53 protein-coding genes and 1 pseudogene (1 of these 54 running past the window's edge) are annotated in these 56,013 nt (G+C 69.8%); 18 read left to right on the forward strand and 36 right to left on the reverse strand.

Going from position 1 to position 56,013, the window contains the following annotated elements:
* Positions 1-297: 297 nt before the first annotated feature.
* Positions 298-1,557 carry an AAA family ATPase gene (locus ACWCOV_RS18740; RefSeq protein WP_449830537.1) on the reverse strand — a complete coding sequence of 420 codons (1,260 nt, stop codon included), beginning with the start codon at positions 1,555-1,557 and terminating at the stop codon, positions 298-300.
* Positions 1,557-2,216 (reverse strand): SAF domain-containing protein, encoded by a 660-nt coding sequence (locus ACWCOV_RS18745; RefSeq protein WP_449830538.1) that lies wholly within the window; start codon positions 2,214-2,216, stop codon positions 1,557-1,559. The genes ACWCOV_RS18740 and ACWCOV_RS18745 overlap by 1 nt, the downstream gene beginning before the upstream one ends.
* A 170-nt stretch (positions 2,217-2,386) precedes the next feature.
* On the opposite strand from ACWCOV_RS18745, the gene ACWCOV_RS18750 reads away from it, so the two are divergent.
* Positions 2,387-2,635, forward strand: coding sequence for a helix-turn-helix domain-containing protein (locus ACWCOV_RS18750; protein ID WP_360534796.1), 249 nt, complete (start codon positions 2,387-2,389; stop codon positions 2,633-2,635).
* A 14-nt stretch (positions 2,636-2,649) separates the two neighbouring features.
* Here ACWCOV_RS18750 and ACWCOV_RS18755 read toward each other — a convergent pair whose 3' ends face one another.
* Positions 2,650-3,195 (reverse strand): hypothetical protein, encoded by a 546-nt coding sequence (locus tag ACWCOV_RS18755; RefSeq protein WP_449830539.1) that lies wholly within the window; start codon positions 3,193-3,195, stop codon positions 2,650-2,652.
* Between the two features lie 157 nt (positions 3,196-3,352).
* Between ACWCOV_RS18755 and ACWCOV_RS18760 the strand changes: the two genes are divergently transcribed.
* Entirely contained in the window at positions 3,353-4,669 is a 1,317-nt protein-coding gene (locus ACWCOV_RS18760) for a LysM peptidoglycan-binding domain-containing protein (protein ID WP_449830540.1), read from the forward strand.
* 187 nt (positions 4,670-4,856) lie between these two features.
* On the forward strand, positions 4,857-5,558 hold the full coding sequence (locus ACWCOV_RS18765) for an Rv3235 family protein (RefSeq protein WP_449830596.1): 702 nt from the start codon (positions 4,857-4,859) through the stop codon (positions 5,556-5,558).
* 770 nt (positions 5,559-6,328) lie between these two features.
* On the opposite strand, the gene ACWCOV_RS18770 is transcribed toward ACWCOV_RS18765, so the two are convergent.
* On the reverse strand, positions 6,329-6,685 hold the full coding sequence (locus tag ACWCOV_RS18770; RefSeq protein WP_449830541.1) for a YciI family protein: 357 nt from the start codon (positions 6,683-6,685) through the stop codon (positions 6,329-6,331).
* A gap of 65 nt (positions 6,686-6,750) precedes the next feature.
* On the opposite strand from ACWCOV_RS18770, the gene ACWCOV_RS18775 reads away from it, so the two are divergent.
* Complete coding sequence (locus ACWCOV_RS18775; RefSeq protein ID WP_449830542.1) at positions 6,751-7,455, forward strand: helix-turn-helix domain-containing protein; 705 nt, start codon at positions 6,751-6,753, stop codon at positions 7,453-7,455.
* Between the two features lie 18 nt (positions 7,456-7,473).
* Positions 7,474-8,496 carry an aminoglycoside phosphotransferase family protein gene (locus ACWCOV_RS18780; protein WP_449830543.1) on the forward strand — a complete coding sequence of 341 codons (1,023 nt, stop codon included), beginning with the start codon at positions 7,474-7,476 and terminating at the stop codon, positions 8,494-8,496.
* On the opposite strand, the gene ACWCOV_RS18785 is transcribed toward ACWCOV_RS18780, so the two are convergent.
* From ACWCOV_RS18785 to ACWCOV_RS18830, 10 genes are all read right to left on the reverse strand, one after another.
* A complete protein-coding gene (locus ACWCOV_RS18785) occupies positions 8,480-10,420 on the reverse strand; it encodes a hypothetical protein (protein WP_449830544.1) in 1,941 nt (646 codons plus the stop codon). The two genes, ACWCOV_RS18780 and ACWCOV_RS18785, sit on opposite strands and share 17 nt — an antisense overlap.
* Positions 10,420-11,478: a glycoside hydrolase family 130 protein gene (locus tag ACWCOV_RS18790; protein WP_449830545.1), complete on the reverse strand. Its 1,059-nt coding sequence runs from the start codon at positions 11,476-11,478 to the stop codon at positions 10,420-10,422. Before ACWCOV_RS18790 ends, ACWCOV_RS18785 begins: the two co-directional genes overlap by 1 nt.
* A 31-nt stretch (positions 11,479-11,509) precedes the next feature.
* On the reverse strand, positions 11,510-12,328 hold the full coding sequence (locus ACWCOV_RS18795; protein WP_449830546.1) for a carbohydrate ABC transporter permease: 819 nt from the start codon (positions 12,326-12,328) through the stop codon (positions 11,510-11,512).
* Positions 12,328-13,251, reverse strand: coding sequence for a carbohydrate ABC transporter permease (locus ACWCOV_RS18800; RefSeq protein ID WP_449830547.1), 924 nt, complete (start codon positions 13,249-13,251; stop codon positions 12,328-12,330). Before ACWCOV_RS18800 ends, ACWCOV_RS18795 begins: the two co-directional genes overlap by 1 nt.
* The gene (locus ACWCOV_RS18805) at positions 13,248-14,537 is read right to left on the reverse strand and encodes an ABC transporter substrate-binding protein (protein WP_449830548.1); all 1,290 of its coding nucleotides are present in this window, start codon (positions 14,535-14,537) and stop codon (positions 13,248-13,250) included. The genes ACWCOV_RS18800 and ACWCOV_RS18805 overlap by 4 nt, the downstream gene beginning before the upstream one ends.
* A gap of 27 nt (positions 14,538-14,564) precedes the next feature.
* On the reverse strand, positions 14,565-15,590 hold the full coding sequence (locus ACWCOV_RS18810) for a LacI family DNA-binding transcriptional regulator (RefSeq protein ID WP_449830549.1): 1,026 nt from the start codon (positions 15,588-15,590) through the stop codon (positions 14,565-14,567).
* Positions 15,591-15,700: 110 nt separating this feature from the next.
* Positions 15,701-16,648: an NAD(P)H-dependent flavin oxidoreductase gene (locus tag ACWCOV_RS18815; RefSeq protein ID WP_449830550.1), complete on the reverse strand. Its 948-nt coding sequence runs from the start codon at positions 16,646-16,648 to the stop codon at positions 15,701-15,703.
* A 13-nt stretch (positions 16,649-16,661) separates the two neighbouring features.
* Positions 16,662-19,586, reverse strand: coding sequence for a preprotein translocase subunit SecA (gene secA, locus ACWCOV_RS18820; protein ID WP_449830551.1), 2,925 nt, complete (start codon positions 19,584-19,586; stop codon positions 16,662-16,664).
* 203 nt (positions 19,587-19,789) lie between these two features.
* A complete protein-coding gene (locus ACWCOV_RS18825) occupies positions 19,790-21,019 on the reverse strand; it encodes a winged helix-turn-helix domain-containing protein (protein ID WP_449830552.1) in 1,230 nt (409 codons plus the stop codon).
* 30 nt (positions 21,020-21,049) lie between these two features.
* Positions 21,050-22,633 (reverse strand): BTAD domain-containing putative transcriptional regulator, encoded by a 1,584-nt coding sequence (locus ACWCOV_RS18830; protein WP_449830553.1) that lies wholly within the window; start codon positions 22,631-22,633, stop codon positions 21,050-21,052.
* Positions 22,634-22,893: 260 nt separating this feature from the next.
* Between ACWCOV_RS18830 and ACWCOV_RS18835 the strand changes: the two genes are divergently transcribed.
* Positions 22,894-23,685 carry a hypothetical protein gene (locus ACWCOV_RS18835; RefSeq protein ID WP_449830554.1) on the forward strand — a complete coding sequence of 264 codons (792 nt, stop codon included), beginning with the start codon at positions 22,894-22,896 and terminating at the stop codon, positions 23,683-23,685.
* Between the two features lie 146 nt (positions 23,686-23,831).
* Positions 23,832-24,644 (forward strand): S1 family peptidase, encoded by an 813-nt coding sequence (locus ACWCOV_RS18840; protein WP_449830555.1) that lies wholly within the window; start codon positions 23,832-23,834, stop codon positions 24,642-24,644.
* 107 nt (positions 24,645-24,751) lie between these two features.
* On the opposite strand, the gene hpf is transcribed toward ACWCOV_RS18840, so the two are convergent.
* From hpf to mtrA, 5 genes are all read right to left on the reverse strand, one after another.
* Positions 24,752-25,375 (reverse strand): ribosome hibernation-promoting factor, HPF/YfiA family, encoded by a 624-nt coding sequence (gene hpf, locus ACWCOV_RS18845; RefSeq protein WP_449830556.1) that lies wholly within the window; start codon positions 25,373-25,375, stop codon positions 24,752-24,754.
* 229 nt (positions 25,376-25,604) lie between these two features.
* Positions 25,605-26,294, reverse strand: coding sequence for a ComF family protein (locus ACWCOV_RS18850; RefSeq protein ID WP_449830557.1), 690 nt, complete (start codon positions 26,292-26,294; stop codon positions 25,605-25,607).
* A gap of 62 nt (positions 26,295-26,356) precedes the next feature.
* Positions 26,357-28,138 carry an LpqB family beta-propeller domain-containing protein gene (locus ACWCOV_RS18855; protein WP_449830558.1) on the reverse strand — a complete coding sequence of 594 codons (1,782 nt, stop codon included), beginning with the start codon at positions 28,136-28,138 and terminating at the stop codon, positions 26,357-26,359.
* Positions 28,135-29,778: an MtrAB system histidine kinase MtrB gene (gene mtrB / locus ACWCOV_RS18860; protein ID WP_449830559.1), complete on the reverse strand. Its 1,644-nt coding sequence runs from the start codon at positions 29,776-29,778 to the stop codon at positions 28,135-28,137. The genes ACWCOV_RS18855 and mtrB overlap by 4 nt, the downstream gene beginning before the upstream one ends.
* Before the next feature lie 140 nt (positions 29,779-29,918).
* The gene (mtrA, locus tag ACWCOV_RS18865; protein WP_141859693.1) at positions 29,919-30,596 is read right to left on the reverse strand and encodes an MtrAB system response regulator MtrA; all 678 of its coding nucleotides are present in this window, start codon (positions 30,594-30,596) and stop codon (positions 29,919-29,921) included.
* 230 nt (positions 30,597-30,826) lie between these two features.
* On the opposite strand from mtrA, the gene ACWCOV_RS18870 reads away from it, so the two are divergent.
* The 5 genes from ACWCOV_RS18870 to ACWCOV_RS18890 are packed head-to-tail and all read left to right on the forward strand — an operon-like array spanning position 30,827 to position 35,880.
* A complete protein-coding gene (locus ACWCOV_RS18870) occupies positions 30,827-31,852 on the forward strand; it encodes a hypothetical protein (RefSeq protein WP_449830560.1) in 1,026 nt (341 codons plus the stop codon).
* Positions 31,849-32,481: a DUF4129 domain-containing protein gene (locus ACWCOV_RS18875; protein WP_449830561.1), complete on the forward strand. Its 633-nt coding sequence runs from the start codon at positions 31,849-31,851 to the stop codon at positions 32,479-32,481. Before ACWCOV_RS18870 ends, ACWCOV_RS18875 begins: the two co-directional genes overlap by 4 nt.
* On the forward strand, positions 32,478-33,620 hold the full coding sequence (locus ACWCOV_RS18880; RefSeq protein WP_449830562.1) for a DUF4350 domain-containing protein: 1,143 nt from the start codon (positions 32,478-32,480) through the stop codon (positions 33,618-33,620). The genes ACWCOV_RS18875 and ACWCOV_RS18880 overlap by 4 nt, the downstream gene beginning before the upstream one ends.
* Positions 33,617-34,588, forward strand: coding sequence for an AAA family ATPase (locus ACWCOV_RS18885; RefSeq protein WP_449830563.1), 972 nt, complete (start codon positions 33,617-33,619; stop codon positions 34,586-34,588). Before ACWCOV_RS18880 ends, ACWCOV_RS18885 begins: the two co-directional genes overlap by 4 nt.
* Positions 34,588-35,880, forward strand: coding sequence for a DUF58 domain-containing protein (locus ACWCOV_RS18890; protein WP_449830564.1), 1,293 nt, complete (start codon positions 34,588-34,590; stop codon positions 35,878-35,880). Before ACWCOV_RS18885 ends, ACWCOV_RS18890 begins: the two co-directional genes overlap by 1 nt.
* Positions 35,881-35,898: 18 nt before the next feature.
* On the opposite strand, the gene ACWCOV_RS18895 is transcribed toward ACWCOV_RS18890, so the two are convergent.
* The 4 genes and pseudogenes from ACWCOV_RS18895 to ACWCOV_RS18910 form a co-directional block, all read right to left on the reverse strand.
* A complete protein-coding gene (locus ACWCOV_RS18895; protein ID WP_449830565.1) occupies positions 35,899-36,363 on the reverse strand; it encodes a LuxR C-terminal-related transcriptional regulator in 465 nt (154 codons plus the stop codon).
* A gap of 28 nt (positions 36,364-36,391) precedes the next feature.
* Positions 36,392-36,622 (reverse strand): annotated as a pseudogene (locus ACWCOV_RS18900) (ATP-binding protein); the annotation flags it as partial.
* Between the two features lie 145 nt (positions 36,623-36,767).
* Positions 36,768-37,562 carry a VOC family protein gene (locus ACWCOV_RS18905; protein WP_449830566.1) on the reverse strand — a complete coding sequence of 265 codons (795 nt, stop codon included), beginning with the start codon at positions 37,560-37,562 and terminating at the stop codon, positions 36,768-36,770.
* Positions 37,562-37,894, reverse strand: a complete 333-nt coding sequence (locus ACWCOV_RS18910) for an ArsR/SmtB family transcription factor (RefSeq protein ID WP_360534859.1) — start codon at positions 37,892-37,894, stop codon at positions 37,562-37,564. Before ACWCOV_RS18910 ends, ACWCOV_RS18905 begins: the two co-directional genes overlap by 1 nt.
* Before the next feature lie 73 nt (positions 37,895-37,967).
* Here ACWCOV_RS18910 and ACWCOV_RS18915 point away from each other — a divergent pair, with 73 nt between their 5' ends.
* The gene (locus ACWCOV_RS18915) at positions 37,968-38,222 is read left to right on the forward strand and encodes an amphi-Trp domain-containing protein (protein ID WP_449830567.1); all 255 of its coding nucleotides are present in this window, start codon (positions 37,968-37,970) and stop codon (positions 38,220-38,222) included.
* 184 nt (positions 38,223-38,406) lie between these two features.
* On the opposite strand, the gene ACWCOV_RS18920 is transcribed toward ACWCOV_RS18915, so the two are convergent.
* The 5 genes from ACWCOV_RS18920 to ACWCOV_RS18940 are packed head-to-tail and all read right to left on the reverse strand — an operon-like array spanning position 38,407 to position 44,018.
* Positions 38,407-39,351 carry an ABC transporter ATP-binding protein gene (locus tag ACWCOV_RS18920; RefSeq protein ID WP_449830568.1) on the reverse strand — a complete coding sequence of 315 codons (945 nt, stop codon included), beginning with the start codon at positions 39,349-39,351 and terminating at the stop codon, positions 38,407-38,409.
* A complete protein-coding gene (locus ACWCOV_RS18925; RefSeq protein ID WP_449830569.1) occupies positions 39,345-40,304 on the reverse strand; it encodes an ABC transporter ATP-binding protein in 960 nt (319 codons plus the stop codon). The genes ACWCOV_RS18920 and ACWCOV_RS18925 overlap by 7 nt, the downstream gene beginning before the upstream one ends.
* Positions 40,304-41,188 carry an ABC transporter permease gene (locus ACWCOV_RS18930; RefSeq protein ID WP_449830570.1) on the reverse strand — a complete coding sequence of 295 codons (885 nt, stop codon included), beginning with the start codon at positions 41,186-41,188 and terminating at the stop codon, positions 40,304-40,306. Before ACWCOV_RS18930 ends, ACWCOV_RS18925 begins: the two co-directional genes overlap by 1 nt.
* Positions 41,185-42,228 (reverse strand): ABC transporter permease, encoded by a 1,044-nt coding sequence (locus tag ACWCOV_RS18935; RefSeq protein ID WP_449830571.1) that lies wholly within the window; start codon positions 42,226-42,228, stop codon positions 41,185-41,187. Before ACWCOV_RS18935 ends, ACWCOV_RS18930 begins: the two co-directional genes overlap by 4 nt.
* Entirely contained in the window at positions 42,225-44,018 is a 1,794-nt protein-coding gene (locus tag ACWCOV_RS18940) for an ABC transporter substrate-binding protein (protein WP_449830572.1), read from the reverse strand. Before ACWCOV_RS18940 ends, ACWCOV_RS18935 begins: the two co-directional genes overlap by 4 nt.
* Positions 44,019-44,206: 188 nt before the next feature.
* Between ACWCOV_RS18940 and ACWCOV_RS18945 the strand changes: the two genes are divergently transcribed.
* From ACWCOV_RS18945 to ACWCOV_RS18955, 3 genes are read left to right on the forward strand one after another with little or no spacing between them, the layout of a single operon-like run.
* Positions 44,207-44,815 (forward strand): TetR family transcriptional regulator, encoded by a 609-nt coding sequence (locus tag ACWCOV_RS18945; RefSeq protein WP_449830573.1) that lies wholly within the window; start codon positions 44,207-44,209, stop codon positions 44,813-44,815.
* 5 nt (positions 44,816-44,820) lie between these two features.
* On the forward strand, positions 44,821-45,717 hold the full coding sequence (locus ACWCOV_RS18950) for an ABC transporter ATP-binding protein (protein ID WP_449830574.1): 897 nt from the start codon (positions 44,821-44,823) through the stop codon (positions 45,715-45,717).
* Positions 45,714-47,309 carry an ABC transporter permease gene (locus ACWCOV_RS18955; RefSeq protein ID WP_449830575.1) on the forward strand — a complete coding sequence of 532 codons (1,596 nt, stop codon included), beginning with the start codon at positions 45,714-45,716 and terminating at the stop codon, positions 47,307-47,309. The genes ACWCOV_RS18950 and ACWCOV_RS18955 overlap by 4 nt, the downstream gene beginning before the upstream one ends.
* Here the strand turns inward: ACWCOV_RS18955 and ACWCOV_RS18960 are convergent, their stop codons facing one another.
* The gene (locus ACWCOV_RS18960; RefSeq protein WP_449830576.1) at positions 47,310-48,077 is read right to left on the reverse strand and encodes a DUF1206 domain-containing protein; all 768 of its coding nucleotides are present in this window, start codon (positions 48,075-48,077) and stop codon (positions 47,310-47,312) included.
* A gap of 19 nt (positions 48,078-48,096) precedes the next feature.
* Positions 48,097-49,095 carry a stage II sporulation protein M gene (locus tag ACWCOV_RS18965; RefSeq protein WP_449830577.1) on the reverse strand — a complete coding sequence of 333 codons (999 nt, stop codon included), beginning with the start codon at positions 49,093-49,095 and terminating at the stop codon, positions 48,097-48,099.
* An 81-nt stretch (positions 49,096-49,176) separates the two neighbouring features.
* On the opposite strand from ACWCOV_RS18965, the gene ACWCOV_RS18970 reads away from it, so the two are divergent.
* A complete protein-coding gene (locus tag ACWCOV_RS18970) occupies positions 49,177-50,154 on the forward strand; it encodes an RDD family protein (RefSeq protein WP_449830578.1) in 978 nt (325 codons plus the stop codon).
* Between the two features lie 53 nt (positions 50,155-50,207).
* Here ACWCOV_RS18970 and ahcY read toward each other — a convergent pair whose 3' ends face one another.
* Positions 50,208-51,644: an adenosylhomocysteinase gene (gene ahcY, locus ACWCOV_RS18975; protein ID WP_449830579.1), complete on the reverse strand. Its 1,437-nt coding sequence runs from the start codon at positions 51,642-51,644 to the stop codon at positions 50,208-50,210.
* Positions 51,645-51,763: 119 nt separating this feature from the next.
* Here ahcY and ACWCOV_RS18980 point away from each other — a divergent pair, with 119 nt between their 5' ends.
* Positions 51,764-52,123, forward strand: a complete 360-nt coding sequence (locus ACWCOV_RS18980; protein ID WP_449830580.1) for a MerR family transcriptional regulator — start codon at positions 51,764-51,766, stop codon at positions 52,121-52,123.
* 194 nt (positions 52,124-52,317) lie between these two features.
* Here ACWCOV_RS18980 and ACWCOV_RS18985 read toward each other — a convergent pair whose 3' ends face one another.
* The 5 genes in view from ACWCOV_RS18985 to ACWCOV_RS19005 are tightly spaced (at most 31 nt apart) and all read right to left on the reverse strand, a layout consistent with a single transcriptional unit that may run on beyond the window.
* Positions 52,318-53,277, reverse strand: coding sequence for a cation diffusion facilitator family transporter (locus ACWCOV_RS18985; RefSeq protein WP_449830581.1), 960 nt, complete (start codon positions 53,275-53,277; stop codon positions 52,318-52,320).
* A gap of 31 nt (positions 53,278-53,308) precedes the next feature.
* The gene (manA, locus tag ACWCOV_RS18990) at positions 53,309-54,481 is read right to left on the reverse strand and encodes a mannose-6-phosphate isomerase, class I (protein ID WP_449830582.1); all 1,173 of its coding nucleotides are present in this window, start codon (positions 54,479-54,481) and stop codon (positions 53,309-53,311) included.
* Positions 54,475-55,551: an SIS domain-containing protein gene (locus tag ACWCOV_RS18995; RefSeq protein WP_449830583.1), complete on the reverse strand. Its 1,077-nt coding sequence runs from the start codon at positions 55,549-55,551 to the stop codon at positions 54,475-54,477. Before ACWCOV_RS18995 ends, manA begins: the two co-directional genes overlap by 7 nt.
* Complete coding sequence (locus ACWCOV_RS19000) at positions 55,551-55,748, reverse strand: Trm112 family protein (protein ID WP_449830584.1); 198 nt, start codon at positions 55,746-55,748, stop codon at positions 55,551-55,553. The genes ACWCOV_RS18995 and ACWCOV_RS19000 overlap by 1 nt, the downstream gene beginning before the upstream one ends.
* Positions 55,749-56,013, reverse strand: partial view of a phosphomannomutase/phosphoglucomutase gene (locus tag ACWCOV_RS19005; RefSeq protein ID WP_449830585.1) — the 3' portion only. The gene runs 1,121 nt beyond the window's last position; the window shows 265 of its 1,386 coding nt (coding positions 1,122-1,386); its start codon lies beyond the right edge, outside the window — the gene reads right to left on this strand; it ends in the stop codon at positions 55,749-55,751.

The raw sequence follows: 56,013 nt of genomic DNA on the forward strand, positions 1-56,013 counted from the left end.
GCGTCGCCCACCCGCTCCGTCCAGCAGCAGGTCCCGCGCGGGGTTCCGGACCGCCAACACCGGCAACGACGCGGGGAGCGCCCCGATGCGTTGAGGGCGGCGATGGGTGCGGCCGCAGGAGTTGTGGCTCGACCGCGGCCTCCACGTCCCCGGGGAGCATTGCCTCCCCCGCGGCCACCAACGTCCCCAGGGGCGCTCCGCCTCCCCGGCCACGACTACCCGGGGAGCTCCGCCTCCCCCGCGGCCACCACTCCGCTGGGCAGCTCCGCCTCCCCAGGCAGATCCGCCTCCCCAGGGTCAGAGGTCTTTGGTGACGGTGCCGGCCAGCTGTTGGAGAGACTTACGGAGCTTGCTGGACTTGGCGGCCTCGGCCAGGCTGCGGCCGCGGGAGATCGCGGCATCCACCGCCGCTTGGTCGAATGGGAGCAGCGCCGCGGCCTCAACCCCCGCGTACCTACCGAGCGCCTCGGCGATCGCGTCGGACGGCGAGCCACCGAGCGGACCCGACCGCACCCGGTTCACCACCACCCGTGTACTGACCGACGGCACGACCGACCGCAGCTCGTGGATCGCCCGGATCAACCGCGTGAGGCCGACCGGGTCCGCCGTACCGACGACGACCACCTCGTCAGCCTCCTCGAGCGTCGCCAGCGTCGCGCCATTACGGCGCGGTGCCAGCGAATCGAAGGAGATCTCCTCGTCGGTCTCGATGCAGAACCCGACGTCCACCACAGTGCACGGCGCAAGCATCCGGGCTGTCGACCATACCGACTCGATCGCGGCCGGCCGGAGCTCCGTCCAGCGGTCCGCCCGACTCAGCCCGGTCAGCACCAGCAGATGCGGCTCGACCTGCCGCGCATGCTTCGCGAGCATCGCCATGTCCAGCGCGCCACTCGCCGCCGAGCGCGCCGCGGCCGCCAGCCCCGACGTCTCATCGAGCATCCCGAGCTGCTGCGCGACCGTCCCGCCGTACACGTCGGCATCCGCCAGCAACGTCGGCACGCCCTTCACCGCGAGCTCACACGCGAGGCCGACGGCAACCGTCGTCCGACCCGGTGCACCCGTCGGCCCCCAGACCGCGATCATCCGGCCGCTGCCCTGGTTGTAGACCGGCGGCGGCTGACCCGTCATCTCAGGCGTCGTCGGCACGAATCCACCGGCGAAGTGCGACACCGACATCGGCGGACCGGACTCGACCGCGTCGGTGATCGCCCGGCCGAGATCCTCCGGACTGACGTCGGCCGGCAGGATGCGCTCGATCCCCATCCGGCTCAGCCTGTCCTCGGTGCCGAAGGGCTCCCCGTTCTCGGTCGGGTCGACCAGCGCGACCACCGCGATCCGGCGGGCATGCAGCGCGGCGACTGCGTCGGACGTGAGCCTGGGCAGGTCGTCGGCGAGCAGGACCGCCCGCGCCTGCCCACTCGCGGCTGCGGCCATCACGTCGGCGATGTCGACACATCGCCGTACCACTCGAATCCCGGGCGCGCGCTCGGCCCGCCGTACGACGTCTGCCTCCCACGGAGCCCCGGTCACGGCCAGGAGGACTGGTACCGACATCAGTTGCCTCGCCTCACGAGGACCGGCTCTCCTGTGCTCATCGCGGACAGCGCGGCCGGCAGTCGTGGCAGGTCGTTCGGCGCCAACCCGACCAGGACCTGCCTGCGGGCCGATCCACCCGCGACACCTTTCACCGCGTCGGCCTGGAGCACCCGGACCTTTGCCCAGAGCAACTTTGCCTGCGCGGCGTCCTTCGGGACCACCCAGATGTCGACGTCGTCACCGGCGGCGATGTCGGACGGCAGGCGTCCGGTCGCGACCGACAGCGGCAGCTCGGTGCGGTCGTTGTCCGACTCGGAGACAGCCGCTTCCCGAGGCACGAACTCGCCCGCGTCGACCGCGCGGGTGACGACAAGGCCCTTCAGGTCCGCGTCGGCAGCGACATACCGCCCCGCGTCCTCGCCGTTGGTGAACCGCACCCGCGCGGTCGTCAGGTCGTCACCGGTCAGCTTGGTCCCGGCCGCCAAGTCGCGTTTGGCCGCCCAGATCGTCGTGGTGTCGTCGGCGGACGAGAGCAGCTTGGCGCCGGCCAGCGCGGTGATCGCGACGAGCAGCACGCCGAGCACTAGCCGGCCGTCCTTCCACCGGGCCCGCCGGTTGCGCTGCGCCGGGACGGACGGCGCCCCGAACCCGGTACCGCGCACTGCTGTGTCGACCACGTCGAACTCCCCAGTCAATCGATCGCCATCGGAGCCGACATTGTGCCGTGTCCGGGCACCACACCGTGAACGGATATCCACAGGCTGTCAGCCTGGGGACAAACGGGATCGTCCGATCGCCAACCATGGCAAACTGAAGGAACCAGCCACTACGTGAAGGAGTAGACCGGATGCCGACTCCGCGCTTCCTCCAGCTCGCCGACGTCGCAGAGGTGCTCAACATCTCCGCGAACCAGGTGTATGCCCTGGTCCGCCGCGGTGACATCCCCGCGGTGAAGATCGGCGGGCGCGGGCAGTGGCGGGTCGAGGCGAGCGAGCTGGAGAAGTACATCGAGCGGCTCTACACCGAGACACGCGAGTTCATCGACGCGCACCCGTTCGGCGAGGACGCCGAGCAGTCGGAGGACGTGCACAACTAGGGGGGCGCTTTCGACTAGCGTCGTCGTACCGCACAGAGCGCCTGGGTCGGCACCAGGCGCACGTTGTAGACCTCGGTCCGCCGCCGTGGCGCGTCCAGCGGATGCTCCGCGAGCTCCAGGAAGTCCGCCCCGACCCGGTCGATCGTCCCGGTGACCGGAGCCCCGCCGCAGAACAGCGCCACCGGTGAGCGGTCGCGCGCGATCCCCCGCAGCAGGTGCGTCAGGCCGAGCTTGCCTGCCACTGCTCCGACTGCCGGCTCGGCCCACGGTCCCAGCCGATGTACGGCGACCAGCGCGGCGACCGGGATCAGCCACTCCTCGGCCCGCTCGGCCTCGATCAGCAGGCAGTCCTTCCCGACCCGGGTGAGCTGACCCTGCACAGGATCGGCGTTCGTCAGCTCCACGCGGACGACGGTGTCGACGGCACCGCGCAGGCGGTCGAGCACGGTGATCTTGCCGACCTCGGCGCGGATCCGGTCGGCGACTTCGCCGTACAGATCCCCCTCCTGGAGCGCCTCGAACTGCGACTCCAGATCCGCGAACAACGCATCCCACCGCATGGCGGCGAACCTACCCGATCCTGCTCACCTTCCGTGCGCCGAGCCGACGCTGCGTGACATTTCCACTTGCGAACCGGGCGCATTACCGGTCTATAGTGATCAAGCTGAGGCAAACTCAAGCAAACTCATAGATCAGAGGCTAAGCGGGGTGAATGTGATGATCCGAGGACTCAAGGGTCTGCTCGCTGTGGCGACGCTGGCCGGCCTCGGCCTGGCATTGCGCTGGATGACGGCCGGTTCGTACGGCGCAGCCACCAGCCACGACCTCGACTCACTGACCGTCCTGGCGGTCGCAACAGTCGCCTGGATCGCCTACGCCTGGCTCGCCCTGGCCGTGGCGACGACCGTCCTGGAACAGCTCCCAGGCGCCCTAGGCACCGCCGCCTCGGCCCTGGCCGCCCGCCTCACCACCCAAACCGCCCGAACCCTCCTCCGCACAACCCTCGGCCTGGCCGCCGCAACCCCCATGACCCTCGCCCCGGCCCACGCCACCCCCATCAACCACCCGTGGACCGAGCCCCGCTCGACCCTCCAACCCACAGCCGCCGCCGACCACCCCGGCAACCCGACTGCTGACAACCGACGCCCCACCGAACCCCGCTCCACCCTGCTGACCGGCAGCCAGCCGACACACCCGCTGGTCAACCGGGACTTCTCCGGCACACCGGACAGCGCAAGCTCACGCACAACCGAGCCCGCCTCCACCACCCTCACCGGCACAACACCGAGCATCCGGCCGACGCATCGCTTGGACGCTCCACTTGCGTCCAGCCCGGACGCGACAACCTGGCGCACCACCGAGCCGCCGTCCACCATCCGCCTGACCGGCACAGACGCACCCACGAGCCCCGCGCAGGACGCCCCACGCCGGGTCGATAACCCGCAGGACGTACGTCGGGCGCCCAGCCCGCAGGACAAGCGTCTGGTCGCCAGCCCGCAGGACGGACGTCAGGTCACCGACCCGCAGGACGTACGTCGGGCTGCTCGATCGCAGGAGCCAGTCGCCCGAGACGCTCGGCCGCAGCACGACGTACCCGGGGATGCTCGGTCGGCGAACGCCGTACCCCGGGATGCTCGGCCGGAGAACGCAGTACCGCGGGATGCTCGTTCCCAGGACGTACGGCGGGCTGCTCGTCCCCGTGATGTGCCGGGTGGGGGGCGGGTGCGGGTTGGGGTGCCGGATCGGCCTACTGCGGGGGCTGCGGTTCGGTATACGGATCTGCGGTCGGGGCAGCCGGTGCGGGTGCCTCGTCGGGTCGTCGTAAAGGCCGGCGACACGCTGTGGAGCATCGCCGCGGCCGAGCTCGGCCCAGACGCCACCCCGCAGGACATCGCCTCTCGTTGGCCGGCCTGGTACGCCGCCAACCGCCAGCTGATCGGGCCCGACCCCGACCTGATTCGTCCCGGCCAGGTGCTGCGCATCCCGCCGCCCGCAACCGGCAACCCCGTGCCGCCCACCCACCAGGAGAAGTGACATGAGCCAGCAAAACCTCCCTGCGGCCCAACGCCCGGATCAGACCGGCCCGACGTTGACCCAGGTCCCACCCCTCGCCGAGCCCGCACACGCCAGCCTGGCCGACGTGGCAACCCCACGCCTCCGCGCGGTCGAGGTCGACGCGTCGCTGCACGCCGTACCACCAACCGTCCGCCACGCCGGGGCCATGCCCGCCAACACCCTCGCCCTCCGGCACCAAGCACTCAAGCGCGTCGGCATCGCCCCCACGATCCGCACCACCGACGAGCCCACCCCTGAGCCGCCCACCCTCACCGTTGCTCCTAACCCGGCAGACGGGACGCCGGACACAGGCTGTACGACGCTTGAGCCCGAAACCCCGGCACCGGGGAGCTCGGAGGCCAACCGCTCGCAGGACACGGCTGACCCGACGACAGCATCACAGCGCACCCTCGCAACTGCAGCGGCGCCTACCGAGCGAGCGCTGAGTCTTGCGCCCGCACTAGATGCTCCAACCTCCTCGAGTGCTGGCGGTGAGGCGATTGGCCACACGCGGGGTCATGGCGGGCCGGGGGTGCCGGATGTTCGGGTTTGGGGTGGGCGGTTGGCGCAGGCCGTTTCTGAGGTGCTGGCTGGGGATCGGCCGATCTCGCAGTTGGTGCGGTTTACGGATGATGCCGTGTTTGCTGAGTTGAATCGGCGGGTCCGGGTGCTTGGGATGACGACGACGGCTACGGGGCGTGGGGCGAAGGAACGTAGTGCGGTTCGGTCGGTTCGGGTTTGTTGTCCGGCGAAGGATGTTGCCGAGGTGGCTGCTCATGTTAGGCACGGATATCGGTCGCGTGCGATCGCGCTCCGGCTGGAGATTCGCCGCAACCGCTGGGTCTGCACCGCCTTAGAGCTCGGCTGACCTCGCCCTTGGGTCCGCCGGTAGGCGGATGACGCGGTTAGCTGCGTTTCCACAGGGATCGGACGCGTGTCCACAGGTGCTGGGTGGGGTGGGTCTGCGGTGGGCGGATGTCGACGGCTGCGGGTGCGGGTGGATGGTTGCTGGGGCTGAGCTGCCGGGTGGCGGCTGGTGTGGTTGACGCGGCCGACGGCAGGACGGTGGTTGAGGGCCACTCGCTGCTGTGTCGCGCGAGCGGTGGTGCGGAGACTGGTGGAGGTGTGGGGTTGATGGCTGCGGCGCGTTGGCCTGCGGCGGCTAGTTCTCGGGCGGCTTGTTGGGCTATTGACTGGGTGGGCGGGGCCGGCTGGGCCGGCGGCGCCCCAGTGGTCGCCGGGCAGCCGGTGGTCAGGTGGGCTGGAGTCAGCGCGGTGTTCTTTGGCATTCGTTCCCCCGAACGACGATGACCGATCCATCGATCGATTCGGCCAACGTACGCCGACGTCTGCCGCAACTGGATGACAGCAACAGCACGATCGGATTGCGCTCCCCGCACCGGACGTCCACGCGGTACGAGGGCCACACGCCGGGCGCCGGACGCCAGGCGGCACGAGCAAGCTGCACCACCAGCGCCCGAGGCAAGACGGCACGCGGCGGCTGCACCACCAGTGCCCGACGCCAGACGGCACGCGGCGGCTGCACCACCAGTGCCCGACGCCAGACGGCACGAAGAGGCTGCACCACCAGCACCGGACGCCGGGGGGCGCGAGGGGGCTGCGGGGTGGGTGTTGTGGCTAGTCGGTGGTTGCTTCGGTGGTGGATCTGGGTGGGTGGACCTTGGTGAAGTGGAGGTTGCCGGTGGGCATCAGCCAGGTCATGACGTTGACGGCCAGGCGGCCGGCTTGGACTGCGGGGTCGGCTTCGGCGTGGGCGCGGGCGGTTGCCTGGTCTACGGACCAGATGGAGAAGCCTCGGTAGCGTTCGTCGTCCTGGTCGGTGAGGGGGCCGCGGGCCAGGACCAGGCCGCGGTCCTGCATGTCGGCGCCGTGGGCCAGGTGGCGGTCCTGGAGGGCGGTCGCTTCGGCGTCGGTCATCACGGGGGCGTCCGGCCGCAGCGTCAGCAGGATCACGGTGTACCGGTCGAACTGCATCCTCCGACGCTAGCTGAACGGTGTGCAGGTGTGGAATTGTCGGTGCCGGGTTACAGACTGGGGACGTGACTGAGTTCGAGCCGTATCGGGAGCGTCCCGCGCGGGTGCCGGGAGCGGCTTTGTGGACGCGTACGGCGGAAGGCGGCGAGTATCGCGTCCTGCCGGACGGCTGCATGGACCTCCTCCTCATGGACGACCAACTGGTCATCGCGGGGCCGGACAGTCGCGCGTGGGTCGGTTCGGCGGAGGCGGGCACGCGGTACGCCGGGATCCGCTTCGCACCGGGGACGGCTCCGCGGTTCCTCGGCGTACCGGCGAAGGAGCTCCTCAACGAGCGCGTGCCGCTGGCGGACCTCTGGTCTCCGGCGCGGAGCCGGCGGCTGGCGGATCAGGTGCGGTTGGCGGAGGTCCCGGAGTTGGCGCTGGAGCAGGCGGTGGCCGACCTGATCAAGGAGCCACCGGACCGCCTGATCACGCAGGTACTGCGAGCTGTCCGAAGCGGGATGCTTCGCGGCGGCGCCGGCGTGCTCTCGCTCGCCGGAAGCGTCGGCCTGAGCGAGCGGCAACTACACCGCAGGTGCCTGCATGCGTTCGGCTACGGCCCGAAGATGCTCGACCGCGTGCTGCGGATGAACGTCGCGCTCGATCACGCCCGGACCGGGCTCGCGCTCGCCGACGTCGCCGTACTCACCGGGTACGCCGACCAAGCCCACTTCACGCGGGACGTGAAAGCACTCACCGGACTGCCACCGCGCCTCCTGCTCAGCTGAGTGCCACCATGGCTACCTGTGAGTGAGATCAGTACGGCGACTCTGCGGCACAACCCACTCAATGCGGTGACCGAGACCGTCGAGCGGGTGTCGTACGCGGACGGGCGCTCGGTGGTCCGGAAGGTACTGCGGAAGCCGACGACGTCGACGGGGCCGTGGGCCGCGTCGGACAATCCGCGGCACTGGAACTACTGGCGTCGCGAGGTCGAGGTCTACCGGGACGACGAGCTACGCCAGCAGCTCGCCGCCGCCGGCCTGGTGCTACCGGACGCGGACGTCGTCGAGCACGCGGACAGCGCCGTACTCACGATGGAGGACATCCAAGGCACGCCCGGGACCGAGCTGAACCTGGCTGGGCATGCCACGCTCGCGCGTGCCGTGGGTCGGTGGCAGGGCCGGCCGCCAACCCACCGGCCGTGGACGTCAGTCGGCTTCCTGCGGGACTACTCGACGACTCGGGACGTGCCATGGGAGCTGGTCGACGACGACGCGGCCTGGCAGCAGCCGCTGATCGCTGACACATGGTCGGCCCAGCTGCGCGCGAGCTGGAACCACCTGCTTGCCCATCGCAACGAGTTGCTCGAGCTCACGACGCGGTTGCCGCGGGCCCGTTGCCATCTCGACCTGTGGGTGTCCAACGTCATTCAGCGGCCGACCGGCGAGCTCGCGTTACTCGACTGGGCGTTCACGGGTGACGGCGCACTGGGTGAGGACATCGGCAACCACATCCCGGACGCCGTGTTCGACCTGTTCTGGCCGGCCGAACGGCTGCCCGAGCTGGCCGAGACCTGCATCGACAACTACCTCGAAGGCCTGCGCGAAGCCGGCTGGCGAGGCGAACCCGATCAGGTTCGCCTCGCCGCGATGGCGTCCGGCGTCAAGTACGCCTGGCTTCTCCCCCGCCTGCTCGCCACCGCCTCCCACACGTCCCACAACGCCTACCACCAGCAAGCCGACAGCCACCACCTCTTCCAGCAACGCGGCCAGGCGCTGGCCTTCGTCGCCGACTGGTGCGCCGAAGCGCTCAGAGCACGACCGTGAAACCGCCCGGCTGGACGAGGACACTAACGGTCCCACCAGCCAGTTGGCGTCGCGAGTGCAGAGTGCCCTGGGCCGTGTAGCTGTAGGCGGTGGCGCCCGCCCTGCTGCGCACCGAGAAGGTCCGCGGATGCGGATCGACGCTGGAGAGCAGCACGGCCGAACCCAGTTGCAAGGTGCTGATGCTGGGTATGAGCAGCAGCGCGTCGATCTGAGCCGTGCCTGACGTGGACTCCGCCTGCAGAGTCGTGGCGTACGGCGGAAGCGGCCGAGCCAGCGTGATCGGCTGGAGCACGCCCGGGGCCGCGGAGATGCCTTGCGGACCAGGAGCGCTGTGGTCGATAGTGCCCAGGGCTGACGAGCCGGTGGTCCAACTCGTCGTGCCGGGGTCGAGGAGGTTGACGACCGGGAGCACCAAACGCGGCTGCGCCGACGGCTCCAACGTCCACACAGCAGAGGACCCGGCAGTCAACGAGACGTAGGAGCCATTGCTCCACTGGGATTCGCCGGTCCACGCGGACGGCGGTGTGACGACAGCGCCGCCGGTGGCCGACTCACCTTCGACGACCTGCAGACCCGAGCGGGCAAGCGGGCCGGCACCCAGCACCCGCGCGAGGTGGGCGAGGGCCGGGTCGGCGTCGAGGGCGAGCATGGAGAGTTGGCCGTGGATGGTGGACTCGGCGCCGGAGTTCCGGTTGATCACACCGTCGCCGGAGATCCCGTCGTACGTGCGCCCCGTCGCCGGGTCGTACATGGCTTCGCCGGCCCGATTCGCCCCGAAGTACCAAGCCGCGACAAACGCAGCGACCTGCCGAGTCCCAGCCAGCCCGACCGCCAGCAAGCCCTGCAGCCGAGCGTCGACGCCGTAGGCGATCTGAGTACGGTCGATCGGCGCCGGCAGCCAGCCGTTGTCAGGCCCACCCGCAGTCAGCAGCAACGGAGTGAACCCAGCCGTATCCCCAACCGCAGGCCCAACCGGAGTGCCCACCACAGACGCCGCAGCAGCCAACGCCGACGGCATCTGCGCGCCCCACGCATGCCAGACCGCAATCGACTCACCCCACGGCAGCAGCGCACGGAACGGCCACTCGCGCGTGGACCCGGCACTGAGCGCAGCGATCCCCGAAGCGAACTGCGTCAACGCCCGCCGAGCCCGCGCTGACCCACCAGCACGCACGTACGCCGCCAGCCCGAGCACAGCCTCCGACGTCGCGTCAGCACCGTTCACGATCAGCCATGCAGGCACCCGGCGACCGTCGACGATGTGCCACTCGCCGTACCGAACCAGCACCTGCCGCTCCAGCGCAGCAATGGCCAACTCGAGCCGATCACGCAGGAACTCGGCAAAACCACGGTCCACCCGGCGGAAGGCGGCGTACCCCTCCCCCAGCGCCCAGACCGTACGAGCGAGCCAGTACGACGGCCCGGAGTCCGACGGGTCCGGCAGCTCGACTGGCTCCGCGGTGGGGTTGAGCGTCCCGTCCGGCTGCATCCACAGGACGACGTTGCCGTTGGGCGACTGCAGATAGGTCAGACCGCGGAGCAGATCCCGCGCAACGTCGAGCCGACGACTGCGCAGGTAGACCACGGCCGCACGCGAGATGTCGTCCGCGTTGAAGGCGCCCTGACCGTAGGTGTCGGTCACCGGGTCGTACGTCCCGCCGCCGATCCGCTTGTACGTGCCGTCGGCCTGCCGGTCCGCGTAGGTCCACAGCACGCCCAAAGGCCCGGAGCCGTAGGTGCTGTGACCAGGGGTGGCCGGCGGCGTGACCGTCGTACGCAGGAAGTCGAGATGCGCGAGATTGGTCAGCCGGCCGGAAGCCGAGGCCGGCACCGAGGAGGCCGGCACCGAGGAGGCCGGCACCGAGCCTGTGGACGCAGCGCCCAGGGCGAGGGCGCCGCCGAGGACGGTTCGGCGGCGGATCATCATGACACCCGGTCCAGTCTGGCCACACCGATGGCCGCGTCGGCCATTCCGTAGAAGACGTAGCGCACTCCCTCGACCTCCTCGATGGCCGTTGGGAACACCACGTTCCCGACGGTCCCGATCCGCTCCTCGTCGGTCTCCGGCACGAGCATCGGCTCCTCGGTCCGGGCGATCACCTTGGTCACGTCGGACGCGTCGAGCAGCAGCGCGCCGGCCGCGTAGCTGACCTTCTGCGTCGTCGGGTCGAAGCCCTGCGGCTGCTCGCCGGTCACGCCGTGGTGGATCACCAGCCAGCCCTCGGGCACTCGCAGCGGCGCCGGTCCGGCGCCGATCTTGAGTTCCTCGAACGGGTACTCCGACATCGCGACGAGCCGGTGATGCCGTAGGTGCACGAGGTTCCGGACGTCGCGCTCGACGTCGGCGACGGGCACGAACGACACCCAGATCCCGGGCCGGTCGTCCTTGATGCCCGCGGGCAGGTGCACCCCTTCGCCTTCGCGGAACCAGCCGAGGTCCCACATCGGACGGTGGAGCATCGCGTACGACGGCTCACCGTCCGGACCCGTGACCGGTTCGGGGAAGAACACGGTGTCCTTGTTGGGGAACAGGTTCAGGTCGGTGTCGAGATCGGGCTGGTACTCGAAGTGCAGCGGCCCGAGCCGCTCCCAGGACCGCAGGTCGACCGACGTGGCGAGGGCGGGTTTCGGGCCGAGCGGGCCGTAGGCGACGTACGTCATCACGTGGGTGCCGAGCGACGGGATCCAGGTCACCCGCGGGTCCTCGACGCCGGCGTTGTTCAGGCCGCGCTCCCAGCCCTCGTCGGGAGCCAGTACGACGCCTTCGCGCCGGACGCCGGCCGGGACGCCGTCGGCCAGCTCGACCTCGGCCAGGCCGACCCGGGACACGTTGCCCGGAGCAACCAGTCGCGGCAGCAGGTACAGCTTGCCGTCCGGGGTGTGGCCGGTGGCCGGGTTCAGCACCCCTTCGGCCTCGAGCTCGTTGCCGGGCTCGGGCGTCATCAGCAGGCCGACACGGGTAAGGGTGTAGGGAACAGTCACAGCAGCACTGCCTTTCTCGGATGGTCAGCCGTCAGCCCTTCAACCCGGACTCGATGCCCTGGGAGATGAAGTGGCGCTGGAAGATCAGGAACAACGTCACCGCGGGCGCGGCGAGGACGCAGGCGCCGGCCAGGACCGCGCCGAACGGGTTCGCGGCCCGGGCCGACACCGTGGTCAGGTAGTTCGACAGCGAGACAGCAAGCGGTTGCAGGTCCTGCTGCTTGGTGATCAGGAACGGCCAGAGGAACTCGTTCCACGGCCCGATGAAGGTCAGCAGCACGCCGGTCAGCAGAGCGGGCTTCACCAGCGGGATGGCCACCCGCCACAGGATGCCCAGCTCGCCGGCGCCGTCGATCCGGGCCGCGTCGAACAGCTCCTGCGGCAACTGCAGGAAGTACTGCCGGAAGACGAACACCGCGGTCGAGTTGATCGCGAACGGCAGGATCATCCCGAGGTAGGAGTCGGCCAGCCCGTAGCTGCGCACGATCAGCACGTACAGCGGGATCGTCAGCAGCTGGAACGGCACCACCTGGACCAGCAGCATCAGGTTGAACACCAGCCCACGACCGCGGAACTTCAACCGCGCCAGCGCGTACCCGGCGAGCACGCCGAACACCAGCGTCCCGAAGATGACCCCACCGGTGAAGATGCCGGAGTTGATCAGCGACCGGCCGAGGTTGATCGCGTTGTCGATCTCCACGTAGTTGTTTCCGGTCAGGTTCCCCGGCGACGGGAACGCCCCGCCGACCGAGGGATCCGGCTCGGCCTGCAGCGACCCGACCAGCATGTAGTAGAAGGGGAACAGGAACACGAACGCGCCGGCGAGCAGCGCGACGAACCGCAGCCGCATCAGTCCTCCCTCCCCACGAAGCGTCGTTCGACGAGCGCCAGGATCAGCACACCGATCACCAGCAGCACGCCGATCGCCGCGCCGATGTCCGGGTTCCCCTGCTCGATGCCCTTCTGGTACATCACCAGCACCGGTGACGCCGACGCCCCGTCCGGACCGCCACCGCCGGTCAGCAGGTACGGCTCGGTGAACAGGTTCGCCCCGGTCACCGTCGCCAGCAGTACGACGAGGGTGGTGGCCGGCCGCACGCCGGGCACGGTCACGTTCAGGAACGACTTCCACCGGCCGGCGCCGTCCATCGACGCCGCCTCGTACAGGTCCTTCGACACGTTCTGCAGTGCCGCCAGGTACAGCAGGATGAAGAACCCGAGCTGTTTCCAGGTCACGTAGATCGCGATGGTGGGCATCGCCAGCGCCGAGTTCACCAGCCAGGACGGGTCCGGCGCGAGCGGGCCGAGGATCGAGTTCACCAGCCCGTTCGAGTTGAACAGGAACAGCCAGACCCCGACCACCGCGACGCTCGCCGTCACGTACGGCACGTAGTACGAGACCCGGAAGAACGTCCGCCACCGGATCGCGCCGTTCAGCGCGGTCGCCAGTCCGAGCGCCAGCACGACCGTCAGCGGCACGTTGATCACCAGGAAGACGGCCACGTTGAAGAACGACCGCCGTACCGCGGGATCCGACAGCACCGTGACGAAGTTGTCGAGTCCCACGAACGGCCGTTCCACGATCGCGCCGGGCGCGGTGAAGAAGTAGTCGTGGAACGACATGTAGACGGCGAAGCAGAGCGGGTAGGCGAACACGGCCGCCAGGAACACCACGTACGGTGTGACGAAGGCGGTCCCGGCCGGATGCTCACCGAGAATCCGGCCGAGGACGCCGTGCCGCCGCCGGGCGCCGGTCGAGGCCAGTCGGGTCATGACTGCGCGGCGAGCTGATCGACCTTCTGCGCCGCGCCGTCCAGCGCCGCGCCCGGGTCCTCCTGGCCGAAGATGACCGACTTGGAGTAGGCGTCCCGGAAGGTCTGCCAGATGGTGATCGAGTTCGGCACGTTCGGCACCTCGACGGTGCGGGCCGCCTGGTCCGCGAACGTCTTGTAGTCCGGGTTCTTGGCGAAGTAGTCCGCGTACGCCGACGCCACATCCTTGCGCAGCGGCATCTGACCGGTCGCCTCGAGGAACTTGCCGTCCTGCTCCTGGCTGGTCGCGAACTTCAGCACCTCCCACGCGGTACCGCGGTTCTTGCAGGCCGAGTACATCGCGACGTTCTTCGCGTCCGAGAAGGTGTGGATCTCGTTCGCGGGCTTGCCGGCCGAGGTCGGCACCGGTACGACGCCCCAGTCGACCTTGCCCTTGTACGTCGCGATCGCCCACGGACCCACCACGGCCATCGCGGCGGTGCCGTCGACGAACGCGTCACCGGTGTACTTCTCCTGCGACGCCAGCTTGTCGGCGTACATGGTCCGCCAGAACTGCGCGACCTTCTTGCCCTCCTCGGAGTTGAACGTCGCCTTTCCGTCCTCCACCAACTGCTTGCCGCCGGTCTCGGCCGCGTACAACGGGTAGAAGTCGAACCAGGACTGGAAGAACTCGTTGCTCGGCGCCGGGTAGATGGCGAACTTCGCGGCCTTCGCCGCGACCAGCTTCCGGGAGGTGTCGAGGAACTCGTCGTACGTCGCCAGCGGCGGCTTCGCGGTGTCGATGCCGGCCTTGGCGAACGCCTTCTTGTTGTAGAACATCATCACCGGGTTCGACTTCCACGGCAGCTGGTAGTACTTGCCGTCGGTCGACTTGTACTGCTGGGCGACGTCACCCGAGCGGTCCTCGATGTACGACTTGCCGTCGCTGAAGGTGTCCAGCGCCACCAGCCCGCCCTGCTTCTGGAACTGCGAGACCGAGGCCGGCGAGGTGTTGAAGATCAGGCACGGCGCGTTGCCGGCGGTGATCGCGGCCCCGATGACCTCCTCGGAGCTCTTCCCGGTCGGGATCTCCTGCGCGGTCACCTTCTGGTCCGGGTGCGCGGTGTTCCAGGCCGCGACCATCTGCTTGCCCCAGGCCACTTCTTCCTTGTTGTTCGAGTACCAGATGGTGATCGGGCCGGTGGCCTTGGCCGCGGCGTCGGCGTCACCAGCGCCGTCACCGCTGTCGCCACACGCGGCGAGCGAGCCGGCCAGTACCAGGGCCAGCAGTCCTGCTTGCAACTTCATGGTTCCTCCAAATGCGCAGGGGATGCGCTATGCGGGGGGTGCGGCGGTGGAACGCCGTACGACGAGCTCGGCGGGCGCCAGCTCGGCATCAGGTACGCCGGAGTCGCCGTCGACGACCTGGTTGAGGGTCTGGGCGGCCGCCTCGCCGAAGCGGAACGGGTCGGCGCGCACGGTGGTCAGGCCGGGGTGGACGTACTCGGCCAGTTCGCTGTCGTCGAAGCCGGCGATGCTCAGGTCGTCCGGGACGGTCAGCCCGGCCGCCTGGGCGGCGCCGAGGCCGGCGATCGCCATCCGGTCGTTGGCGTAGACGATCGCGGTCGGCGGCTCGGGCAACGCGAGCAGCCGCCGGGTGGCCTCGATCCCGGCCGCGGCGGTGAAGTCACCGATCTCGATCGCGACCGGCTCCAGCCCGGCGTCGGCCAGGGCCGCCACGAAGGCCGTCGACCGTGCGGTCGCGTGCACGAAGGCGGGCGGGCCGCCGACGTGCGCGATCCGGGTGTGGCCGAGCTCGACGAGGTGCTCGACGACCGCGCGGGTGCCCGGGCGGTCGTCCAGGATGACGGCCGGGAACGGCGACGTGCCGTCCGGCCGGTTCAGGGTCACGGCGGGCATCCCGAGCTCGACCAGCAGGTCGATCCGGGGGTCGTCGTGCCGCAGGTCGGACAGGAAGACGCCGTCGACGCGGCCGTCCCTGGACAGCCGCCGGTAGCCGGCCTCCTCTTCCTCGCCGGCCGTGACGACCTGCAGGACCAGGGCCTGCCCGCGGGTGGACAGCACACTCTCGACACCGGCGATGAAGGCGGAGAAGAACGGGTCCGAGGACAGCACGTCCGGGTCCCGGGTGATCACCAGGCCGAGCGCGAACGCCTTCGAGACCGACAGCGACCGGGCCCGGTTGCTCGGCCGCCAGCCCAGCTCGTCGGCCGCGGCGAGGATCTTGTCGACGGTCGCCTGGGCCAGCCCGGGCCGCCCGTTCAGCGCGAAGGACACCGAACCCTTGGACACACCCGCCCGGCTCGCCACATCGGCGATCGTCGGCCGCTGCTTGCTCATCGCACCTCGCTTGACGCGGTTTAAACCGGTTTAAACGACATCTAAACCGGTTAAAACACCGCGCGTCAAGACCTCAGCCTCTGTGATCCCTACGAGGCCGGGTACCTACGTCAGGCTTGCTGAGCGGCCTGGAGGTGGGTGCGGTAGGCGGCGAAGGTGGCGACGACCTCGGCGGCGGTCGTCTGGCCGGTGAGCGCGCCGACGCCTTGTCCGGCGTAGATGGAGGTGCGAGCCGGGTCGGCTGAGCGGACCCCGGTGACATAGTCGTCGTGGCCGGCGTCGTCGGCCTTGAGCTCCTCCTCGCGACCTTCCCACGTGTCGAAGTAGGCGTTCCGGAGCGCCCGGCCGCCGAACTCGTCCGGCCACCCCGCCCGCGAGGCCGCGTCGAAGACCGTGCCGTAGACCGTGTCGGTCTCGTCCGCCTCGATCACCCGCGCCCGCACCGAGTCCGGCGTCAACGCCTCGGCGCAGGTGAGGAACGCCGTACCGACCCAGCCGCCGGCCGCACCAGCAGCCAGTACGGCGGCGAGCCCGCGCGGACCGGAGATGCCGCCGGCCGCGAGCACCGGAAGGTCGGTGAGGTCCAGAATCGCTTGCAGCAAAGGGAGAGTCGCGACCGCGTTGCGCCCATGACCGCCTGCCTCGGCGCCTCGCGCGACGATCGCGTCCACGCCCGCGTCGATCGCCTCCCGCGCGTCAGCCACTGTCCCGGCCTGCATCGCGACGACGATGCCTTCCTTCTGCAGCGCCCCGACGTACGGCGCGTAGTCGCCGAAGCTGAGCGACACGAGGGCGGGCTTGAGCTCGAGCACGGCGTCGAGATGCTCCGGGTGATCCTTGACGGACCACGCCATCAGGCCGACGCCGTACGGCTTCCCGCCCTCCGCGGCGACCGCGCCCTCGGTCCGGATCCAGTCGGCGCTCACCGCGGACCCGGCGCCGAGCATCCCCAGCCCGCCGGCCGCCGAGATCGCGGCGGTCAGCCGACCGCCGCTCACGTTCGCCATCGGCGCGCCCACCAGTGGGACGGACAGTCCGAACCTCTCCGTCAGCCACATGGTGGGCTCAGCCTCAGAACTTGTAGACGTCCGACTGCGGGTCGCCGTGGCAGCGCTTGTACTTCTTGCCGGAGCCGCACGGGCAGGCCACGTTGCGCGGAGTGCCGGCGTACATCAGGCCGCCCTCTTCGGCGCCGTCCTGGCGAACCGCGACCTCCTCGTCACCGTCGATCGTCGGCGCCGAGTAGGACAGCCGCTGCGGGCGGCTGTCGCCGGTCAGGCCCTTGGCGCGCAGCCGCGGGGTGTCGCGCGGACGCGGCGTGTCCTGCGGCCGCTCCTCGACCTGGTCCCGGCCCGGGAACTCCGCCACCGGCGCGCCCGGGGTGAGGATGTCCTCGATCCGGCGGCCCTCGAGGCTCTCGGCCTCCGCGGCCTGGTTGGCCAGCTCGGCCTCGGCCTGCATTGCCTCGACGTTGACCTCGACGTTGAAGATGAAGGCGACCGACTCCTCCTTGATCGACTCCATCATCGCGGCGAACATGTCGTAGCCCTCGCGCTGGTACTCGACCAGCGGGTCGCGCTGCGCCATCGCGCGCAGGCCGATGCCCTCGCGCAGGTAGTCCATCTCGTACAGGTGCTCGCGCCACTTGCGGTCCAGCACGCTCAGCACGACCTGGCGCTCCAGCTCGCGCATCGCGTCCGTGCCCAGCGACTCCTCCCGCCGGTCGTACGCCGCCTTGGCGTCGGCGACGAACGCCTCGATCAGGAAGTCCTGGGTCAGGCCGGCCTTGTCACCGCCGGCCTCCTCGACCAGCTGCTCCTCGGTCAGCTCGGTCGAGTACAGCGTCCGCATCGCGGTGAACAGCGCGTCCAGGTCCCAGTCCTCGGCGAACCCGTCCGCGGTCGCGCCCTGCACGTAGCCGGTGACGGTCTCCTCGAGCATGTCCTGCACCTGGTCGCGCAGGTCCGCGCCCTCGAGCACCCGGCGGCGCTCGTCGTACACGACGTGCCGCTGGCGGTTCATCACGTCGTCGTACTTGAGGATGTTCTTCCGGGTCTCGAAGTTCTGCGCCTCGACCTGGGACTGCGCCGACGCGATCGCCTTGGTGACGACCTTGTTCTCCAGCGGCTGGCTGTCGTCGTTGTTGCGCGACATCGCCCAGTCGACCATCTCGCGCTTGAACAGCCGCATCAGGTCGTCCTCCAGCGACAGGTAGAACCGGGACTTGCCCGGGTCGCCCTGACGGCCGGACCGGCCGCGCAGCTGGTTGTCGATCCGGCGGGACTCGTGCCGCTCGGTGCCGAGCACGTACAGGCCGCCGGCCTCGCGGACCTCTTCCTGCTCGTCCTTGACCTGCTTCTCGAACTGCTCGAGGACCGTCGGGTACTCCGCCTCGTACTCCTCCACCGACTCGGCCGGGTCGATGCCGCGGGCGCGCAGCTCCTTGTCGGCCAGGAACTCGGGGTTGCCGCCGAGGATGATGTCGGTACCACGGCCGGCCATGTTGGTGGCCACCGTGACCGCGCCCTTGCGGCCGGCCTCGGCGACGATGGCCGCCTCCCGCGCGTGCTGCTTCGCGTTCAGCACCTCGTGCGCGATGTTCTCCTTGCGGAGCTGGGCGGACAGCCGCTCGGACTTCTCCACGCTGGTGGTGCCGACCAGGATCGGCTGGCCGGTCTTGTGCACCTCGACGATGTCCTTGACCACCGCGTCGAACTTGGCGTCCTCGGTGCGGAAGATCAGGTCCCGCTCGTCGGAGCGGATCATCGGCTTGTTGGTCGGGATCGGCACCACGCCGAGGTTGTAGATCTTGGAGAACTCCGCGGCCTCGGTCATCGCTGTACCGGTCATGCCGGCCAGCTTGTCGTAGAGGCGGAAGTAGTTCTGCAGCGTGATCGTCGCCAGCGTCTGGTACTCCTCCTTGATCTCGACGCCTTCCTTGGCCTCGATCGCCTGGTGGAGTCCCTCGTTGTAGCGGCGGCCGTGCAGCGTCCGGCCGGTGTGCTCGTCGACGATCAGCACCTCGTTGTCGACGACCACGTAGTCCTTGTCGCGGCGGAACAGGTCCTTGGCCTTCAGCGCGTTGTTCAGGTAGCTGATCAGCGGGGTGTTGGCCGACTCGTACAGGTTGTCGATGCCGAGCCGGTCCTCGACCTTCTCGATGCCGCGCTCGAGGATCGCGACGGTGCGCTTCTTCTCGTCCACCTCGTAGTCGGCGACCGGCCGCTGCTCCTCCGGCACCTTGTCGTCGGCGATCCGGGGCTTCAGCGTGGCGGCGATCCGGGCCATCTCGACGTACCAGCGCTGCGAGTCCTCGGCCGGGCCGGAGATGATCAGCGGGGTCCGGGCCTCGTCGACCAGGATCGAGTCCACCTCGTCCACGATCGCGTAGTTGTGCTCGCGCTGGACGCAGTCCTCGATGCTCTGCGCCATGTTGTCGCGCAGGTAGTCGAAGCCGAACTCGTTGTTGGTGCCGTAGGTGATGTCCTTGCTGTAGGCGACCCGGCGCTCGGCCGGCGTCATCTGCGGCAGGATCACGCCGTAGTCGAGGCCGAGGAAGTGGTACACCCGGCCCATCCACTCGGCCTGGTACTTGGCCAGGTAGTCGTTCACCGTGACCACGTGCACGCCCTTGCCGGACAGGGCGTTCAGGTACGTCGGCAGCGTGCCGACCAGCGTCTTGCCCTCACCGGTCTTCATCTCGGCGATGTTGCCCAGGTGCAGCGCGGCGCCGCCCATGATCTGGACGTCGTAGTGCCGCTGGTGCAGGGTCCGCTTGGCCGCCTCCCGGACGACCGCGAACGCCTCCGGCAGCAGCGCGTCGAGCGACTCCCCGTTCTCGTGCCGCTGCTTGAACTCCGCGGTCTGACCGCGGAGCTCCTCGTCGGACATCCCGACGAAGTCGTCCTCGATCGAGTTGACCATCTTCGCGATGCCCTGGAGCTGACGCAGGATCTTGCCCTCGCCGATCCGCAGGACCTTGTCGATCACCTTCATGGTGGGGAGTTCTCTCCTTGCTGCTGAAGCCTGGTTGCGGCCGACGCCGACAGGGCACGGCCGACCCAACGGGAAGGGCGTGCGTCCCCCATCGTACGGGGCCGGGTGTGCCAAGCCACGCCCGCAGCGTGCCTCGGGGCCCAACCGACCCACGCTCGGCCAGGCCGGAAAGTTCCCGGCCGAGCGTCAGTATCCTCGCAGTGCTAACTCCTTCCCCGCCCCACCGCCCCGGTCAGGGCGTCACTCAGCGCTGGCGACAGGTCACCGCCCCCGGCCACCTTGACCTGGTCGAGCCCAAGGAACCCGGCCAGCTGGACCAGCTCGGCGGCCAGCTCGTCCGCGGTCTCCACCGGCGCCTTCGGCTCGGCGTGCGCCGACTGGACCAGCAGCACCCCCGCGGCCCGGTCCGACTTGAGGTCCACGCGCGCGACCAGCCGGTCCCCGAGCAGGAAGGGCAGCACGTAGTACCCGTAGATGCGCTTCTCGGCGGGCACGTAGATCTCGATCCGGTAGCGGAAGTCGAACAGCACCTCGGTCCGGGTCCGCTCGAACACCAGCGAGTCGAACGGGCTGACGAGCGCCCGCGCGTTCACCCGCCGCGGCAGCCGCGCGTCCCGATGCAGGTACGCCTGCCGCTTCCAGCCGTCGATCTGGACCGGGAGCAGCTCACCTTCCTCGACGAGCTCCTGGATCGCCTGCGCGGTCGGCCCGGGCGCCGTCCGGAAGTAGTCCTTCAGGCACTGCGCGGTCGACACCCCGTGCGCCCGCGCCGCGATCGAGACCAGTCCACGGTGCGCCTCGTCGAGCGACGGCGTCGGGGTGTCCAGCACGGCGCTCGGCAGCACCCGCTCGGGTACGTCGTACATCCGCTCGAACTGCTGGTTGCGCCGGGCGACCGTGATCTCGCCGGCGAAGAAGAGGAACTCCAGGGCCCGCTTCACGTCGGACCAGTTCCACCCCCAGTTCTCCTTCGACCGCTCGACGTCGTCGTCGATCTCGCGCGCGGTCAGCGGGCCGTGCTCGCGGACGTCGGCCAGCACCTGCTTGATCAGGTCCGGTCGCTCCTGCGCGATCGATCGCGGCCCACCCCAGGCCTCGGTCGTCGCGCGGGCCATCCGCCAGCGCATCAGCGGGTGGGTCTCGACCGGGAGCAGCGAGGCCTCGTGCGCCCAGTACTCCACCAGGCGGCGAGGCGCCTTGCCGGCGGCACGGTCGAGCAGGTCGCGCGGGTACGGCCCGAGGCGGGAGTAGAGCGGGAGGTACTGCGCGCGGCTCACGACGTTGACCGAGTCGATCTGGATCAGCCCGATCCGGCCGAGCACGCGGGACAGCGCCCGCATGTCCGGCACGCCCTTCGGCCGCGGGTCCAAGAAGCCCTGAGCCGCCAGCGCCACCCGCCTGGCCTGAGCCGTCGACAACACCTGGCTAGTCACAGCAGCGATTCTGCCGGGGCCCACCGACAATTACCGCCGGTCCCCGTCGACGGTGTCCTGGACCCGGATGATCAGCACGACCTCGGCCACCTGCGGCGGGATCGGCCAGGGGAACAGACCGCGCGCGGCCAGATCCTCCAGGGAGCGGAACGGACCGCGGTGGGTCCGATCGGCGGCGATCAGCGCGGCGTGCTCGGCGGAGACGCCGGGCAGCGTCCGCAGGACCGCCTCGGGCGCGTCGTTGATGTCGATCAACCCGCCGTCCTCGAACTGGTTCGGCAGGTCCGGGCGCCCGATCCCGAGCTGGCGGGCGATCAACGGATGCTCGGCCGCGAGTTGACGCCCGTACTGCCGGCGCGTCTCCGGCCCCGGCGCCTGCCGGGTCTGCCTCGGCACGATCACCGCCAGGTGCACGGCGCAGACCAGTGCTGAGGCGATCACCAGCGTGACGCCGAGACCGTCCTTGGTGCTGGTGATCTCGTCGCTGCTCGAGTCGACCATCACGGCGCCCGCGATCGTCGCGCCCAGATACCCCGCGGCAGCCAGCCCGAGGCGGGTACTGCGTCGGCGGACCGCCACGACACCCATCGCCGGACCGCCCAGGAGCCCGACCGACAGCACCGGGACCGCCGCGACCACGAACTTCAGCACCCAGTCCCGCAACCGCAACCGCTCACTGTGCGCCGCCGGCGGAACGAATGGCGCGGCGGGAACGTGCGGCCACGGCGTAGGCGTGGCCGGGGGTGGCGTAGGTATGGCAGAGGGAGCCGGGGCCGCGGGCGCCGGTGCCGCGGGAGTCGCTCCGGGTGGAGCGGAGGCGGCGGGCGTGGGGGTGAGGGTGGGATCGTCCTGAAGGATCCGCTGGTGGAGATCTTGGAGGTGGCGGCTCGGGTCCACGCCGTACGTGGAGACCAACAGGGTGCGAATCTCGCGGTAGGCGGCCAGGGCGTCGGCCTGGCGGCCGGCGCGGTACAGCGCAAGCATCTGCACCCCGCGCAGTCGCTCGCGCAGCGGGAACTCGGCAACCAAGCGGGACAGTTCCGGCAGCAGGCTCTGCTGGTGGCCCTGGTCGAGCTCCACCTCGGCCCACTCCTCGACAGCGGCGGCGCGGTCGTCGGCGAGCCGGGCGCGGGTGGCCTCGAAGTACGCGCCGGTCAGGCCGGCCAGCGGCTCCGCCTGCCACAGCGACAGTGCCGTCCGGAGCTCCGTGGCGGCCTCTGCCAGCCGACCCTCGGCACGCAGCCGGCCAGCTGTGCGGACGTGCTCGCCGAACAGGTCGACGTCGGACTCGCCAGGGGCGACGGCGAGTCGGTAGCCGCCCTCGGTCAGGGTCAGCAGCCGGCCGGACGATCTCGGTGCCCGCTCCGGCTCCAGCACCCGGCGCAGGCCGGCGACGTACTTCTGTACGACGTTCGGGCCGTTCTCCGGCGGGTCGTCGCCCCAGACGGCGTCGATGATCCGGCTCGGCGGGACCGGCCGGTTGGCGGCGAGCAGGAGACTCGCCAGGACGGCGCGCTGCTTGGCCGGACCGAGATCCAGCTCGCGCGACCCACGATGGGCTCGCACCGGTCCGAGCAGGGAGAACCGGACAGAGTCGTCGACCGCCCCTGGCACTGGTCAGCACCCTCCCGATCCGCTGGACCGAACTGCCCTCAGCCCGACGGCAGTCTATCCAGGGACCCGGGCCGTTCCGGCGCCCCCGCAGCCGACCATGGCAGAAGCCTCGGCAGCGGGTCGGCAGCGGGCCGGCAGGCGGACGGCAGTCGCGCGCAGTCGAACGGCGGCGAGAAGGCAGTGCGCGGACACAAGCTCTTAGGCGACACGAGAACGAGCACCGGCCGCTCGGCCGGCGTACCGAAAGGTGAGTCCGAGACATGTCCTTCCCCTGGATCCGCACCGCCGCGGCGGTCGCCACGATCGCGCTGGTCACGACCAGTTGCGGCCCAGACGCCGGCACCGCCGGCGAGAACAAGCCGGCCGTCACCACCCCGGCGACAGCGCCTCCCAGCAGCCCGGTCGCGTCGCCGTCGGCGGCGGGGCTGGAGAACCTGCCGGTCCGGACGATCATGCAGAAGACCCGGGCGGCGTCGCTGGCGGCGACCAACTTGCGGATGCGCGGCACCATCGACGACACCGGCGGCCCGATGACCTTCGACATCGTCCTGACCAAGGGCGGCGGTGAGGGCACCTTCACCGTCGCGGGCGCGTCGTACACGGTCCGTGCGATCGGCAAGACCGTCTACCTGCAGTTGTCCGAGTCGGCGATCCGCGCACAGGCGAAGGCCGAGAAGAGCAGCCCGGCCGAGACCGCGCAGACCGTCAGACTGCTGAAGAACAAGTGGATCAAGCTGTCGAAGGTCGACAAGGACACCCAGGACATGGTCGACCTGGTCACCCCCGGCCGGTTCTTCACGACCGTCTTCGGCGAGGACGACACGGCCACGGCCGCCCCGCCACGCAAGGTCGCGGCGCGGATGATCGACGGCGTCCGGTGCGTCGGGCTCACCGACGACGGCGCCGCGCTGTGGATCGACACCGAGACCGCCCAGGTCATCCGGATGACCGAGGGCAAGAACCGGTTCAGCTTCAGCGCCTACGGCAAGGCGCCCACGCCGAAGGCTCCGGCGAAGAGTCAGGTGCTCGACGGCAAGGCGATGGGGCTGTGACCGGGCCCGCCGGCCGGCGCGGGGAACCGGCCGGCGGCCATAACTCGGGAGTTACCGCAAGTGGGAGGTGCGCTACGGACGGTGTTCGGGAGACGCTCCATGGAGGCCACGCCGCCCGCGTGGCCCCTATCAACCTGGAGTGAGGCATGACAGGAAGAGTGCAGTTGGTCCGAGCCGCCCTGGCGGCCGGTGTGCTGGCCGTGGCGTCCCTCGGTGCGGTGGCCGTAGCCGGCTCCGCGTCGGCCGCGCAGTCGCCGGACGGGCCGAAGACCCGGATCGTCGGCGGCACGGTCGCCAAGACCGCGGACACGCCCTGGGCGATTGCCCTCAACAACAGCGGCTCGCCGTCGCCGAGCGGCCAGTGGTGCGGGTCGACGCTGGTCGCCGCGAACAAGATCGTCACCGCCGCGCACTGCGCGCAGGAGGCGGCGAGCACCTACACGGCGATCCAGGGCCGGGACGTGCTGACCGAGTCCGGTGGCAAGGAGTCCAAGATCAGCAGCATCTGGGTGGATCCGGCCTACGGCAAGGAGCCTGGTCACGACGTCGCGGTGATGACGCTGGCCACGCCGTTCGACGGTGTGCCGACGCTGGCGCTGGAGACGGACAAGGCGGCGGACGCGGCGGGTGCGGCGTCGGTCGTGTACGGCTGGGGCGAGACCGAGGGCACCGGGCCGGCGGACACCTTCCAGACGGTCGACGTGCCGGTGCTGGGTGACGCGTACTGCGAGAAGGCGTACGCGAGCGAGGGGTACACCGCGGACGGCGAGATCTGCGCCGGGTTCGAGGAAGGCGGCAAGGACTCCTGCCAGGGTGACTCCGGCGGCCCGCTGGTCCTCAACGGCCGGCTCTTCGGCGTCGTCTCCTGGGGCGTGGGCTGCGCCGACGCCGGCAACCCGGGCGTTTACGCGGAGGTAGCCACCTACGCGGCCGCCCTCCAGGCCCAGATCGACAGCTAGCGGGCCTCAGCGCAGGCTCGCGCTGCGGAGACCTTCACAGGGGAAGGATGAGGGGCCGGGCAGCTGCCCGGCCCCTCTTGTTGTGCTCCTCCCGCGTGCGCTCGGCCTCAGACGGCCAGACGGATGACGCCGTAGTCGTAGCCGCGGCGGCGGTACACGACGCTGGGCTGGTTCTCGTCGGCGTCGACGAAGAGGTAGAAGTCGTGCCCGACCAGTTCGAGCTCGTAGAGCGCCTGGTCCAGGGACATCGGCTTGGCGGTGTGGGTCTTCTCGCGCATCACCAGCGGACCGTCACCGGTGACCGTGAGCGATCCGAACTTGTACGTCGCCACCTCGTCCTCGGCGGCTGGTTCCTCCACTGGAGCTGTGTCATTGAGTGGTTGCTTCGCGTTCACGTGCCGAAGGCCCTCCGGCGTCCGCTCACCACGGTGCACCCGGCGGCGGTCGGCCGCCTTGCGGACCTGCGCCCGCAGCCGGTCGAGGCAGACGTCGAACGCCGCCTGCTTGGTCTCGCCGGTCGCTTCGGCGCGGACCACCGGTCCCTTCGTGTACATGGTGAGCTCGACACGCATCGCCCGATCGTGCTGTCGCGGGTTCTTCTCCTGGCTGACTTCTACCTCGCACCGCAGTACCCGGTGATCGACCTTCTCGATCCGTTCGAGTTTTTCCTCGACGTACTGCCGGAAGCGGTCACTGACCTCGCAGTGATGACCCTTGACAACGACGTCCACGGAAACCTCCATCGATCGGCGACTTCTTGTTACGTCTCCGGACCCCCGTTTGCCTTGTGTCGGTTGCGGTTGGGGCGCCCGAAACGAGAACACCCGCGAGCGGACCGGTCGGACTCCGCGGTGAGGATTCCGGCTGATCCGGCCCTGCACCACATCCCTGCCCGACAGTCCCTAGCGGGTGTCATAGGCCAACGCTAGTCGGCTTCGGCGAAAACCGGTAGGGAAGTTCTCATGAACCAGACGGCCGGCGCCGGCGGGTCGCGGCCAGCACCGCGCAGCCGAGCACCGGGATTCCGGTGGATTCCAAGGCCCGGCCCGCCTCGGCGAGCGTGGAACCGGTGGTGATCACGTCGTCGACCAGCAGGACCGGCTGATCCGTCAGTGTTTCAGCCCAGCGCGAACGAGCCGCGAAAGCCCCGTCCAGGTTGGCGGTACGGCGTTCCGCGGACAACCCGGCCTGGTCGTCGGGACGCCGTACGACGGTCAGCGCGGCGGCCGGCCGGGCGTCGATTCCCTGCCGCCGCAGGGATCGCGCGGCGGCGCGGGTGATCCGGCGCAGCGGGTCGTGGCCACGCTGCCGGACCGTCGATCCGGCCGACGGCACCGGGCACAACCAGACGGCCCGCCGCTCCCCGAGAGCAACGCGTACGGCGGCCGCCAGCACGGCCCCGAGTGGCCGGGCCAGCTGGTACCGGGCCTCCTCCTTGTGCGCAATGATCAGCCGGCGCACCTCATCGGCGTACGGCGCACTCGCGGTGGGTGGAGGCAGTCCGGGCGGCGGCGGGTCCGGCCAAGCACGGAACGGAGTCACCGAGTTCAGTAGCTCCCAGCAACGACCACACAGAGTGACGCCCGGCCGGTCGCAGCCCGCGCACCGCCCACCCAGCACGAGATCCACGAACGCGTCCCGGACCGGCACCGCTCAACGATCCGCGATGACACTCCCGCTCGCAACCGGGTCAGGCCGGGCCTGTGGACAACTCAGCCCGGGTAGGTCGGCACGATCGGGGCCGCGTTGGCATCGTTGTCCATGTCGACCCAGGTGAGGTCGCGGGTCTGCCAGTGCAGGTTGCCCTTGACGTCCTCGACCACCGGCAGCGTGTCCTTGTTCAGGTTCGACGCGAGCAGCGCGGTCTCGAACCCGGACGACGCACCGGGCAGCAACTGCCGGCCGGAACCGTCGGTGTTCACCAGCCAGGGCTGCCGGATGTTGCCGACGTCGGGTGACGTACCGGCGACCAGGATGCCGAGCTTGTTCCAGGCCGCGTCGGTGATGGCGGTGAGCGGCAGCTGAAGCTGGCGGAGCTGCCCGAGGACGAGCTTGCCGCCGCTGGCGGTCTGGATCGTCCCGGTCTGCACGTAGTTCTCGCCGGTGGTCTTGGACCGCATCACCAGCAGCGCCCGGACGCCGTCCGGAGCCATCCGCAGCGCCACCGGGGCGTCACCGTGGAAGCTGGTGGCCACGTCGGCGATCGCGGAGCCGTCGCGGTTGCGGACCCGCAGCCGCGGCACTCCGTCGGCGCGGTCGAGGATCCAGAGGTTGTCCTGGTTGTCGAAGCTGGGCCGCAGCACCCGGCCCTGGGTCTGGATCTTCCGGACCTGGTCGGTCTTGTCGTTCTCGGTGCTCTCCAGCCGGGCGTACGCCACCACCTTGTCGCCGTGCTCGGTGGTCACGATCGCGCCGGAGTCCCCGCGTAGGCTCACCGCGAACGACTCGGCCTGGTAGTCGTACAGCTTGCTGCCGTTCAGCGGCCGGGCGGCGATGTCGGACGCCCCGTCCAGGCCCTCGATCCGCTGGATCCGGCCGGAGCGGACGCCGTACAGCTCGGTCATCGCGCCGTCGGGCACCTGCGGGTCATAGTTTCCGAAGTTGGAGAACGGCAGCACGTCCGGCTCGTCGGGCAGCAGCGGCGCGCCGTTGACCGTGATCTTGACCCGCAGGTTGACCTGGTTGAGGGTCCAGACGATCTGGGCCGCGAGCAGTCGCCGGTCCGTGTCCCGCAGTGGGGCGGCCGCCTCGTTCAGGGCCACCGTCGCGACGCCGAACTCGACCGGCACGGAGACCTGGACCGCGGTCCCCGGCGGAGCCAGCGAGATGGCGCCGTTGCCGAGCCGTTTGGTCGGGCCCTTGAGCAGCTCCTGGATCAGCTGGGTGGCGCCCTGCCCGGCCGACAGGTTCACCGGCAGGTAGACCGGGTCGGGGACGAGCATGTCCTTGCCCGGGTTGAAGAAGTAGAGGTTGCGCGGGGCAAGCTTCGGGTCGAGCTGGTTGCTGCTCAGGTACACGCCCGGCGGCGGCGTCGCGACCCGCCACTGGCCCTCCACCTTGACCAGTTTGAAGGTGAAGTCGACCGGGGCGCCGACCTTCGCCGGGGTCCAGGAGCCTCGATCGTCGATGGTGGCGATCATGTCGGCCCGCAACCGGACCTGGTCGGTGCGCACGCCGCTGGTGACCGCGTCCCGCGCCTGCTGGTACACCACCGTCTGCGACTCCGGCTTCCAGGCGGCCGCCGCCTCCGGGGTCAGGTACTGCCGGGCCACGTCGAAGGCCCGGGAGTCCGACATCGCCTCCAGGAAGCCGTTCACCAGCTGCAGCGGCTGGGCATCCGCCCGCGGCGGCTTGGCCTCGACGCCGACGCCGCCGAAGTCCGGCGCCAGGCCCTCCCGGCCGGCGTTGCGGATGGTGCCCTTGGTCGGCACCGTGGCGCAGCCGGTGACCAGCAGCAGGACCGCCAGGACTGCCGCAAGCAGCTTCCGCTTCACCGCTCCTCACCACCGGTCAGCTTCTGGTACGGCGCTCCGACGTCGACGAGAGACTTCTCCGTCACCACCCGGCTCGCGTCGGCCGGGCGGGCCGGCAGCGGCGATCCGGACAGCGTGACGTCCGGCCGCCGGGGCAGCGTCAGCCGGAAGTAGGCGCCGTCGCCGGGCGAGCCCCAGGCGTCCAGCCGGCCGCCGTGCAGCCGGGCGTCCTCCAGCGCGATGGACAGGCCGAGCCCGGTGCCGCCGGTGGTCCGGGCCCGGGCCGGGTCGGCCCGCCAGAACCGGCTGAACACCATCTCGGCCTCCTCGGCCCGGAAGCCGACGCCGTGGTCGCGGACCGCGACGGCGGCCGCGTCGTCGTCGTACGCCGTGCTGATCCGGATCGGCAGACCCTCGCTGTGCTCGATCGCGTTGCCGATCAGGTTGCGCAGGATCCGCTCGATCCGGCGCGAGTCGACCTGCGCCCGGCACGGCTCCGGCATGTCCAGCTGGACCTCGCAGCCCTTGCGCTGCAGCAGGGTCTCGTGGTTCTCCAGCACCCGGTTGACGATGTCGCGCAGGTCCACGTCCTCCAGGTCGAGGGCGGCCGCGCCGGCGTCGAACCGGCTGATCTCGAGCAGGTCGGCGAGCAGTTCCTCGAACCGGTTGAGCTCGTTCTGCAGCAGCTCGACCGAGCGCCGGCTGATCGGGTCGAACTGGTCCCGGCTCTCGTGCAGCAGGTCGGCGGCCATCCGGACCGTGGTCAGCGGCGTGCGCAGCTCGTGCGAGACGTCGGAGACGAACCGGCGCTGCAGCCGGGACAGCTCCTCGAGCCGGCGGATCTGCCGTTGCAGGTTGCCGGCCATCTTGTTGAAGGAGACCGCCAGCCGGGCCAGGTCGTCGGTGCCGCGGACCTGCATCCGCTCCTCGAGCTTGCCGGCCGCGAGCCGCTCCGCGATCCGCCGCGCCATCCGGACCGGGGTGACCACCTGGCGGGTGACCAGCCAGGCGACCGCGCCGAGCAGGACGACCAGCAGCAGGCCGGCCGTCACCAGGGCGCGCTGGACCACGTCGAGCGTCTCCTGCTGCGGGGTGAGCGGGAAGAGGAAGTAGACCGCGTACCGCTCGGTCGGCGCGGTCGGGACCCGGAGCTGGGACCCGATCACCAGGCCGGGCACGCTGGGCCCGTCGCGGTAGTTGATGACGGTGTAGGTGTCCCAGAGCTTGGTGTCGTCGCTCATCACCGAGGACGCCAGCTCGGCCGGGATCGAGTCGCTGTCGACGAGGCCGGTGTAGCGGATCGCGTTGGTCGAGGACGAGTCGCCCGGCACCAGCAGGACGTCGTACAGACCCGGGCGGTTGGTGCCGAGGACCAGCTCGGACAGCTGCTGGTTGATCGTGTTCGGGTCGGCCGCGTCGATCGTGTTGGACAGGGAGGCGAGCTGCGCGATCGCCTCCGCCTGGGCACTCGTCCGGCGGGACTCGAGCACGCCGTCGGTGACCTGGCTCATCATCACCCAGCCGACCAGGAGCAGCACGACGGTCGACATCAGCAGGGTGCCGGTGACGATCCGGGCCTGGATGGACCGGCGCCAGATGTCCGGCCAGTGCTTCGGGTGCGTGCGCCACAGCGGCTGCGGGTAGGCAGGCCAGTCGGCCACGGCGGCGGTGAGCTCGAGCTCCGTCCCGCGGGTCTCCGCCGTCTCCTGCTCGACCGGTGCCGGTTGCTGCTGCTCCGGACCGGCCGCGGCGGCCGGGGCGTCGGCGGCCGCCTGCGACTCTTGGTCGCGTCCGTACTCGATCAGTCCGCACCCGCCTTGTAGCCGACACCGCGGACCGTGACCACGATCTCGGGGTGCTCGGGGTCCTTCTCGATCTTGGAGCGCAGCCGCTGGACGTGCACGTTGACCAGCCGGGTGTCGGCCGCGTGCCGGTAGCCCCAGACCTGCTCCAGTAGCACCTCGCGGGTGAACACCTGCCAGGGCTTGGAGGCCAGGCAGACCAGCAGGTCGAACTCCAGCGGGGTCAGCTGGATCGTCTCACCGGCCCGCTTCACCGAGTGCCCGGCCACGTCGATGGTCAGGTCGCCGATGGTCAGCGACTCCGGACCGGGCTCGTCCATCCGGCGCAGCCGGGCCCGGATCCGGGCCACCAGCTCCTTCGGCTTGAACGGCTTCACCACGTAGTCGTCGGCGCCGGACTCCAGGCCCAGCACCACGTCCACGGTGTCGCTCTTCGCGGTCAGCATCACGATCGGCACGCCGGACTCGGCCCGGATCGCCCGGCAGACGTCGATCCCGTCCATCCCGGGCAGCATCAGGTCGAGCAGCAGCAGGTCCGGCTTGAACTCACGGAACGCCGGTACCGCTTTGTCACCGGTCGCGCACAGATAGGTGTCGTAGCCCTCGTTGCGCAGCACGATGCTGAGCATCTCCGACAACGCCGTGTCGTCGTCGACGATGAGGATGCGACCCCGCATCGTCCGGTTACCGTCTGCCACGCCCAGCTCCTTGCCGTCCGATCGTTGTGCGCCCAGCGGATGCTGACCGTACGCACTACGGATAGTGTCCCATTCCCCGGGTAGTGCACACGCCGGATCGCCGAATGACCCCGAGTTGGGCTGTGATCATGGTGCACAGCCCTGGCCCGGGACAACTTATGGACTACACGGTTCAGCCCGGCCCGCGGTTCGACGGAGGGAGGTGACGGGTGACGGACATCAGCCTGCACGAGGACCCGGCGGCGGAGCCGCTGCGGCCGTGGCTGCCCGCCGACCTGCTCGACAACGCCGCCCGGACCATCTCCGACAACAAGACGATCATGCTGGGCCTCCCGGTGCTGGCCGCCATCGCCCTGCTGGCGGTCCAGGCCGTGCTGACCGAGGTCGCCGTACCGGGCGGGATCAGTGGGTTCTTCGGGGCCGAAGACCCGTTCCAGCAGGCCGGTGCGGCGCTGCTGCTCACGTACGGCGTCCAGCTGGTGCTGTTCACCGTCGTGTCGAGCATGCTGGCCGGCATCATCGCGCTGGCCGCCGTGCGGAGCCAGCTGGCGCATCGAGTCGGGCCGATGGAGCTGCTGCGGCTGGTCCGGCCCGCGCTGCCTGCACTGGCCGCGGTCGGACTGGTGCAGTCGCTGTCGTTCATCATGCTGATCGGTGGCTGGGGCTTGGCGGTGGTCGGCGTCGGCTCCGGAGCCGAGTCCGCGGTGTCGTCCGACGTGGCCGGTGCGGTGGCGATCGTGATGATGCTGCTCGGCGGGGTGCTGGTGGTGATCTTCGGCATCCGGCTGGTGCTGGCCGGGACCGTCGTACTGATGGAGGGCCGGCACGCGCCGGACATCGGGCTCCACATCCCCAGCCGGGTGGGCGTCTGGGGTGCGTTGAAGCGGTCCTGGCAGCTGGTGAGGGGCAAGTTCTGGCGGGTGTTCGGCATCCTGCTGTTCGGCGGGCTGGTGGTCAACATCGTCAGCTACGCGCTGCAGTTCGGGGTCACCACGCTGGTGATGACGGTCGGCTCCTGGGCCGACGGCAGTGAGAGCAGCAGTGCGACGATCGCCGCGATCGTGCTCGGCGTGGCCGCCGGACTGGCGACCGCGATGACGCTGATCGCCAGCCTGGCCTTCATGTCCGCCGTCCAGGCCCTGATCTACCTGGACCTCCGGGTCCGGCGAGAGGGCCTCGACCTGTGGATGCGGCCGGTGCTGCGCCCGGTTCAGGGACCTGGAGGTACGCCGTGATCATCCTGGAGCCCCCGATCGACATCGGCCGGGACCAGGCCGCCGCCGAGGCGGCCGAGGAGCTGTCCAAGTCGGCGTACCGGCAGTCCGGCGGCTCGCTGATCGAGCGGGCGTTCGGCAAGGTGATCGAGTGGATCGCCGAACTGATGGACAGCCTGTCCGGGACGTCTCCGGGCGGTCACGCCGGTCTGTTCATGCTGATCGGGCTGATCATCCTGATCGCGATCGTCGTGCTCTGGCGGGCCGGTGTGCTGCGGACCATTTACCGGGTGAAGGGCCAGGCGGTCTTCGACACGGCCAGGCCGCGCAGTGCGGCGGAGTACCGGGCGCAGGCCGAGCAGGAGGCTGCTAGCGGGGACTACGCGCTCGCCGTTCGCAGCCGGTTCCGCGCCTGTGTGGCTGAACTGACCGAGCGGACCATCCTGGACGAGCGGGCGGGCCGGACGGCGTACGAGGTGGTGGCCGACGCCGGCCGCGCCGTACCGTCCCTGCGAGACCCGTTGCAGCCCGCGGCGCTGGCGTTCACCGAGGTTGTCTACGGCAACCGTCCTGGTACGCCGGAGCGGTACGCAGTCGTGGTGACGGCAGACAACGCTGCCCGGACGGCCAAGGCGTTGGTGCAAGCGTGAGCACTGTGGTCGGGAGAAGTGCCGGTGAGAGCTGGCGGGTGCTGCGGGTGCCGCTGCTCGTCACCGGCTTGATCGTGCTGGCGGCGATCGTCATTCTGATCGCCACCGCCGCACGGACCTCCGGACCGTTCAGCCCGGACTCGACCGAGCAGAACGGAGCACGTGCGCTCGCGGCGCTGCTGGAGAACCATGGCGTCAACGTGCGGGGCACCGAGGACCTGACGGACGCGGTCGCGCCGGGAGCCGGCAAGACCCTGCTGATCGGGCCGATGGGTCAGCTGGATCGCTCCGACTGGGAGCGGATCGCCCACGCAGGCTGGAGCCACATCGTCCTCATCCGCCCCGGCTCCCGTGCTCTGGAGGCGCTGGCGCCTGGTGTGCAGGACTCCGGTCAGATCCTGTCGTCGGGCAGCCGTGATCCGGACTGCGACCTGCCTGCCGCGGTCAAGGCCGGCACGGTGACCGTCAGCGGCTCCACCTACTCCGCGCCCTCCACAGCCCAGGCCTGCTACGGCGACGGCATCTCGAACACGGTGATCCGGCTGGAGACCGACGGACGGATCGTCGACGTGGTGGGGTCGCAGCGCTCGTTCACCAACGACCAGCTCGCGGACGACGGCAACGCGGCACTCGCGCTCAACCTGATCGGCACCAACCAGGACCTGACCTGGTACCTGCCGCAGTGGGAGTCCACCGGGTACGACGAGCCCGACGAGGACGCGCCGCCACTCATCCCGCCGGACGTGCGCTACATCGGGTGGGCTCTGGCGTTCGCCGTACTGGTCGTAGCGCTCTGGCGTGGTCGGCGGCTCGGTCCGGTCGTGGCCGAGCGGCTGCCGGTCATCGTGCATGCTGCGGAGACCACTGAGGGCAGGGCGCGGCTCTACCGTCGCTCACGCGCCCGCGACCGTGCTGCGGCCGCACTGCGTGAGTCAGCTCTCGGCAAGCTGCACAAGGCGCACGGGATCCCGCGGCGCGCCGATCCGTCCGCTGTGGTCGCGACTGTTGCCGCACGCACCGGCCGGGACCCGGCCATGCTGTACGAACTGCTCTACGGCCTCCCACCGCTGAGCGACGCCGCCCTGATGTCCTTGTCCTATGAACTCGACGTACTGACGCAGGAGGTACGACACCCGTGACGACTACCGAGGTCACCGCCGAGCAGGCCAGGCAGGCACTGGTCGCCTTGCGGACCGAGATCGGCAAGGCGGTGGTCGGCCAGGACACCGCGGTGACGGCGCTCGTGCTCGCTCTGCTCTGCCGCGGCCACGTGCTGCTCGAAGGCGTCCCGGGTACGGCGAAGACGCTGATGGTGCGGGCGCTGTCGATGGCCATGCGGCTGGACACCAAGCGGGTGCAGTTCACCCCGGACCTGATGCCCGGTGACGTCACCGGGTCGCTGGTGTACGACGCCAAGTCCAGCGAGTTCGAGTTCCGTCCGGGCCCCGTGTTCACCAACATCATGCTGGCCGACGAGATCAACCGGACGCCGCCGAAGACACAGGCCGCGTTGCTGGAGGCGATGGAGGAGCGGCAGGTCACCGTCGACGGTGTGCCGCGCAAGCTGCCGGTGCCGTTCGTGGTCGCCGCGACGCAGAACCCGATCGAGTACGAGGGCACTTATCCGTTGCCGGAGGCCCAGCTCGACCGGTTCCTGCTGAAGGTCACCCTCGACATCCCGCCGCGCGACGCGGAGATCGCCGTACTGGCCCGGCATGCGCAGGGCTTCGACCCGAGGGATCTCGCAGGCGCCGGTCTGCGTCCGGTGGCCGGGCCGGAGGACCTGCTGGCCGGGCAGAACGCCGTACGGCGGGTTGCGGTCCGGGAGGACGTGTTGGCGTACGTGGTGGACCTGTGCCGGGCCACGCGGCAGTCGCCGTCGTTGCAGCTTGGTGTGTCGCCGCGTGGGGCCACGGCGTTGCTGGCGGTGTCGCGCGCCTGGGCGTGGTTGTCCGGGCGGGACTACGTCATTCCGGACGATGTGAAGGCGATGGCGCGTCCTTGCCTTCGGCATCGAGTACAGGTGCGGCCGGAGGCGGAGCTCGAGGGTGTCAGCGCGGACGCCGTACTCGAGAGCGTGCTGGCCACGGTGCCGGTGCCACGCTGATGGTTCTCACTGGCCGGGCCGGACTGCTCGCCGCCGCGGGCGTCGTCTTCGTTGCTCTGCTGCTGCCAAGCTGGAGCGGAGTCGGCATCGTGGTCGCGGTCGTGCTGGTGGTCTGCCTGGTCGACATCCTGCTGGCCGGCTCGCCTCGGCGGCTGCAGCTCAGTCGGGAGGGCGACAACGCCGTACGGCTGGGTGAACCGGCTGTGGTGCAGTTGCTGGTCGCCAACCCGGGTCGGCGGGTCAAGGGGCTGTTGCGGGACGCGTGGCCGCCGTCGGCCGGCGTACAGGATCCGCCGCACAAGCTGGACCTGCCGCATGGTGAGCGGCGGCGGCTGACGACGCATCTGCTGCCTACGCGGCGAGGTGACCGGCAGGCGCATCGGGTGACGATCCGGTCGATCGGTCCGCTGGGGTTTGCTGGCCGGCAGGGGTCGCACACGGTGCCGTGGACCGTGCGGGCGTTGCCGCCGTTCAAGAGCCGCAAGCACCTGCCGTCTCGGTTGGCGCGGTTGCGTGAGCTGGACGGGCGGACGGCCTTGCTGGTGCGGGGGCAGGGGACGGAGTTCGACTCGTTGCGGGACTACGTGCCTGGGGATGACGTCCGGAGCATCGACTGGCGAGCGACGGCGCGGCGCGGCAACGTCGTACTGCGAACCTGGCGGCCGGAACGCGATCGTCAGGTTGCCATCGTGATCGACTCCGGGCGGATGTCGGCCGGGCGGGTCGGGGATGCGCCGCGGCTCGACCATGCGATGGACGCTGCGTTGCTGCTGGCTGCGTTGGCTACGCGTGCCGGAGACCGGGTTTCCTTGCTGGCTTGCGATTCGGCAGTGCGGGCCGACGTACGGCGACCGGCGCCGGAGGACGTGCTGCCGTCGTTCGTGAACGCGCTGGCCAACGTCGAGGCCGAGCTGGTGCAGACGGACTTCCGGGTGGTCGTGTCGCAGGTCCTCGAGCGGCTGGGGCAGCGCTCCCTCGTCGTCCTCCTCACCGGGTTGGACCCGGCCGTGATCGAGGAGTCCCTGCTCCCCGTCATCGGGCCGCTGCTGCGCCGCCACGTCATCGTGCTGGCGTCCGTCGCCGACCCCCGCCTCACCGAGCTCGAGTCCACCCGCTCCGACCTGATCGAGGTGTACGGCGCCGCGTCCGCCGCCCGCACCCGCCTCGACCGCGAACGAGTAACCGCCATCCTCACCCGAGCCGGCGTCACCGTAGTAGATGAAAACCCCGACCAGATAGCCCCCGCCCTAGCCGACACCTACCTGTCCCTGAAAAAGGCCGGCCGCCTCTAACCAGTCACCCCACGCGCCCTACCCAGCGTAGATCTCGGTGGTCGGGAGGGCGGTTTGGAGTTGGCGGCGTGAGGTGATGCCGAGCTTGGTGAAGACTTTGCGCAGGTGCCATTCGATCGTGTGGCGGCTGAGGAACAGCTGGGCGCCGATCTCGGCGTTGGTCAGGCCGTTGGCGGCGAGCTCGGCGATGTGCGCTTCCTGCGCCGTCAGCGTCTCGCCGGCGTGGTCTGTGCGGTGGCCGACCGTCTCGCCGGTTGCGGCGAGCTCGTGGCGCAGGCGCTCGGCGAAAGCGTCGGAGCCGGCCGATGTGAGGATGTCGTACGCCGTTCGCAGCTGGCCTCGAGCGTCCTGGCGTCGACTCTCCCGCCGCAGCCATTCGCCGTACAACAGGTGCGCCCGGGCAAGCTCGATGCGGACCCGGGTGCGGCTGAGACGGTCGACGGCTTCCCGGTAGCAGAATTCTGCCGCCTCGCCGGCCGGCAAGATTCCGCAGCGGAACACAGAGCTGATGCAGGTCGGCGAACGGCAACTCCATCTCGGCCTCGACACCCGACGCCCGAACGACCCGGCACCCGTCGGATTGCCCGGCCAGATAGTCGAGAAGAGCCGACTTACCGATCCCCGGCTCACCCCGGACGATCAAGGCCTGCCCCTGACCAGCGCGCACCTCGGCCAGCAGCCGCCGCAACCGCGCGACCTCCTGACGCCGACCCAGAAGCCCCACCACCGCGCTCTCCGCCATGGCCCTCCTCCCTGACCAAAGGCTAAAAGCCTTCCCGGCGATCACCACGCTCCCGCGCGAACCACTACCCCCGCGCAACCGAACCTGTCCCACGGATGACAGCTGGCCTAGAAGGGTTGCGGTGAAAGGGGATGGAGGTGAGTGGTCACTGGGAGGGGCGGGCCTGGGCGAAGGTCCAGCGGTGGCCTTCGAGGTCTTCGGCTTGGTAGCGGGTGTAGCCGTGGGTGTGAATCTCGGAGACGATCTTCGCGCCGTTCGCCGTGCTGTGGGCGAAGTGGGCGGCCAGGTCGTCGACGTACACCCAGACCTCGTGATCCAGGCCCTTGCGCTCCTCGGTCAGCTTGAACAGCAGGATCGCGGACGAGCCGACGTGCAGCTCGATCCAGCTCGGGTCGGAGCCTTCGGCGGGGATCTTGTCCCAGGAGTCGAGGCCGAAGAGGGTGTGCAGCCAGCGCGCGGCGGCGGCCGGGTCCTCGTAGTACAGGCCGATCGAGAGACGGTCGAGCTCGCGCTGGGTCTCCGGCGCGTTGCGGCGCTCGAACCACTGCGGCACCCAGTGCAGGATGTTCGCCCAGAAGTAGAACGCCTTCTCGCCACCTTCAACCAGCGTCTGTACGACGGTGACGCGCGTCCCGCCGTCGAGCTCGTCGAAGGTGATCCGGGTCTCGGTGTCGTCGACCGAACTGCGGTACGCCATCAGCGCGCCCGGCTCCCAGTCGGTGATCGTGCCCAGCTCGAGTACGTCGTCCGGGAGTGTGTAGACCTCGAGGATGCGGCCGCCGACGCCCGGCTCGATCTGCATCGCGGTGGCGCGGGCCGAGTCCCAGAAGTTGATCGGGCCGCGGACCCACCACAGGTCGATCTCCTCGGTGAAGATCCGGAACGCGGACTGCGGGTCGGTGGCGACCTCGACGGACGCGGACGCTGACGGCTTGGTCATCAGGACTCCTTCTGCTCGACGTGTCGCTTGAACGAGCCCAACTGGTCTCTCCAGTGCGCCTGGACCTGGTCCAGCCAGGCCTGCACGGCGACCACGGGCTCGGGGTTCAGCCGGAAGATCCGCACCCGCGCGTCGTCGGGACCGCGCTCGTCGGCGACCAGCCCGGCGGACAGCAGGATCCGCAGGTGCCGGCTCATCGCGGGTGACGACGCACCGGTCGCCGCCGCCAACTGGCCGGCCCGTTGCGGCCCCTCGCCGAGCAGCCGCACCACCTGCCGCCGGGTCGGGTCGGCCAGGACCTCGAAGAACCGGTCGACCTGATCTTCCACCATGCCGCAATAGTTAACGAGACATACAACTATTGTCAATGACTGGAAGAACCTTTCGGCTGGTTGGATGGGCCGCATGAGTGAGAGAGATGTCGAGAAGGACTACTCGGTCGCCGACTTCGCGGCCAAGCTGCGCCGGCTGGCGGACGCCCTCGAAGCGGGCAAGCCGTTCCGGATCCAGGTCGCCGGCGAGCGGTTCACGGTGCCGAAGAACGCCAGGATCAGCGTCGAGCACGAGCGTGGCGACAGCGAGGAAGAGGTCGAGTTCCAGCTGAAGTGGTCCCTCGCCGACGCCGCCGAAGAACCGGACGACGACGACAACGAGGTCTGAACCCGGAGGGATATCCGCTCGAGTTGCGGGTTCTCCCCTCGTCTGCGAGGGGAGAACCCACAAGCCAGGGGGATATCCCCTTGAACGGCGGGCCGTTGAGGGATGTACGGCGAGGGCTGCTGGGCGGATGCCCGGGGGGAGGGCACCGGCCGGCGTCCACGACGTTGGGGGCGCCGGCCGGGGGTCAGGTGGTGATGCGGACCGGGGCCAGGTAGCAGGCGACCTCGGCGCCGTTGGTTGCCGGGAGCACCGGAAGACTGCCGGTCCGGCAGGCGTCGACGCCCTTCCCGGCGGCGACCAGTTGGCAGCGCGGGTGGAACCGGCAGCCGGTCGGGATCCGGGTCGGGTCCGGTGGCTCGCCGGTGAGCACGATGCGCTCCGGCGACTCCGGCAGCACCGACAGCAACGCCTGCGTGTACGGGTGTTGCGGGTTCGTCAGCACTTCCTCGGTCAGACCCGACTCGACGATGCGGCCGAGGTACATGACCGCGACCCGGTCGGCGATGTTCCAGGCCAGGCCGAGGTCGTGGGTGACGACCAGCGCCCCCAGACCGAGTTCGTCCCGCAACCGCAGCAGCAACGCGAGAATCTCGCCCCGCACCGACGCATCCAGCGACGCGACCGGCTCATCGGCGATCAGGAACTTCGGATTCAGAGCCAGCGCACCCGCAATCACCACACGCTGCCGCTGACCACCCGACAGCTCGTGCGGATACCGCAGGAAGAACCTCTCCGGCGGCCGCAGCCCCGCACGCGACAGCGCCGAGGCGACCACCGCCTCTTCGTCGGGCAGGCCGTGGATCCGCGGCCCCTCGGCCACCGCCTCGTAGACGGTTTGCCGCGGGTTCAGCGACCCCATCGGGTCCTGCAGCACCAACTGCACCTGCCGGCGGAACGCGCGCAGGCGACGACCCGTGTAGCTGAGCGGCGTCCCGTCGTACGAGATCCGGCCGGCGGTCGGGCGTTCGAGGCCGAGCAGGGTCCGGGCGAGCGTGGTCTTGCCACAGCCGGACTCGCCGACCAGCGCGACGATCTCGCCGGCGCCGACGGCGAGGTTCACGCCGTCCACCGCCCGCGCCCGCCGCCCGCGCGACGCGAACTCGACCGCAACGTCAGTTGCCTCTAGCAAGTTTCCTCCCCCACCAGAACACAGGCCGCGGTACGGCGCTCGCCGGCCGGCCGAAGGTCGACGGAAACGGTCGAGCACGACTCCAGCGCCACCGGACAGCGTGGATGGAACGCGCACCCGCCCGGCAACTGCTGTGGATCCGGCGGATCGCCGGCCAGCCCTCGCGGAGCCAACCGCGACGCCGGATCACCGACCGTCGGGAACGCCGCCGCGAGCGCCTGGCTGTACGGGTGCCGGAAGTGCCCGGACGACGGACCCGCCTCGACCAGTCGTCCGGCGTACATCACCGCCAGCCGGTCGCACACGTCGGCGAGCACCGACAGGTCGTGCGAGATCATCAGCAGCGAGATGTCGTGCTCGGCGATCAGCTGCCGGATGAGTGTCAGCACCTGCGCCTGGACCATCAGGTCGAGGGCGGTGGTCGGCTCGTCCGCGATGATCAGCCGTGGCGAGCACGCCAGCGCCATCGCGATCATCACTCGTTGCCGTTGGCCACCACTGAGCTCGTGCGGATAACTCCGCGCCCGCCACGCCGGCAGCCCGACTTGCTCGAGCAACTCCCGCACGCGGGCCGAGGCCTCCGACGGAGAAGCCAATCGATGCACCAGCAGCGGCTCGGCGATCTGATCCCCGATCCGCTGCACCGGGTTCAGCCCATGCTGCGCACCCTGGAACACGATCGACGCCGCGGACCACCGGACCGCCCGCAACCGGCCCCACTTCATCGCCAGGACGTCCTCGCCGTCGAGCAGCACGCGCCCGTCAAGACGCGCCGAGCGAGGCAGCAACCGCAGCAAGGCCATCGCGACCGACGACTTCCCGGATCCCGACTCACCCGCCAGTCCGACGGCTTCACCGGCCGCCAACGACAGCGACACCCCGCGTACGGCGGGAACCTCGCCGGACGCGATCTGGTACGTCACGGACAGGTCGTCCAGTTCGAGCAGAGCCATCACGCCGCCCTCGTCCGCAGCCGGGGATTGAGCACACTCTCCAGCGCCCGCCCGCAGAGCGTGAACGCCATCACCACGATCACGATGCACAAGCCCGGCACGAGGATGTACCACCACGCACCCGCGGTGGCCGCGCCCCAGTCGTACGAGCCGCGCAGCATGGTGCCCCACGAGGTCTTGTTCGCACTCACCCCGAGGAACGCGAGCGTCGACTCGGTGACGATCGCGCTGGCCACCTCGAGCGTCGTACTTGCCAACAGCAACGGTGCGACGTTGGGCAGCACGTGCCGGGTGGTGATGTGCCAGTGGCCGGCGCCGAGGGCGAGCGACCGTTCGATGTACGGGCGGGCCTCGACCGCGAGGGTCTGGGCCCGGATCAGCCGGGCCGTGGACGGCCAGGACGTCACCCCGATCGCCACGATGATGGTCGCCGTACTGCCGCCGAGAATCGCCGCCAGCACCAGCGCGGTGACCAGCGACGGCAGCACCAGGAACCAGTCGGTGATCCGCAGGATGATCGCGCCGAGCCAGCCGCGGAAGTGCCCGGCCGCGATCCCGAGCACGGTCCCGATCACCATGCTCAGCAGGGCGGCGAGGAAGCCGATCAGCAGCGAGGTCCGCGAACCCCACCAGATCATCAGCAGCACCGACCGCCCCGACTCGTCCGTCCCGAGCGGGTAGTCGAGGCTCGGCGGCGCCATCTTCTCGCCGGTCCCGCTCACAACGTTCGTCACCCCGGAGTCGATGAACAGCGGCGCGATCAACGCCAGGACCACCGCCAGCACGAGGATGGCGAGGCCGGCCACACCGGCCGGGTACGTCCGGAAGTCGGCCCAGAACCGTTTGAACGCCCGCTGCCGGCGCGTCCACGCAACACTGCTCATGCCGACCTCACCCGGGGATCCAGGACGTGGTAGACCACGTCGGCCAGCGTGTTCATCACGATCACCGACACCGTGATCAGCAGGAACGTGCCCTGCATCAAGGTGAAGTCCGGCACCCGGATCGCCTCGTAGAACAGCTGCCCGAGCCCCGGCCAGCTGAAGATCGCCTCGACCGTCACCGCACCCCCGACCACGAACCCGATCCGCATGAACACCAGCGTCACCGTCGGCAGCAACGCATTCGGTACGGCGTGCTTCCGCCGGATGTCGTCGTCCCGCAGACCCTTGGCGCGGGCCGTCGTGATGTAGTCCTGCCCGACCTCGTCGAGCACCGACGACCGCATCACCAGCAGGTACTGCGCGTAGACGACAGCGACCATGGTCAGACAGGGCAACACCATGTGCTGCGCAACGTCGAGCACGTACGCGAACCCGTCCGGCGCGTCCACGCTCGAGCTCCCCCGGGTCGGGAACACCCCGGGAATCGGCCCGACCCCGGCCGCGAACACCATCAGCAGCAGCAGTCCGAGCCAGAACGTCGGCACCGACCACAGCACCAGCGAGATCGCGGTCGAGAACTTGTCGAACCGGCTGCCCGGTTTCCAGCCCGCCCGCGCGCCCTGCCAGAGGCCGAGGCTGACCGCCATCACCAGCGCGGTCCCGGTGAGCAGCAGCGTCGACCCGATCCGCTCGCCGATCAGGTCGAGCACCGGGCGCTTGTACTCGTACGAGGTGCCGAGGTCGAACTGCAGCGTCTGCTTGACGAACTGCAGGAACTGCTCCGGCAACGACTTGTCGAGGCCGAGCCGAGCACGTTCGAGGTCGAGTTGCTCCGGCGTCATGTTCCGGCCCTGCGCGAGCGCCCGGACCGGGTCGCCCGGCAGCAGCCGGAACAGGAAGAACGTCGCGACGATCACCATCGCGATGCTGAACAGCGCCCCGCCCGCCTTGGTCGCCGCGTACCGCAGCAGACCGTGGCGGGCCGGGCGCTCGTCCAGCGCCTCGACGGCGGGCTGGACGACCGGCGGTGTTGCCGTCATTCGCGCTCGTCGGCGGCGCCCTGGCGGCGTCGCATCACGAAGAACCCACCGATCGCGAGTACGGCGGCGCCGCCCGCGACCCCACCGATCACCCCGGCGTTCGAACCACCCTCGTCCGTCGACGCAGCGTCCGTCGTCACGGCCTCCAGCGTGTAGAACGGCCAGTAGCCGCTACCGCCGTACAGCAGGCCCTTGTCCTCCGGGATCGGCGTCACCTTGGCGATCCGGTCCTTGCGGTAGCCCTCGAGGTTGTTCGGGTAGTACAGCGCGATCACCGGCGCGTCGGTGTAGAGGCGCTCCTCCATCTTCTTGATGATGTCGGCGCGCTTCGGCCGGTCGAGCTCCTTCTGCTGCTGCTTGTAGAGGTCCTCGTACTGCGGGTCGCAGTAGAACGACTCGGTGCCGCCGCCGGTGCCGGCCGCGGTCGGCCGCCGGCTGCACAGGTGCGTCGCCAGCACCTCCTCCGGGTCCGGGTTCACCGACCAGCCGCTGATCGCAATGTCGAACAGCGCGGTAGTCCCGGTCTCCTCGGTGAACTTGCTGGAGTCGAGCCGCTTGGTGGTCAGCGTGATGCCGATCTCCTTGAACCAGCCGGTCAGGTACTCCGACAGCTTGTCCTCGATCGGGGTGTCGGTGTGGATGCTGAACCGGAACGCCAGCTTCTTCGACCCGTCCGGCATCGTCCGGACGCCGTCGGCGCCCTTCTTGTAGCCCGCGTCGTCCAGGATCTTGTTGGCCTTGGCAACGTCGTACGTCACCTTCTTGTCACCCTCGGCCTGCCAGAAGAAGTCCTTGTACATCGGCGGCACGATCGAGCCGTCGGCCGGCACCGCCAGGCCGTTCTGCACCTCGTCGACCAGCTTCTGCTTGTCGATCGCGTAGTGCAGCGCCTGCCGGACCCGCGCGTCCTTCAGCGCCGGGTGACCGTCGCCGATCGGCTTGTTGTCGCTGGTGGTGGCGCCGTGGTTGATCTGCAGGTACGTCGCCCGCCGGCCGGCCGTGTTCCACTGGACGATGTTGTCGTCACCCTTGAGCGAGTCGAAGTCCGGCGGCGCGAGCCGGCCGATCAGGTCGATGTCGCCCTTCTTCAGGCCGACGATCGCGGCGGCCGGGTTGTCGTAGAAGATCATCTGGAGCTGGTCGATCTTCGGGGCGCCCCGCCAGTAGTTCGGGTTCGCCTCGAGCTTCACGTACTGGTCCTTCTTGTGCTCGACCGCGATGTACGGACCGCTGCCGACCGCCGGGTAGACGTCGGCCTCGTACTTCGAGATGTCGGAGACCTTCTCCCAGACGTGCTTGGGCATGATCGGGACCGGGTTGTCCAGCATCGAGGCCTGCGGGGCCTTCAGCTTGATGGTCAGCTCCTGGCCGCTCGCGCTGACGCTGGCGAAGTTCTCCACCGCCGGGCCGTTGCCGGTCTTGGCGCCGTCGTCGGTCATCATCTTGTTGAACGTCCAGGCCGCGTCCGCCGCGGTCACCGGCTGGCCGTCCGACCACTTCGTCTCACGGATCTTGAAGGTCCAGGTCAGGCCGTCGGGCGACGTCGTCCAGGACTCGGCCAGGTCCGGGCTCGGCTGCAGGGTCTTGGAGTCGGGCACGGTCAGGAAGCCGTACATCCAGCGCTGCAGCGACCCGGACACCAGCCGCACGGCCAGGAACGGGTTCATCGAGTCGACCGCCTGGGTAACCCCTACCCGGATCACCTTCTCCGACGGTTCGGCCGCCTGCGCCGCCGTCCCGGGTAACACCAGCAGTGCAATGGCAGCCGCAGCCGCCAAGACCTTCCTCATCCGCCCCACGCACCTTCCGCCCTAGTCCGTTTGGGGAAGAAACCACACCAGCAAGCGTTCTCCTGTCAACGAGTTACGGACTTTTGTCACTGATCCGTTTCCCAAGGTAGTCATAATCTTCCACTTGACTATACGATCGTGTAGTAGTTTGCTTTTTTGTATAGCGAGTGAGGAGCAGTGGTGACCTGATGGAACGACCGGCAGATGATCTGACCGCCCGCGCCCGGATCCGGGACGCGGCGATGAAGTTGTTCACCGAGCGTGGGATCGAGGGCGCCTCGATCCGCGACATCGCGGCCGAGGCGGGGGTCTCGTCCGGGCTGGTCCGGCACCACTTCGGCTCCAAGCAGGCTTTGCGCGAGGCCTGTGACCAGTACGCCAAGGAGCGGATGCTGCAGATCGGCGAGGAGCTCGTGTTCCAGGGTGGCGCGGAGCACACCGACGTGAGCGCGATGCACCCGATCACGATGCCGCTGCAGACGTACCTGGTGCGCTCGATGATGGACGGCTCGGAGACCGCGACCGCGCTGTTCCTGGAGATGGTCGACGCCGGCGAGGAGTTCACCAAGAGCTTGCCCACCGACCCCAGCGACCGGCGGGCGTACGCCGCCGTGCTGGCGGCGATGAAGATGGGCGTCTTCGTGCTCCGCGACCAGGTCTCGAAGGCGATCGGCGAGGACATCGCCGGTCCCTCCGGCTATGCCCGGCTCACCAAGGCCATGCTCGACATCTTCACCATCCCGGTGATGACGCCGGAGCAGGCCGAACAACTACGGAAGTACTCGAAGGAGCACTGACAGCAATGACCGCAGCGATCAGCACCGACAGGCTGGTCAAGACCTTCGGGCGCACCCGCGCCCTGGACGGCCTGGACCTCACGGTCCGCACCGGCGAGGTGCACGGCTTCCTCGGCCCGAACGGCGCCGGGAAGACCACCACGATCCGGATCCTGCTCGGCCTGACCCGCGCGTCCTCGGGCACCGCGCGGCTGCTGGACGGCGATCCGTGGTCGGACGCGACCGAGCTGCACCGGCGGCTGGCCTACGTCCCTGGCGACGTGACGCTGTGGCCGACGCTGTCCGGCGGCGAGGCGATCGACCTGCTCGGCCGGATGCGCGGCGGCGTCGACCAGAAGCGCAAGGCCGAGCTGCTGGAGCGCTTCGACCTGGACCCGCGGAAGAAGGCCCGGACGTACTCCAAGGGCAACCGCCAGAAGGTCGCGCTGGTCGCCGCGTTCGCCTCCGACGTGGAACTGCTGCTGCTCGACGAGCCGACCTCCGGGCTCGACCCGTTGATGGAGGAGGTGTTCCGCGAGGTCGTCCAGGAGGTGAGCGACCGCGACGGCCGGACCGTCCTGCTGTCGAGCCACATCCTGTCCGAGGTCGAGGCGCTCTGCGACCGGGTCACGATCATCCGCGCCGGCCGCGCGGTGGAGAGCGGCACGCTGTCCGAGCTGCGGCACCTGACGCGCACGTCGATCCAGGCCGAGCTGGTCGGCCCGATGGATGGGCTGGCCCAGCTGACCGGCGTACACGATCTGCGGCTCGAGGACGGCCAGGTCCGGTTCGACGTCGACACCGACGAGATCAACCCGGTGCTGAAGCGGCTGACCGAGATCGGCGTACGGAGCCTGGTGAGCCAGCCGCCGACGCTGGAGGAGCTGTTCCTGCGGCTGTACGAGCCGGAGGGGTCGCGATGAAGTCCCTGGCCGGCCTGTGGGGCCTTGTCCGGCTGATCCTGCGCCGCGACCGCATCGTGCTGCCGATCTGGCTCCTGCTGGTGATCGGCATCCCGATCAGCTACGTCGGATCCTTCGACGAGCTGTTCCCGACCGCCGAGTCCCGGCTCCAGTACGCGAGCAACGCCGGCTTCGTCACCCTGTACGGCGAACTGCACGGCACCAGCCTGGGCGAGTTCCTGACCTGGCGACTGGGATTCGTCCCGGTGATGGTCGGCCTGATCAGCCTGCTGACGGTGATCCGGCACACCCGGGTCGAGGAGGAGACCGGCCGCGCCGAGCTGCTCGGCTCGAGTGTCGTCGGCCGGCACGCCGGCCTCGCGGCCGCTCTGGTGACCACCTTCCTGGCGAACCTGCTGCTCGCCGTACTGCTTGCCTTGGGCATGAATAGCCAGGGCCTCCCGTTCGCCGGATCGTTCGCCCTGGGTCTCGAGTTCGCCTGTGTCGGTTGGCTTTTCGGAGGGGTTGGAGCCATCGCCGCACAACTGACCGCGAGCGCGAGCACGGCGCGCGGGATCGCGCTCAGCGTGCTCGGCGTGGCGTACGTACTGCGTGCCGCCGGTGACACGAGTGCGCACTCGGACGGCCCACTGGCATGGCTGTCGTACCTGTCCCCGATCGGCTGGGCGCAACGCATCCGCCCGTACGGCGACAACCGCTGGTGGCTCGTGATCGTTGTGCTCGCGGTGTCCGTCGTACTCGTGGCCGTTGCCGTCCAACTGCAGTCCCGGCGAGACGTTGGCGCTGGACTGCTGGCCGACCGGCTCGGGCCGGCCGAGGGGGCGCCGAGCCTGAGTTCGCCGCTGGCGTTGGCGTGGCGCCTGCATCGCGGTCTGCTGGTCGCGTGGACGTCCGGGTTCGCCGTACTCGGGGTGCTGTTCGGCGGGGTGGCCGAAGGGGTCGGCGACCTGATGCGGGACGACTCCGGTGTGCAAGAGGTGTTCGCGCGGCTGGGTGGGGCGGCCGGGTTGATCGACTCGTACTTCGCCGGCGTGATGGCGATCGTCGGGCTGATCGCCTCGGCGTACGCCGTCCAGGCCACGCTGCGACTGCGCACCGAGGAGATGAGTGGCCGGGCCGAGCCGGTGCTCGTGACCAGGACCGGACGGCTGCAGTGGGCCGCGAGTCACCTGCTCTTCGGCCTGCTCGGGCCGGCGGTGACGCTTCTGGTCGCGGGACTCGGCGCCGGATTGGCGTACGGCGCAGCGATCGGTGACGTCGGCGGGCAGGTGCCCCGGCTGATCGGTGCTGCGCTCGTGCAACTGCCGGCGGTGTGGGTCCTGGCCGCGATCGCGATCGCGCTGTTCGGCCTGTTCCCGCGGTGGTCTGCGGCTGCCTGGGTTCCGCCGTCGATCTGCCTGGTGATCGTCATGACCACGACCGGGACCGAGTTGTCCAAGTGGGTCAAGGACATCTCGCCGTTCAGCCATCTCCCCCAGTTGCCCGGCGGCTCGGTGTCGGCCGCGCCGGTGATCACGCTGGTCGCGATCGCTGTGGTAGTAGGCGCGGTCGGCCTGGTCGGGCTCCGGCGGCGGGACATGCCGGTCGGCTGATCAGCGGCGGGCGTTGCGAGACCACGCGAACGCGTACACCCCGAAGGCGGCGATTCCGATCGCCAGCACCGACAGCAGGACGGACCCGAAGGGCTGTTCCTTGATCGTGTGCAGGGCGGCGTCCAGGCCGCCCGTCTTCTCCGGGTCGTAGTCGATCGCGGCCCAGCCGAACAACGCTCCGGCGACCAGGAACGCGATGCCCTTGGCGGCGTACCCGATCCGGCCGAGCAGCACGGTCACCTCGGCGACCCCGCCGACCAGGTCCTCCATGAACTTGGCCGTGAGCCCCTTGTAGATCTGGTGTCCGCCGATCCCGACGATCACCAGCCCGATGACCACGATCAGTGCCCGGCCCACGCCGTACTCCATCAGCTGGGCGCTGATCGTCTTCTGCTCACCGCTGCTCGAACCGCCGGATCCGACCGCGACCTTGATCGCCAGGATCCCGAGGCCGAGGTAGACAAGGCCGCGCCCGACGGCGGAGACCTTCTTCGACGTCTTCAACGATCCGTACGCCAGTGTCAGGCCCTGCCAGACGACCAGCGCGAACAGGCCGATCGCGACCGCCCACAGCAGGACGCCGCCGAGCGGTTTGCCGGCCAACTCCTCCAAGGCGCCTTGTTGCGAGGCTTCCTGGTCCGACTTGCCCAGGGCCAGTTGCAGGGCGACCCAGGCGATCAACAGGTGGACTACGCCGTACGCGATGAGGCCGACGGTGATCGCGACGTCGTACGTGCGGCTCTGACGGGCTTGCTGGGCGGTACTCACCCACCTCTAGTGCCCAGGACTATGCAGAAATCGGCGCGGTGGCCTCACGGTCGGCCTCGTCGACGTCGCCGTACTCCCCGGCCCGGAAGGCGCGCCGGCCGAGGATCCACACGTAGAGCACGAAGCCGATCTCGGCCAGTACGCCGATCCCGACCCGGACCGCGGTCGGCAGGCCGGACGGCGTGACGAAACCCTCGATGATGCCGGTGACCAGCAGGATCGCGGCCAGGCCGATCGCCATCCCGACCGTTGCGCGGCCGGTTTGAGCAAGCGCTTGCATCCGGGTCCGTGGCCCCGGGACGATCCAGGACCAGCCGAGCCGCAGCCCGGCCGCGGCCGCGACGAACACCGCGGTCAGCTCGAGCAGGCCGTGCGGGGTGATCAGGCCGAAGAACACGTCGGCCCGGTCGTGGCCGATCATCAGGCCGGCGTTGATGCCCAGGTTCAGCGCGTTGTCCCAGAGGATGAAGATGGACGGGATCAGCAGGATGCCGAGCGCGAGCACGGCGGCGCTGATGGTGGCGTTGTTGATCCAGACCTGGAAGGCGAAGTCCTGGGCCGGGTTCTCCGAGTAGTAGGCGGCGAAGTCCTTGTCGACCAGCTCCTGGACCTGCGCGGAGGTGGCGAACGAGTCGATCACCTCCGGGTGCGCGATGATCCGCCAGGCGGCCCAGGCCGCGACCAGATAGAAGAGCAGGCCGATGGTGAGCCACCAGCGTCTGGACGCGTAGAGCGCGGCCGGGAAGCTCACCAGGAAGTACCTGGAGATGTCGCGCCAAACAGGAGCCTGTGCGCCCGTGACAGCGCCACGTGCGTCGGCGATGAGGCCGGAGAGCCGGCCGATCGACACCGGGTCCGCACCGGCGGCCCTGAGCGCGGCCAGGTGTGTGCCGACGCGCTGGTAGAGGGTGACGAGCTCTTCGGCCTCTGCACCGGTCAAGCGGCGCTGTCGGCGAGTCAGGTACGCCAGCCGGTCCCACTGCGGCTGGTGCACGGACACGAACGCCTCGACGTCCACAGTGGCCCCTCCTCCCGGTTCTGGCTCTCCGCGCTGGCAGACTAGCCGGAACTGGTGTCTTGGCAGGAGGGGGGCGACGGAGTGTCTCAGCTGGTCACGGGCGAGGCGGTCGTCCTCCAGGTGCGGATCGCACGGATGCCGACCCGGGCGCTGGCGTGCGCGATCGACGTGATGCTGCAGGGCGTCGTACTCGGGGTGCTGATCTCGCTGCTGGCCGGGTTCCTGATCGGTGGCGAGGCCAGTGAGGCGCTCGCGGTGGCGTTGATCTTCGTCGTCGTCCTGGTCGTCGTGGTCGGCTACCGGGTGGTGATGGAGACGCTCACCCGCGGCCGGACGCTCGGCAAGATGGTGCTCGGGCTCAAGGTGGTCCGCGACGACGGCAGCTCGATCCGGTTCCGGCACGCGCTGGTGCGGACGCTGATGTGGTTCTTCGTCGACTTCGCGCCATGGTTCGCGGCCTGTCCGGGGATCGTGGCGAGCCTGATGAACAAGCACGGCAAGCGGATCGGCGACATGGTCGCCGGCACCGTGGTGATCCGCGAGCGGCACCAGCCGATGGCGTCGCCGCCGCTGTTCGTGCCGGGGCACCTGGTGCAGTGGGCGCAGTCGCTGGAACTGTCGCGGCTGTCGGACGAGCTGGCCAACGCTTCGCGGGAGTATCTGGCGCGGTACACCGAGCTGCTGCCGGGCGCTCGGGACGCGATCGGTGATGCGCTGGCGTATCGGGTCAGTCAGGTGACGGCGCCGGTGCCGCCGGTGCCCATGGTGGCGCCTGCGTTCCTGTCCGCCGTACTGGCTGAGCGTCGGCGGCGGGAGCTGAACCGCCTCGCCGTACCTCGGGCCGCCGTCAACACCGGCCCGTTCGGCCCGTACGCCGTACCTGCCGGCCCGTTCGCCGCACCGAGCCCGTACGGCGCTTCGCCACCGGCCCCACCTGCTGCTGTGCCAGCGGCCGGCCCGTTCCCGGCGCCCACTCCGATAACGCCGTACCGCCCCGCCGCGATCAACCCCCAGGGCTGGGCAGCCCCAGGCAGCAACGAGCCCGGCCAGTGGTTCTAGCCAAGAAGGCGCCCCACCGTGCGGTGGGGCGCCTTCTGTGCGTGCTGAGGAACTCAGTAGCGGTAGTGGTCTGACTTGTAGGGGCCCTCTACGGGGACGCCGAGGTAGTTGGCTTGTTCCTTGGTCAGTTCGGTGAGTTTGACGCCCAGGGCGTCGAGGTGGAGGCGGGCGACCATCTCGTCGAGGTGCTTGGGGAGGACGTAGACCTCGGTCGGGTAGTCGGCGGTCTTCACGTAGAGCTCGATCTGGGCCAGGACCTGGTTGGTGAACGAGTTCGACATCACGAACGACGGGTGGCCGGTGGCGTTGCCCAGGTTCAGCAGGCGGCCCTCGGACAGGATGATCACCGTGTGGCCGTCGGGGAAGCGGAACTCGTCCACCTGCGGCTTGATGGTGACCCGCTCGATGCCGTCCACCTTGTACAGGCCGGCCATGTCGATCTCGTTGTCGAAGTGGCCGATGTTGCCGACGATCGCCTGGTGCTTCATCGCCGCCATGTGGTCGGCGGTGATGACGTCCTTGTTGCCGGTCGTGGTGACGAAGATGTCGGCGATCCCGACCACGTCGTCGACGGTGGCGACCTGGTAGCCGTCCATCGCCGCCTGCAGCGCGCAGATCGGGTCGATCTCGGTGACGATCACCCGGGCGCCCTGGCCGCGCAGCGACTCCGCACAGCCCTTGCCGACGTCGCCGTACCCGCAGACGACCGCGACCTTGCCGCCGATCAGCACGTCGGTGGCCCGGTTGATGCCGTCGATCAGCGAGTGCCGGCAGCCGTACTTGTTGTCGAACTTCGACTTCGTCACCGAGTCGTTCACGTTGATCGCCGGGAACAGCAGCGCCCCGGCCTTGTGCATCTCGTACAGCCGGTGCACGCCGGTGGTGGTCTCCTCGGTGACCCCCTTGATGCCCTGGCCGATGGTCGTCCACAGCTGCAGGTCCTCCTGCAGCGTGCGGGTCAGCAGCTTCAGGACGACGGCGTACTCCTCGGAGTCCGCGGTGGACGGGTCCGGAACGGCGCCGGCCTTCTCGAACTCGGTGCCCTTGTGGACGAGCATAGTGGCGTCGCCGCCGTCGTCCAGGATCATGTTCGGGCCGTCGGCGCCGGGCCACCTGAGCGCCTGCTCGGTGCACCACCAGTACTCCTCGAGGGTCTCGCCCTTCCAGGCGAAGACCGGCACCCCGGCCGGGTTCTCGGCAGTGCCCTCCGGGCCGACGACGACCGCCGCGGCGGCGTGGTCCTGGGTGGAGAAGATGTTGCAGGAGACCCAGCGCACCTCGGCCCCGAGGGCGGTCAGCGTCTCGATCAGCACCGCGGTCTGGATCGTCATGTGCAGCGAGCCCATGATCTTCGCGCCGGCCAGCGGCTTGCTGTCGCCGTACTGCTTGCGCATCGCCATCAGGCCGGGCATCTCGTGCTCGGCCAGCCGGATCTCCTTGCGGCCGAACTCGGCCAGCCCGAGGTCCGCCACCTTGTAGTCGAAGGTCATACCGGTTCCGCTCCCCTGAAGACTGTGATTGCTTCCTGCCTGCCAGAGCCTAGAGGGCCGAGGCCCGGGATTTGATCGGTGGGGCAGCGTTTCTGACACTGAAATGTCAGGATTGGTGTATGCGCATCACCGAGGCGGCCCGCCGGCTGGGCACCACCCCGCGGATGCTGCGGTACCGGGAGGCCCTCGGCCTGCTCCCCCGATCCCGCTCCGCGCACACGGCCCAACGCCAGTACGACGACCGCGACCTGGCCGCCGTCCAGCTCGCCCTGGACCTGGAACGCCGGTACGACGTGACGCCGGCCGCGCTGGCGTTCGCGCTCCGGGCCCTGGCCGAGCCGTCGGTCGCGGCGGACATCCGCAACCTCGGCTACCGCACCGGCCGCCTCACCACCCCGCCGACCCGGTCGGAGATCGACCGCGAACGCGCCCTCCGCTGGCTCGGCCGCTCCGGCGTACTGCCACCCGAACCCCGCTGACCCACCCCAACCCCTCGCACCCGACCCCGCTGCCCCCCCAACCCCTCTCATCCGACCCCGCTGCCCCACCCCTCAACGAGGGGATAACCCCGCGGCTTGCGCCTTCTCCCCTCGTATACGAGCAGAAAACCCTGAGTTCGAGGGGATATCCCCTCGAACTCAGACGGCGGCGTGGGACGGCGGTGCGGGGTGGGTCAGTGGGACGGTGCCTCCGGCACGGGTGGGCGCTCGGCGCGCTGGTAGCCCTCGACGTAGATGTCGGGCTCCAGGTAGACGTGGATCGACATCGGCTCGGCTTCGCGGATGGCGCGTTCGGCGGCGTCGATGGTCTGGGCCACCACGGCCGCGTCGGTGGTCGGCTCGACGCCGACCTTGGCGGCGACCAGGACCTCTTCCGGGCCCAGGTGCAGGGTCTTGATGTGGATCAGCCGCTGCACGCCCGCGGTGTTCTCGATCGCGGCGACGATCTTCTGCTGCGACTCCCGGGTCGCGGACTCGCCGAGCAGCAGCGACTTCATCTCGATCGCCAGGAAGACCGCGACGCAGACCAGCAGCGCGCCGATCGCCATCGAGCCCGCGCCGTCCCAGACACCGTTGCCGGTGGCAAGCGTCAGGACGACGCCGATCAACGCCAGCACCAGGCCGGTGAGCGCGGCGAAGTCCTCCAGCAGGATGACCGGCAGCTCCGGCGAGCGGGCGTTGCGGATGAACTTGGCCCAGCCGACCGGCCCGCGGACCTTGTTCGCCTCGACGATCGCGGTCCGGAACGAGAACGTCTCCATGATGATCGCGGCCACCAGGACGGCGACCGGGACCCACTTCCAGTTGTCGATCGGGTGCGGGTCGTGGATCTTGTGGTAGCCCTCGTACAGCGCGAACAGGCCACCGACGCTGAACAGCACGATCGCGACGATGAACGAGTAGACGTACCGCTCCCGGCCGAAGCCGAACTGGTGCAGCTCGTCGGCCTCCCGCCGGGCCCGCTTGCCGCCGACCAGCAGCAGCACCTGGTTGCCGGCGTCGGCGACCGAGTGGATCGCCTCGGCGAGCATCGATGCCGACTGGGTCAGTCCCCAGGCGGCGAACTTGGTGATCGCGATCCCGGTGTTCGCCAGCAATGCCGCGACGACCGCCTTGGTTCCGCCACCAGCCATCTGTCCAGGTCCTCCGTCAAGTGTTGGGTGATCAGCGCGCGGACACGACGAACGCCGTGCCGGAACCACGCAGGCTACAGGGTCCTTCGGGTCCTGCAGCGAACGCGGACTGACCGGCGGACAACGTCACAGCCGACTCGGTGCCCTGAGCATCGACTTCGACACTTCCGGCCACGCAGCAGACGATCCGCGGCCCCTCGCCGGTGACCGTCTGTTCACCGCCGTCCAGGTCGATCCGGCGGATGGCGTAGTACTCACAGCCGGTCTCGTACGACGAAACGCCGTCGCCCAGCGGGGTCGCCGTCAGCACCGGGTCGGCCAGTGGCTCGAAGTCGATCACCGAGACCAGCTCGGGGACGTCGATGTGCTTGCTGGTCAGGCCGCCGCGCAGCACGTTGTCCGAGTTCGCCATCACTTCGAACCCGAGCCCGTGCAGGTACGCGTGCACGTTCCCGGCCGGCAGGTAAACCGCCTGGAACCGCTCCAGGCGCACCCGGTTCAGCAGCAGCGCGGCCAGTACGCCGGGGTCGTCCGGGAAGTCCGCGCACAGCTTGGCCAGCGCCGCCCGCTCCAGCTCGAACGCCTGGCCCGCGTACTGCGCGATGGCCTCGCCGAGAGCGGCGACCAGCGGCCGGATGGTGTCCCGGTCGCTGCTCATGATCTGGGTGAACACGTCCTGCAGCTTGCCGTTGCGGAGCAGGTCGGTGCACTCCTCGAACCCGGCCGGCGCCAGCGCGTCGAGGAACGCGACCGTGGCCTCCAGCGGCCGGAAGCCGACCAGCGCGTCGAACGGACCGAGCGCGATCAGGATCTCCGGCTTCGGCCAGGCGTCCTTGTAGTTGCGCTCACCGGCGTCGCGCGGGATCCCGGCGGCCTCGTCCCGCGCGTACCCGTCGATCGCCTGCTCCCGCGACGGGTGCGCCTGGATCGACAACGGCTGCGCGGCCGCCAGCAGCTTGGCCAGGAACGGGAACCGGCCGTCGAACCGCTCGGCCGTCTCCGGACCGAGTACGTCGGAAGGCCCGGCGGACACGAGGTCGTACAAGGAGTCGCCCGAGGGCAGCACGGACGGCGCGGACTCGTGGGCGCCCATCCACAGCTCGGCCTGCGGGCGGCCGTCCGGCTCCACCCCGGTCAGCTCGGGGATCGCGGTCGGCGAGCCCCAGGCATAGTCCCGGATGGTGTTCTGCAGCCGCACTACCACGCTGGGTCCTCCGAGGGGATTCCTGGTTCGGTGGGCTCGTCGTCGGTCGCCGTACCGTAGCGGCCGAGGCCGATGCCCAGGTACGCCGCGGCGTAGCGGCCGTGCTGGGTCAGGGCGGCGTACCGGGCGATGTCGGTGCCGTCGGCCTGCGTCACGACGTGCACGCGGACGTCGTGGGCCTCTGCCTTCGCCTCCAGCTTGCGCCGGTGCTCGGCAACGCCTGCGTCCTCCACACCGTCGTCGAGGATGACCAGGCCGGGCCGCAGCTCTTCCGGCTTGTCGAACGGGTCGGCGAACAGGTCACGCGGCGGCTGGTTGAGCACCGGCATCAGGTGCCCGGCGTCAGCGGCCAGAGCCGGCCGGCCACTCGCCAGCCGCAGCGCCTCCACCACACGACGCGCAGCACGCGCAGCCAGCACAGACCCACCCCACACCAGCGGCAGCGCATCCGCCAGCATCAGGGCCAGGTCCTTGGCCGGGTTGGAGGCGACGTCGTTGTTCGGCGAGCACTCGATGGCCACGTCGTCCAGCAGCGCCGCAACGGCCTTGTGGTCCACCTCGGGACCAAGCTCCATCTGATGCAGACCCTGCAGTACGGCGACAGCCGAAGCCAACTGGTCGTCGGACTGCGACGGCAGCCGGATGGCGTGCCGCGAGCCGGCAGAGGCCTGTGCAACCGGGGAGTCCGGCGGGCAGGCCACCATCAGGCCACAGCCGCGACGCTCCGCCTCGGAAGCAGCTGACACCGCGTCGGAGTCCTCGTTCAACCCGCCCAGGACGATCACCAGGTCAAGCGGACCGGCCCACCCCGGCAGACCGGGACCGGGCCAGGCGACGAACGGGACCGGGCAGACCGGCTCCAGGATGGCCCGGACCAGCCGGGCGTCCCGGCCGGCGGCGAGCACCGCCCGCGGCCGGAAGCCGTCGGAGTCGACCTTGGACAGGGCATCCTCGGCCGCTTCCAGCTCGGCCCGGACCCGGGCGCCGGCCATCGCCAGCCGCCGGAGCAGGTGGTCTGCCGCCCCGAGCGCGGCGGGGTCGTCCAGCCGCGAGTCGTCGAAGAAGCTCATCAGTTGTCCGCGACCTCTTTGGTGTCTCGCGCCTCGTCGATCAGCAGTACCGGGATGTCGTCGCGGACCGGGTAGGCCAGCGCGCAGGAGCCGTTCGTGCAGACCAGCTCGTTCGCCTCGTCGTCCACCCGGAACTCCGACCGGCACTTGGGGCAGACCAGGATGCTCAGCAGGTCCGGGTCCAGATTGACTGCCATTCAGTTCTCCTTCACCGATGCGCCGGTGATCAGCGCCAGTACCTCGTCGCGGACGCGTTCCATGGTGGGCCGGTCCGCCGCCTCGACGTTCAGCCGCAGCAGCGGTTCCGTGTTCGACGCACGGACGTTGAACCACCACTGTCCCGCCGACACGGTCAGACCGTCCAGATGGTCAACGGTAATGCCGTCCCGGCCGCCGTAGGTGTCTTCGATCGCCGCCACCGTCGCGGCCGCGTCGTCGACCTTGTTGTTCAGCTCGCCGGAC

The sequence above is a fragment of the Kribbella sp. NPDC002412 genome, assembly GCF_053592935.1.

What these genes read in the sequence shown, in the direction of transcription:
- ACWCOV_RS18930 (WP_449830570.1), bottom strand. Translation starts at nt 41,188, where the DNA reads ATGAGCAGTGTTGCGTGGACGCGCCGGCAGCGGGCGTTCAAACGGTTC.
- ACWCOV_RS18925 (WP_449830569.1), bottom strand. Translation starts at nt 40,304, where the DNA reads ATGGCTCTGCTCGAACTGGACGACCTGTCCGTGACGTACCAGATCGCG.
- ACWCOV_RS18905 (WP_449830566.1), bottom strand. Translation starts at nt 37,562, where the DNA reads ATGACCAAGCCGTCAGCGTCCGCGTCCGTCGAGGTCGCCACCGACCCG.
- ahcY (WP_449830579.1), bottom strand. Translation starts at nt 51,644, where the DNA reads ATGACCTTCGACTACAAGGTGGCGGACCTCGGGCTGGCCGAGTTCGGC.
- secA (WP_449830551.1), bottom strand. Translation starts at nt 19,586, where the DNA reads ATGAAGGTGATCGACAAGGTCCTGCGGATCGGCGAGGGCAAGATCCTG.
- ACWCOV_RS18795 (WP_449830546.1), bottom strand. Translation starts at nt 12,328, where the DNA reads ATGCGGCTGCGGTTCGTCGCGCTGCTCGCCGGCGCGTTCGTGTTCCTG.
- ACWCOV_RS18750 (WP_360534796.1), top strand. Translation starts at nt 2,387, where the DNA reads ATGCCGACTCCGCGCTTCCTCCAGCTCGCCGACGTCGCAGAGGTGCTC.
- ACWCOV_RS18740 (WP_449830537.1), bottom strand. Translation starts at nt 1,557, where the DNA reads ATGTCGGTACCAGTCCTCCTGGCCGTGACCGGGGCTCCGTGGGAGGCA.
- ACWCOV_RS18770 (WP_449830541.1), bottom strand. Translation starts at nt 6,685, where the DNA reads ATGCAGTTCGACCGGTACACCGTGATCCTGCTGACGCTGCGGCCGGAC.
- ACWCOV_RS18765 (WP_449830596.1), top strand. Translation starts at nt 4,857, where the DNA reads ATGCCCGCCAACACCCTCGCCCTCCGGCACCAAGCACTCAAGCGCGTC.
- mtrA (WP_141859693.1), bottom strand. Translation starts at nt 30,596, where the DNA reads ATGCGGGGTCGCATCCTCATCGTCGACGACGACACGGCGTTGTCGGAG.
- ACWCOV_RS18985 (WP_449830581.1), bottom strand. Translation starts at nt 53,277, where the DNA reads ATGGCTGGTGGCGGAACCAAGGCGGTCGTCGCGGCATTGCTGGCGAAC.
- ACWCOV_RS18805 (WP_449830548.1), bottom strand. Translation starts at nt 14,537, where the DNA reads ATGAAGTTGCAAGCAGGACTGCTGGCCCTGGTACTGGCCGGCTCGCTC.
- ACWCOV_RS18940 (WP_449830572.1), bottom strand. Translation starts at nt 44,018, where the DNA reads ATGAGGAAGGTCTTGGCGGCTGCGGCTGCCATTGCACTGCTGGTGTTA.
- ACWCOV_RS18910 (WP_360534859.1), bottom strand. Translation starts at nt 37,894, where the DNA reads ATGGTGGAAGATCAGGTCGACCGGTTCTTCGAGGTCCTGGCCGACCCG.
- ACWCOV_RS18755 (WP_449830539.1), bottom strand. Translation starts at nt 3,195, where the DNA reads ATGCGGTGGGATGCGTTGTTCGCGGATCTGGAGTCGCAGTTCGAGGCG.
- ACWCOV_RS18810 (WP_449830549.1), bottom strand. Translation starts at nt 15,590, where the DNA reads ATGAGCAAGCAGCGGCCGACGATCGCCGATGTGGCGAGCCGGGCGGGT.
- ACWCOV_RS18800 (WP_449830547.1), bottom strand. Translation starts at nt 13,251, where the DNA reads ATGACCCGACTGGCCTCGACCGGCGCCCGGCGGCGGCACGGCGTCCTC.
- ACWCOV_RS18915 (WP_449830567.1), top strand. Translation starts at nt 37,968, where the DNA reads ATGAGTGAGAGAGATGTCGAGAAGGACTACTCGGTCGCCGACTTCGCG.
- ACWCOV_RS18785 (WP_449830544.1), bottom strand. Translation starts at nt 10,420, where the DNA reads ATGATCCGCCGCCGAACCGTCCTCGGCGGCGCCCTCGCCCTGGGCGCT.
- ACWCOV_RS18835 (WP_449830554.1), top strand. Translation starts at nt 22,894, where the DNA reads ATGTCCTTCCCCTGGATCCGCACCGCCGCGGCGGTCGCCACGATCGCG.
- ACWCOV_RS18840 (WP_449830555.1), top strand. Translation starts at nt 23,832, where the DNA reads ATGACAGGAAGAGTGCAGTTGGTCCGAGCCGCCCTGGCGGCCGGTGTG.
- ACWCOV_RS18950 (WP_449830574.1), top strand. Translation starts at nt 44,821, where the DNA reads ATGACCGCAGCGATCAGCACCGACAGGCTGGTCAAGACCTTCGGGCGC.
- ACWCOV_RS18760 (WP_449830540.1), top strand. Translation starts at nt 3,353, where the DNA reads ATGATCCGAGGACTCAAGGGTCTGCTCGCTGTGGCGACGCTGGCCGGC.
- ACWCOV_RS18995 (WP_449830583.1), bottom strand. Translation starts at nt 55,551, where the DNA reads ATGAGCTTCTTCGACGACTCGCGGCTGGACGACCCCGCCGCGCTCGGG.
- ACWCOV_RS18945 (WP_449830573.1), top strand. Translation starts at nt 44,207, where the DNA reads ATGGAACGACCGGCAGATGATCTGACCGCCCGCGCCCGGATCCGGGAC.
- ACWCOV_RS18980 (WP_449830580.1), top strand. Translation starts at nt 51,764, where the DNA reads ATGCGCATCACCGAGGCGGCCCGCCGGCTGGGCACCACCCCGCGGATG.
- ACWCOV_RS19000 (WP_449830584.1), bottom strand. Translation starts at nt 55,748, where the DNA reads ATGGCAGTCAATCTGGACCCGGACCTGCTGAGCATCCTGGTCTGCCCC.
- ACWCOV_RS18890 (WP_449830564.1), top strand. Translation starts at nt 34,588, where the DNA reads ATGGTTCTCACTGGCCGGGCCGGACTGCTCGCCGCCGCGGGCGTCGTC.
- ACWCOV_RS18815 (WP_449830550.1), bottom strand. Translation starts at nt 16,648, where the DNA reads ATGTGGCTGACGGAGAGGTTCGGACTGTCCGTCCCACTGGTGGGCGCG.
- ACWCOV_RS18935 (WP_449830571.1), bottom strand. Translation starts at nt 42,228, where the DNA reads ATGACGGCAACACCGCCGGTCGTCCAGCCCGCCGTCGAGGCGCTGGAC.
- ACWCOV_RS18955 (WP_449830575.1), top strand. Translation starts at nt 45,714, where the DNA reads ATGAAGTCCCTGGCCGGCCTGTGGGGCCTTGTCCGGCTGATCCTGCGC.